Consider the following 55,556-nt stretch of genomic DNA (forward strand, 5'->3'; position numbering starts at 1 on the left):
TCGTCGATGCTCGCGGAGGCGATCCACTCACTGGCCGACTCGGCCAACCAGGTGCTGCTGCTGGTCGGCGGACGGCGCGCGGGCCGCGCGGCCACCCGGCAGCACCAGTTCGGCTTCGGCCGGGACCGCTACATCTACGCCTTCATCGTCTCCATCGTGCTGTTCAGCGTCGGCGGTCTGTTCGCCGTCTACGAGGGCGTGCACAAGCTCCAGCACCCGGAGCCGCTCACCTCGCCGGTCTGGGCCATCGGGGTGCTCCTCGTCGCGATCGTGCTGGAGGGCTTCTCGCTGCGCACGGCGCTCAAGGAGACCAACGAGGTCAAGTCGCCGGACGACAGCTACTGGGCGTTCATCCGGCACACCCGCGCGCCCGAGTTGCCCGTGGTGCTGCTCGAGGACACCGCGGCACAGATCGGGCTCGTGCTCGCGCTCCTCGGAGTGGGGCTCACCACGCTCACCGGGGAGCCCGTCTTCGACGCCCTCGGCACGGTGGCGATCGGCCTGCTGCTGATCGGGGTGGCGGCGATCCTGGGTGTGGAGACCAAGAGCCTACTGCTCGGCGAGTCGGCGACCCCGGAGGACCAGCGCAAGATCGTCGCGGCGCTCGAGGGCGACGGTGCGGGCGTCTCGCTCATCCACATGCGGACCCTCCACCTCGGGCCCGAGGAGTTGCTGGTCGCGGCGAAGATCGCCGTCGAGCACGACGACACGGCGGCCGCCATCGCCCAGGCCATCGACGACGCCGAGCGGCGCGTCCGCGCCGAGGTGCCCATCGCCCGCGTGATCTACCTGGAGCCCGACCTCCGGCGCGGCACCGGGCCGGCTCCGTCGGAGGTCAGCGCCGTCGACCGCCCGTGACCGGCCGTCGAGCCCCCGTGGCTGGGGCCGGCGTCCCGGGCGGAGACGGCCCACAGGGCACAGTGGACGGCATGGATCGCACCGAGCTGTCACCCGCGCGACGGCGGACCGACCGCGCCCGGCTACCCGACGAGGTCGTCGACGTGCTGGTGATCGGTGGCGGCGTCACCGGCGCCGGTGCGGCGCTGGACGCCGCCAGCCGCGGGCTCTCGGTGGGGCTGCTCGAGGCCCGCGACTGGGCCGCGGGAACCTCCAGCCGGTCGAGCAAGCTCATCCACGGCGGCCTGCGGTACCTGGAGATGCTCGACTTCGCCCTGGTCCGGGAGGCCCTCCACGAGCGTGGGCTGCTGCTCGACCGCATCGCTCCCCACCTCGTGCGGCCGGTGCCGTTCCTCTATCCGCTGGAGCACCACTGGGAACGCCCCTACGTCGGGGCCGGGGTGGCCCTGTACGACGCGATGGCGTTCACGTCGGGCACGGCGCACGGGCTGCGGCACCACCGGCACCTGACCCGGAAGCAGGCCCTGCGCGAGGCCCCGTGCCTGCGCAGGGACGTCCTCACCGGCGGCATTCAGTACTGGGACGCCCAGGTCGACGACGCCCGGCACACGATGACCGTCGTGCGGACCGCCACCGCGTTCGGAGCGCTGGCCGCCAACCGGGCTCAGGTGACCGGCTTCCTGCGGCAGGGCGAGCGGGTGACCGGCGCGACCGTGACCGACCTGGAGGCCGGCCGGACCTTCGAGGTGCGCGCCCAGCAGGTCATCAACGCCACCGGCGTCTGGACCGACGAGACCCAGAGCCTGGCCGGCGAGCGCGGGCAGTTCCACGTCCGCGCGTCGAAGGGCATCCACCTGGTGGTGCCGCGGGACCGGATCCGCTCGGAGGCCGGGCTGATCCTGCGCACCGAGAAGTCCGTGCTGTTCGTCATCCCGTGGGGCCGGCACTGGATCATCGGCACCACGGACACGGACTGGGACCTGGACCGGGCCCACCCGGCCGCCAGCGCCGCGGACATCGACTACCTGCTCCAGCACGTCAACGCCGTGCTCGAGCAGCCGCTCACCCACGAGGACGTCGAGGGCGTCTACGCGGGGCTGCGGCCGCTGCTGGCCGGCGAGTCGGACTCGACGTCCAAGCTGTCCCGCGAGCACGCGGTGGCCATCCCGGTGCCGGGGCTGGTCGTCGTGGCGGGCGGGAAGTACACGACGTACCGGATCATGGCGAAGGATGCCGTGGACGCGGCCGTGCACGGCCTGGACGCGCGCGTCCCGGCCTCGGTCACCGAGAACATCCCGCTGCTCGGCGCGGAAGGCTGGGAGGCGTTGAAGAACTCCGTCAACGTCCTCGCGGACCGGTACGGCGTGCACGCGGCCTGGATCGAGCACCTGCTCGGCCGCTACGGATCGCTGATCGACGAGGTCCTCGAGCCCCTGAAGGACGACCCCTCGCTGGGCGAGCCGCTCAAGGGCGCACCGGACTACCTGCGCGCGGAGATCCTCTACGCCGCGACGCACGAGGGCGCCCGGCACCTCGACGACATCCTCACCCGCCGCACCCGCACCTCGATCGAGACCTTCGACCGGGGGCTGGGCGCGGCCGAGGAGGTCGCCGCGCTGGTCGCGCCGGTGCTCGGCTGGAGCTCGGAGCAGCAGGCCAAGGAGGTCGAGCACTACCAGGGCCGGGTCGCCGCGGAGCGGGAGAGCCAGCGGATGCCGGACGACGCCACCGCGGACTCCGCCCGGATGGGCGCGCCGGACGTGGTGCCGGTCCGGTAGGCCGCGGCTCGGCAGACCGCGCGGGTTGACGAACCTCGGGCCCGGCAGGTCGGATGGTGACCATGAGCTCCGTCATCCTCGTCGCGACCATCACCCCCAAGCCCGGCCACGAGCAGGAGGTGCTCGAGGCGCTGAAGGCCACGATCCCCCTGGTCCACAAGGAGCCGGGCTGCGAGAAGTACGCGCTGCACCAGGGCCTCGGGGACTCGACGGACCTCGTCATGATCGAGCGCTGGGAGTCCCCCGAGGCGCTGAAGGAGCACGGTTCCGCCACGGCGTTCACCGAGCTCGGGAAGCTGCTCAAGGGCAAGCTCGCGGGCCCGCTGAACGTCGTGCGCCTCTCCGCGGTCCCGGCCGGCACGGCCGAACAGGGCGCCGTCTGAGGTCCCCGCTGGTGGCAGGGGCGGCTCCGGGCAGCTGGGGGTTAGCGTGCGGGGGTGGCCGGATCCCTCGTCTCCCTCACCGACATCGCCCTCGCCGCCGAGCGGATCGCACCGCACGTCGTCCGGACCCCGACCGTGCCGAGCCCCGGGCTGAGCGCGCTCCTCGGCGTCCCGGTGACCGCGAAGCTGGAGCTGTTGCAGCGCACGGGCTCGTTCAAGGCCCGGGGCGCCACGGCCAAGCTGCTCGCGCTCACGGAGGACGAGCGCGCGGCCGGGGTCGTCGCGGTCAGCGGCGGGAACCACGGGATCGCGCTGGCGGTGATGGCCGGTGCGCTGGGCGTCGCCGCGACGGTCGTGATGCCCGAGTCCGCGCCCGCGGGCTCGGTCCGGATCGCCCGCGACGCCGGCGCGGACGTCCGGCTCACCCCGGACATGGCCGGCGCGTTCGCCCTGACCGCCGAGCTGCAGGCCGGCGGGCTCACGCTCGTGCACCCGTTCGACGACCCGACGGTGATCGCCGGGCAGGGCACGGTCGGCCTCGAGCTCGCCGCCGACGCCGGAGACCTGACCGACGTCCTGGTCAGCATCGGGGGCGGCGGGCTGATCTCCGGGGTCGCCGCGGCGCTGCACGCGAGCCGGCCGGACGTCCGCATCTGGGGCGTCGAGACCGAGGGCGCCCAGGCGATGTCCGCGGCGCTCGCCGCCGGCGGGCCCGTGCCCGTCGAACTCACCTCGATCGTGACGACGCTGAGCGCCCCGAGCGTCTCCCCGCTCACCTACGAGCACGTGTCCGCGCTGGTCACGGACGTGCTCGTGGTGCCGGACGCGGAGGCCGTGCAGGGCACGCTCGACCTCGCGGACCACGCCAAGGTCTGGGCCGAACCGGCCGCCGGCTGCCTGGTCCCGGCCGCGCGGCGGGTCCTGGAGAAGATCGGCGACCACGCCCGGCTCGGCCTCGTGGTCTGCGGCGGCAACGCCTCGACGGGCGACGTCACCGCCTGGGCCGCCCGCTTCGGTCTGATCTAGGAGGGGGACTCGATCCGCGCCCGCCGGCGTTACACCGCACGTGCATACGGACGTCGTGGTGATCGGGGCGGGGCAGGCCGGGCTGTCGGCCGCCTACGGCCTCCGCCGGGCCGGGCTCGAACCGGGCCCCGGCTTCACCGTCCTGGACGCCGACGCGGCGCCCGGCGGCGCGTGGCAGCACCGCTGGCCGACGCTGCGGGTCGACGACGCGCACCGCATCCACCCCCTCCCCGGGATGGGGTTCTCCCCCACCGACCCCACGCGGCCCGCCAACCAGGTCGTCCCCGAGTACTTCGCGGCGTACGAGCGCGCGTTCGACCTGCACGTGCGCCGGCCGATCCGGGTCACCACCGTCCGGGACGCCGTTCCCGACCTCCTCGTCGAGACGGACGGGGGCACCTGGACGACGCGCGCGCTGATCAACGCCACCGGCACCTGGAGCCACCCGTTCGTCCCCGCCTACCCGGGCGCCCGCGAGTTCCGGGGCCGGCAGCTGCACGCCGTCGACTACCCGGGCCCGACGGAGTTCACCGGCCGGCGCGTCGTGGTCGTCGGCGGCGGGGCGACCGGGGTCCAGCTGCTGCTGCAGATCGCACCGCACGCGGCGTCGACGCTGTGGGTCACCCGCCGCGAGCCCGAGTGGCACGAGGGCCCGTTCGACGCCGAGGCGGGGCGGGCCGCGGTCGCCCGCGTCGAGAAGCGGGTCCGGGCCGGGTTGCCGCCGCGGAGCGTCGTCGGCGCGACGGGGCTGATGCTGACGCCGGAGTACCGCGCCGGGATCGCCGACGGCGTGCTGGACCGGCACCCGATGTTCACCCGGCTCACCGCGGAGGGCGTGGCCTGGGCGGACGGCACGATGTGGGCGGCGGACGTCGTGCTCTGGGCGACGGGCTGGCGTCCCGCCGTCGGGCACCTGGCGCCGCTGAAGCTCCGCAGCCCGCGGGGCGGGATCACCCTCGACGGCACCCGCGCCGTCGCCGACCCGCGGGTGCACCTGGTCGGGTACGGGCCGTCGGCGAGCACCATCGGTGCGAACCGGGCCGGGCGCGCGGCGGCGCACGAGGTGGTCACGCGGCTCCGCGAGGGGCCCCCGGCCCGGTCGGCCGGAGACGCTCCTCCGCGGCCGCGGCGGGGGCACGTGCCAGACTCAGTTCCTGACGTGAGGAGCCACCCCCGACGTGACCACCACCCCCGAGCAGGGTCTTCCGGCCTGGCGTCGACACACCCCGGGTGAGCACCGCTGGCCGCAGGCCACCGCAGTGGTGGTGGCCGTGGCGCTGCAGCTGGTCCTGCCGGACCGCCTGGTCCCCCAGGCGCGGTACGTCCTGCCGGCGCTGGAGGTCGTGCTGCTCGGCGTGCTCGTCGCGGCGAGCCCGTTCCGACTGGACCGGGAGTCGACCGTGCTCCGGACCGCCGGGCTGGCGACGGCGGGGCTGGTCAGCGTCGCCAACGCCTGGTCCGCCGTGCTGCTGGTCCGGGCCCTCGTCGGCGGCACGGCGGAGGACGCCCCCACGCTGCTCCTCGCCGGGGCCGCGATCTGGCTGACGAACGTGATCGTCTTCGCGCTCTGGTACTGGGAGCTGGACCGCGGCGGACCCGCCGCGCGGGCCCACGGCCGGCGTCGGCACCCGGACTTCGCGTTCGCCCAGATGCAGTCCCCCGACCTCGCCGGCCCGAACTGGGAGCCCCGCTTCGCGGACTACTTCTACCTGGCCTTCACGAACGCGACGGCCTTCAGCCCGACCGACGTCCTCCCGCTCACGCGCTGGGCGAAGCTGACGATGATGGCGCAGTCCATGGTCGCGCTGGTGGTGGTCGTGCTCGTGGTGGCCCGCGCGGTCAACGTCCTGGGCTGAGCCGCTCCCGCCGCAGGACCACGTACTCCCGGATCACCATCACGATGATCGCGACGTCCAGAGCCGCCAGGAAGGGGAGCACCAGCGAGCCCGTGTGGATCGCGCGGAGCACCTCGTAGACGACGAAGGCCCCGAGCACGAGCACCGCGACCGGGTAGGCCGGCAGCCACTTCCGCAGCAGCGCCACGACCAGCACGAGCTTCACCACGCCGTGCAGCGCGAGGTAGAGCACCGCGAAGGTGCGGTTGCCGGACACGAACTCATCGGTCCCCGCCACGAAGTGGCGGGCCAGGGTGCCGTCGGGCCGGCCGAGCAGGTCCCGGGCCAGGACGTCGCCGACGATCCGGTGGACGGCCGCGCCGGAGACCACGAGCAGGATGACGGCGCCGATCAACTCCGCGGCGCCGTCGACGCCCTTGACGAGCAGGGCGATCCGGAAGAGTCGCTCGGTCCGGGACGAGCCGGCCCTGGTGATCACGGGCCGAGAGTAGTCCCGGTCGGCGGCGGGATCAGGGCGTCGGGCAGGACACGATGCCGGTGGACGGGCCGATCACCCCGCGCGGCCGTGCAGCAGCCCCGGCAGGTCCGCGAACGAGTCGACGACGTGCTGCGGCCGCTCCCCGTCGACCCCCTCCTCCGCCTCCGGCCGGAACTTCCCGGTCCGCACGAGCACCCCCGTGAGGCCGTGCGCCTGCGCGCCCAGGACGTCCGCCTCGACGTCGTCGCCGATCATGAGCGCCTCGCCCGCCCCGACCCCGAGGCCGCCCAGCGCGGCGTCGAAGAAGGCGCCCGAGGGCTTGCCGAGCACCACCGCCTCCGTGCCGGCCGCCCGTTCGAGCCCGGCGAGGAACGCACCGGTGTCCAGCTGCATCCCGGTGTCCGTGCGCCAGTACAGATTGCGGTGCATGGCGACGAGCGCGGCGCCGTTCTGCAGGTGGCGGAACGCGGCGTCGAGCGCGCCGTAGGAGAACTCGGGCCCCGCGCCGCCGAGCACGACGACGTCCGCGGCGCCGGCGGTGACGTCCACCAGCTCGACCCCCTCGAGGTCTTCGGCGATGTCTCCGCTGTTGAGCAGCGCGCACGTCGCTCCGGGGTGGTGCTCGCGCAGGTGGGCCGCGGTCGCCGCGGCGGCGGTCAGGACGTCGTCCGGGCCGACCGGGAACCCGGCGTCGGCCAGCGTTCCGGCGATGCGGGCGCGCGTCCGCGACGTGGTGTTCGTGATCAGCGCGAACGGGAGGCCCGCGTCCCGCAGCGCGGTGAGCGCGTCGACGGCGCCGGGCAGCGGTTCCCAGGAGACGGTCAGCACGCCGTCGATGTCGATCAAGATCGCCCGAACCTGATCCATCCCGGCACGCTACCGAGACGGACCGACCGCCGCTGCCCGCCGAGGTGCCGGAGCCGCGGGCCCCGTAGGCCTGAGGGCGCCGTCCACTCTGCCGCTCGAGTGGCTCAAGCGTCACTACATGGCGCTTGAGCCACTCGAGCGCCGGCGCCGGGGCGAGGGTCAGTCGGTCCGGACCTCGGTGCCGTCCTGCGCCCAGCGGGTGTGGAAGCTGCCCTCGCCGTCGATGCGCTTGTAGGTGTGGGCGCCGAAGAAGTCCCGCAAGCCCTGGATCAGGTTCGCCGGCCCCCGCTCGGTGCGGTAGCCGTCGTAGTAGCTCAGCGAGCTGGAGAACGCCGGGATCGCGACGCCCTGCTCCGTGGCGGTGACGACGACCCGGCGCCACGCGTCCTGGGCGTTCGCGACGGCCTCGGTGAAGTACGGGACCATCAGCAGGTTGTCCAGGTCCGGGTGCTCGGCGTAGGCGTCGCGGATCCGGTTGAGGAACTGCGCCCGGATGATGCAGCCGCCCCGCCAGATCGTGGCCATCGCACCCAGGTCCAGGTCCCAGCCGTTCTCGATCGACGCGGCACGCATCTGCGCGAAGCCCTGCGCGTACGCGACGACCTTCGACGCGTAGAGCGCCTGCCGGATGTCCTCGACGAGGTCCGTCCGGTCCTCCTTGCCCTCGGGCGAGGGCCCCGCCAACGTCGCCGACGCCTTCTTGCGCTCGTCCCGCAACGCCGACAGGCCGCGGGCGAACACCGCCTCGGTGATGCCGGTCAGCGGGATACCGAGGCCCAGCGCGTCGATAGCGGTCCAGGTTCCGGTGCCCTTCTGGCCTGCCTGGTCCACGATGACGTCGACGAGCGGACGTCCGGTCTTCTCGTCGGTCTTCGCGAGGACCTTGCCGGTGATCTCGATCAGGAACGACTCGAGGTCCCCGGTGTTCCACTCCTCGAAGATCTTGCCGATGGCCTGCGCGTCCAGTCCCGCGACCCGGGTGAGCAGGTCGTAGGCCTCGGCGATCAGCTGGATGTCCGCGTACTCGATGCCGTTGTGCACCATCTTCACGTAGTGCCCGGCGCCCCCGGGACCGACATGCACGCAGCACGGGGTGCCGTCGACGACCGCGGCGATCGAGGTGAAGACGTTCTCCACCTCGGCGTAGGCCTCGGGGTCGCCGCCGGGCATGATGCTCGGCCCGAGCAGCGCGCCCTCCTCGCCGCCGGACACGCCGACGCCCATGAACCGGATGCCGTTCTCCGCGCACTCCGCGGTGCGGCGCACGGTGTCCGGGAAATGCGAGTTGCCGGCGTCGATGATGATGTCGCCCTCGTCGAGCAGGGGCGTGAGCTCGGCGATCACACCGTCGACGGGCTTGCCCGCCTTCACCATGACGATGATCCGGCGGGGCTTCTCGAGGGCGGCGACGAAGTCCTCGGTCGACTCGGCGCCCGTGAAGTCGCCCTCGTGGCCGTAGTCCTCCATGAACTGCGTGGTCTTCGCGGTGGTGCGGTTGTGCACGGCGACCGGGACGCCTCGGCTCGCGATGTTGCGCGCCAGGTTGGCACCCATCACGGCCAGTCCGGTGACACCGATCCGGCTCTTCTCCGCCATCCGTAGCTCTCCTCGCTCGTCCGCTGATCCGCCTCGGAGGCGCACGGCGAGAGCCGGGCCCCGGCGGTCCATCTTGCTACCCGCCGCACCCCGGCGTCTCCCCTCGACGCCCGCCGAACCGTGTGACGGAGGTCCCGCGGGGAGAGATTCAGCAGGCGTCGTCGAGCCCCGGCGCGCCTCCGGGGACGGCACCGGCGCCCGCCGACCACCTGGCGTGCACCCTCGCGGCGATCCGCCGATGCGCGGCGAGCGCCGAGCCGGGCGGGCGGGCGAACTCCACGACGAGTGCCGCGGGGGTGGTGGTCCCGGCGCCGGCGGCGCTCCAGCGCCTCGGTGACCCCGCCGCGGGCGGGCGCGAGGTTCGAAGCCGGGAGCAGCCCCCGGCCGAGCTGGCGGGCCGACGCGCCGAGCACGGCGACGTCACCGAGATCGACGGTGATGAACTCCAGCCACGGCTGCAGGCGCAGCGCCGCTGAGGAGGGGACCCGGCGGGCGGAGCCGAGCGCGGTGGAGAGCAGGCCCCAGGCCCGCATCGTGGAGCCTCCGCCCAGCGGCGACGCCACGGGACCGGGTGCGCCCCTCCTGCTCGGCGACGTCGAGCAGGAGCCCCGAGAGCAGCCCGCAGACCCGTGTCCACTCGGCCGGCTCGTACGGCACGGCCCTGCGCGCCTGGATACGCGGATCCACAGTGTCCCCTGTCGTCCACGTGTCGGTGTCGGTGTCACCCAGAGTGACGGCCGGTGGCGGCGGAGGCCATACGCGGATCTGCGTACACAGAAGTGCGCACACCCGGGGCATGAAGATCGTTCCCGAGGGCGGCACGGTGCCGTCGCGATGGCGGTGTGACGCCGTACGGTGCGCGATGGAGGTGGTGCCCCGATGGCTGGCCCGTACGAGGTCGTGCTACTCCGGCACGGCGAGACCCACGGCTACGACGCGGACCACGGGCTGACGGCCCGGGGCGAGGAGCAGGCCCGGGAGCGCGGCGTGGCGCTGGCCGCGGAGCTGGCGCCCGGGACGTCCGTCGTCATGCCGCACGCGCGGACGGCCCGGGGCATCGCGACCGCGGTCGTCCTGCGGGAGACGCTGGTGGGCGCGGTCGGACCGGGGGTGACGGTCGGCGAGCTGTACCCCGACCCCTGGTTCGACAACCTGCGGTTCGCGCTGCACGGCGAGGTCGTGGACGCGAGCGTGGCGGTGGCCGCGCGGCTCGCCCTCGGCGACGCGGACCTGCCGCACTGGGCGGCCGAGTACGCCCGGTTCGACTCGGACTACCGGGAGATCGCCGCCCGGGGTGGTCCGATCGGGCACTGGATCCACAATCCGACGCTCTACTTCGAGCCACCCCAGATCGCGGCCTACCGGTTCTGGTCCGGGATCACCGCGTTGGCGCCCGAGGGTTCCGACGAGCAGCGGGTCGCGGTCGTCGCGACGCACTCGGCGCCGATGCGCGCGTTCGTCAGCACTGCGTTCGGGCACGACCCGGGCGAGCCGGAGAACCTGGAGCCGATCCGGGTGTCCGTGGCCGCGACCGGGGCGCCGACCGTGCGGTTCCGCGACCTCTCGCTGGCGCTCGACGCGCCGCCGCCACTCCCGCCCTGGTTCGACGACGCCTGGCTGGAGAAGTACGGACGCAGCTGATCAGATGTTCGTGGACTCCGGCGGCACCCCGTCCGGGATCTCCCCCGCCGGGCCCGTGCCGTGCACGGTCGGCAGCCCGGCCAGGTCGAGGGTGTAGGCCGTCATGGACAGCGAGCCGTACGCGTAGCCGTCGACCAGGACGTCCGCGCCGCAGCCCGCCGCCGCGCCGAGCCCGGCCAGGTAGAGCAGCGGGATGAAATGGTCCGGGGTCGGGACGGCGGTGCCGAAGTCCCCGGACTCGCGCAGCCGCAACACGGTGTCCGGGGTGTCCGTCATGAGGTCCCGGGCGGCGTCGTCGAAGCGGTGGGCCCAGTCGAAGCCGGCGTCCGGCCGGGAGCCGTCCATGCCCGCGAGGTTGTGCACCACGTTCCCGCTGCCGACAACGAGCACACCCCGCTCCCGCAGCGGCGCCAGCTTCGCCCCCAGCGCGACGTGGTGGTCCAGCGGCTTCGTGGCGTCGATGGACAGCTGGACCACCGGCACGTCGGCGTCGGGGAACATGTGCCGGAGTACGGACCAGGTCCCGTGGTCCAGGCCCCAGCTGTCCACGTCCGCGCCGACCCACGTGGGCTTCGCGATCTCCGCGACCTCGCCCGCGATGTCCGGGGCGCCCTCCGCCGGATAGTCGACCGCGAAGAGCTCCTGCGGGAAGCCGAAGAAGTCGTGGATCGTGCGGGGCCGCGGCATCGCCGTCACGGCCGTCGCGTTGATGTACCAGTGCGCGGAGACCACGAGGATCGCCCGGGGCCTCGGCATCGCGGCGCCCAGCGCCCGCCACGACTCGGTGTAGCGGTTGGTCTCCAGGGCGTTCATCGGGCTGCCGTGGCCGATGAACGCGGCGGGCATGGGTGTGCTCACCGCCACAGAGTAGGGCGGGCTGCGCGCTCTAGAACGCCGGCCAGGGGATCGCCGGACCGTAGCCGGAGGGCTCCGGGTAGCGGCGGACCCCGAGCAGGCCGTCGACCCGGTCCGTCAACGTCCGGATCTCGGTGAGCGTGATGTGGTCGGAGAGCCGGTCCGCGAGCGGGCCCTCGAGGTCCGCACGCAGCACGCCGAGCGCGTCGACGATCTCCTCGGTCAACGGCTCGCCGACCCAGCCCCACAGCACGGTCCGGAGCTTGTCCTCCGAGTGCATGGTGAGGCCGTGGTCCACGCCGTAGACGTGGCCGTCGTCCCCGGCGAGGACGTGCCCGCCCTTGCGGTCCGCGTTGTTCACGACGACGTCGAACGCGGCCATCGTGCGCAGCTCGGGATGGTCCGCGTGGACGAGCACGGCCGGGCGACCGTCGTCGTCCCGGGCCCGCAGCACGCCGAGCCAGCCACTCGGGACCTTCTTGGGCGCGCACACATCGACCAGGTCGTCCGTGGTGTCCGTGTCCACCCAGGCCTGCACCATCCCGGTGCCGAACGGCCCGTCGCGAAGCAGCGTCGGCGGGACGACGTGCCAGCCCGCGGCCTCGGAGACCAGGTAGCTGGCGACCTCGCGGCCGGCCAGCGTGCCGTCCGGGAAGTCCCAGAGCGGGCGCTCGCCGCGGACCGGCTTGTAGACACACTTCACCGAGACGCCGTCCACGGTGACCGTGCCGAACAGGGTCGCGTTGGACGCGGCGACCAGTCGGCCGGTGATCTCGATGCGGCCCCGGCCGAGGATCGTCATCACCTCGGGGTCCCGCAGGTCAGGGGCGTCGTTCAAGCTACTCGGCAACCGGGGAGCGCTCATGGAAGCCGTTCAGCCGCACGCACACGTGCCCCTCCGGGTCCAGCGGCTCGGCGCACAGCGGGCACGGGGCGCGGCCCGCGGAGACGACCTTCTCGGCGCGGTCCGCGAACGCCTTGGCCTGCACCGGGGAGAGGAACACCCGCAGGGCGTCGGGGCCCTCCTCGGTGTCGTCGAGGACGACGGACTCGTCGACCTCCTCCTCGGTGACCGCCAGCAGCTCGACGACGATCGACCTGGAGTCCGCGTCCCAGCCCAGGCCCATGGTTCCGACCCGGAACTCCTCCTCCAGCGGCACGGCGAGGGGGTCGTTGTCGCTGTTCGCGGCGTCCGCCTCGGTGGCGACGTCCGGCCCGAAACGCCGTGCGACCTCGGTGAGCAGCGCGGCGACCCGCTCCGCGAGCACCGAGACCTGCTGCTTCTCCAGCAGCACGCTGATGGTGCGGGCCTCCTCGATCGCCTGGAGGTAGAACGCCCGGTCGCCGGGCTCGCCGACGGTCCCGGCGACGAAGCGCTCGGGCTGACGGAAGACATGGATGACGCGTGACATGGCGATTCCCAGAGTAGGCCACGGAGAGATCCGCGGCACGCCGGTGTGGTGGACCAGCCTCTGTGGACGCGGTCAGGCGTTCGTCGAGCCCCCGACCACGGCCTCGGAGGACTGCGCGTGTTCCTGCGCACCCTCCTCCTTCGGCTTCGGGGGGACGAGCGCCGCGACGTCACCCCCGACGTCGTTGACCCGGCCCACGAACGGGCGTGTCTCGGTGTAGCTGACGACCGAGATCGAGCAGGTGTCGACGACGATCCGCTGGAAGTTGTCCAGGTGGGTGGCCAGTGCGTCCGCGAGGACGGACTTGATGACGTCGCCGTGGCTGCAGGCGACCCACACGGCGTTGGGACCGAACTCGGCGGCGATCAGGCGCTCGTGCCTGCGGACCGCGGCCACCGCCCGCGCCTGCATCCCGGCCAGGCCCTCGCCGTCCGGGAACACCGCGGCCGACGGGTGAGCCTGCACGACCTTCCAGAGCGGCTCCTCGGCCAGGTCCTTCAGCTCGCCGCCGGTCCAGCTGCCGTAGTCGACCTCGGACAGGCCGTCCTCGATCACCGGCTCCAGCCCGCGGGCCGCGGCGAGCGGCGCGACCGTCTGCCGGCAGCGGGTCATCGGGGAGCTGACGATCGCCGAGATCGGGACCGTGTCCAGGCGCTCGACGATCTTCGCCGCCTGCTCCCGGCCCTTGTCGTCCAGCTCGACGCCGGGGGTGCGTCCTGCGAGGACGCCGGACACGTTGGCCGTCGAGCGGCCGTGGCGCAGCAGGATGAGCGTGGTCACGATGATCGAGCCTACGTGCCGGGGTCAGGTCGCCGAGATCGCGCCGATCGAGAGGGCCGCCAGCAGGGCCGTGCCCAGCGCGATCCGGTAGGCGACGAACACGTAGACGCTGTTGCGCTCGACGAACTTCAGCAGCCAGGCGATCACCGCGTAGCCGACGACGAACGCGATCACCGTCGCCACCACCATCTGCGGCACCGAGGTGTCCCCGGCCGTCACGTCCTTGAGCTGGAACACCCCCGCCGAGACGACCGCGGGGATCGCTAGCAGGAACGAGTAGCGGACGGCGGCGGGCCGGGTGAGCCCGATGAACAGACCGGCGGTGATCGTGCCGCCCGAGCGGGAGACCCCCGGGATCAGGGCGAGGGCCTGCGCGAAGCCGAGGACGATGCCGTCCTTCACCGTCAGCTCCCCCACCGGCCGTTCCTGCTTCCCGTAGCGCTCGGCGAGGCCCAGCAGGACGCCGAAGACGATCAGCGTGGTGGCGATCAGCCAGAGGTTGCGGGCCACCGTCTCGATCGAGTTCTGGAACAGCACACCCAGCACCCCGATCGGGAGGGTGCCGATGATCACCAGCCAGGCCATCCGGTACTCCGGGGTGGCCCGGACCTCGGGGTCGCGGAAGCCGCGGACCCACGTCGTGATCAGGCTCCAGATGTCCTTGGCGAAGTAGATGAGCACGGCGAGCTCCGTGCCCAGCTGGCTGACCGCGGTGAACGCGGCGCCGGGGTCGTTGGCGAAGAACAGCGCGGAGACGATCCGGAGGTGCCCCGACGAGGAGATGGGCAGGAACTCCGTCAACCCCTGGACGAGACCGAGGATGACGACCTCGAGCCAACTCATGCGGTGATTCCCTCGATCGTGGTCACGGCGGGTCACCGTACCCACGTCAGGTGACGATCCGGAGAACGGCCGGAGGATCGGGTCTCCTAGGGTCTTGCCGTGCAGCGCAGACGGGTCGGGGACAGCGGGCTGCAGGTGTCCCGGATCGGCCTCGGAACGATGACCTGGGGCGAGGACACGGACGTCGAGTCCGCCGGGGAGCAGCTCATCGCGTTCGTCGAGGAGGGCGGGACCCTCGTCGAGACCGCGAACGTCTACGGCGACGGCAAGGCGCAGGAGATCCTCGGCGCCCATCTGGCGGACGGCCTGGTGGACCGGGACTCGCTCGTCCTCGCCGGTCGCGGCGGCCCCCCGCCCGGGCCGCTGGGCGAGAACGCGGCCCGTGGCGCCCTGCTCGCCGGCCTCGACGCCACGCTCCGCCGCCTCGGCACGGACCACCTCGACCTCTGGCAGCTCCCCGGCTGGGACGACCGGGTCCCGCTCGAGGAGAGGCTCAGCGCCGTCCAGGTGGCGGTGCTGTCCGGCCGCGTCCGCTACGCCGGGCTGGTCGCGCCCGCGGGCTGGCAGCTCGCCACCACCGTCGAGCGGGCCCGCCACCTCGGCAACATCGTCCTGCCCGTCTCGGCGCAGGCGGAGTACTCGCTGCTCCACCGGACCGCCGAACTCGAGTTGCTCCCCGCCACGCGGCACCACGGCGTCGGGATGATCGCATGGGCACCGCTGGGCCGGGGCGTGCTGACCGGGAAGTACACCGACGGCACCCCGGCGGACTCGCGCGCGGCGTCCGCGGTGCTCGCGCCGTACGTCGAGGCGCGGCGCAACGAGCGATCCGCGCGGATCGTGCAGTCCGTCCTGACCGCGGCCGACGGGCTCGGGACCAGCCCGCTCGCCGTCGCGCTGGCCTGGGTACGGGACCGGCCCGGGGTCGCGTCCGCGGTCGTCGGGGCGCGGGACGCGGCGCAGCTCACCGCATCGATGGCGACCGAGTCGATCACGTTGCCGGCCGAGATACGGGCGGCGCTGGACGACGTGAGCGAACCGGCCCGTTAGCCGCGGGATCCTGGCCGAGCGCCCGTCGCCCGCTTATTGTGGTGACGTCATCCGCCGTTCACACGTCACGCGGATGAACCGTACGAACCAGGCAAGGAGGTGGCCGGTTTGCCGAGCAGCACCGGCTCTACCGAGGCAGGCGATCTCGTCGACGGGGAATGGGAGTACCGCCCGCTGCAGATCGACGGGACCGTCTCCCGGATGACCGCGGCGGTGCGGCTGGCGATCCAGGCCGAGTACTCGGGCTGGGAGCTCTCCCGGGTCCGCCTGTACCCCGGCGGCGTGCGCAAGGTCTGGCTCCGCCGCAAGCGGACGAACCGGATGCTCCCCGAGCTGTCGACCTGACCTCAGGGAACGAGCACGACCTTGCCGACCGTGCCGCGTGAGCCGAGACGCCGCAGCGCCTCCTTCGCCTCGGTCAGGGGCAGCTCCTCGCCCACGAGCGGATCGATGGCGCCCGCCGCCCACAGGTCGTTCAGCGCGTCCTGCCACCGCGGCAGCAGCCCGGGGTTCATCGTGCGGTAGAACGCCCAGTGCACGCCGACCACGGAGTAGTTCTTGATCAGCGCGTGGTTGGTCGGGGCGTCCGCGATGCGCCCGGAGGCGAAGCCGATCACCAGGATCCGGCCCTCGAAGGCGACGACCTTGCGGGACGCGTCGAACGTGTCCCCACCGACCGGGTCGTAGATCACGTCCGCCCCCCGGCCGCCGGTGAGCTCCTTGACCGCCGCGACCATGTCCTCGCCGCGGTAGTCCACGACGTCGTCGCAGCCCAACTCCTTCGCCCGCGCGCACTTCTCGGCGCCGCCGGCCGTCCCGATGACCCGGGCGCCCGCGGCCTTGCCCAGCTGCACCGCCGCGCTGCCGACGCCGCCCGCCGCCGCGTGCACCAGCAGCGTTTCCCCCGCCCGCAGGTTCGCCCGGTGGTGGAGCGCGCAGTAGCCGGTCTGGTACGTGACGAACATGCCGGCGGCCTGCCCGGCGGACATCCCCTCGGGCCACGGGAACGTCGACTCCGCGTCCAGGACCGCCAGCTCGGCGTACCCGCCGGCGCCGCTGCGCGGGGTGCCCAGCACCCGGTCCCCCACGGACGCCCCGGCGCCCTCACCCGCCGCGACGACCTCGCCGGCGATCTCCATGCCCGGGGTGAACGGGAGCGGCGGCCGCTCCTGGTACTCGCCCCTGCAGACCAGGATGTCCGGGAAGTTGCAGGCCACGGCGTGCACCCGGACGAGCACCTGGCCCGCTCCCGGCTCCGGGTCCGGGAGCTCGTCGTGCCAGGTGAGGACGTCGTCCGGGTCGCCGAGCTCGTGGACCTGCCAGCCCCGCACTAGTGCTCGGTCCACTCGACGGGCGGCGGAGGTGTGCCGCCCTTCGGCCCCGGCACACCCCGGAACCCGTACGGCGCGGGCTCCCGGCCGGGCTGCACGTACCAGCAGTCCCCGGGCTCGCCCCGCTCCATGATCAGCTCGATCGCCGACGCCACATCCTCCGCCGTGAGCAGCGGGAACTCGCCGAACTGCTCCTTGAGGTGCGCGATCAGCGGGGTGTCCGCGAACCCGGGGCACACGGCGTTGACCGTGATGCCCTCCGGCGCGAGCGCCGGCCCGGCGGACCGCACGTACCCGACGACGGCGTGCTTGGTCGCCGTGTAGAGCGCGTCCCCGGGGAGGGCGACGATCCCGGCCAGCGACGCCGTCGCGATCACCCTTCCGCCGCCCGCGCGGCGCAGCGCCGGGACGGCCGCGTTCAGCCCGAACACGACGTGGTCGAAGTTGACCCCGACGATCCGCCGGTAGCCCTCCAGGTCCAGGTCCGTGACGCCCGTCTGCCCGCCGGTGACGCCCGCGTTGAGCAGCACGACGTCCAGGCGCCCGGTGTGCTCCTCGGCCGCCGCGACCGCGGCCTGCATCGCCTCCGGCTTCGTGACGTCCGTCGCGACGGCCAGGCCGCCCAGCTCGTCGGCGACGGCCTTGGCGCCGACCTCGTCCCGGTCCGCGATCACGACCGTCGCCCCGGCCGCCGCCAGTCTGCGGGCCGCGGCCGCGCCGATGCCGGACGCCCCGCCCGTGATGAGTGCCGTCCTGTCGGTGAGGTCCACCCTGACCCGTCCTTCCGTGGGAGTGCTCAGCTGGAGAGCAGGAACCGTTCGAGCACCCGCGTGCCGAACTTCAGCGCGTCGACGGGGACCCGCTCGTCGATGCCGTGGAACAGGGACGCGAAGTCCAGGTCCGGGGGCAGGCGAAGCGGCGCGAAGCCGAAGCCGCGGATACCGAGGTCGCTGAAGTGCTTCGCGTCCGTCCCGCCGGAGAGCATGTAGGGGATGGCCCGGGAGTTCGGGTCCTCGGCCTGCAGCGCCGCGGCCATCGCCTCGACGAGCGGCCCCTCGAACGGCGTCTCCAGCGCGGGCAGGTCCGTGATCCACTCGCGGGTGACGTCCGGTCCGAGCAGCTCGTCGACCTCGCGGAGGAACGCGTCCCGGCGGCCCGGCAGGATCCGGCAGTCCACGGTCGCCTCGGCCGTCGACGGGATGACGTTCGCCTTGTACCCGGCGCTGAGCATGGTCGGGTTGGCCGTGTCCCGGACCGTCGCGCCGACCATCCGGGCCACCGGACCGAGCTTCGCCAGCGCGCCCTCGATGTCGTCCTCCGGGAACTCCTGGCCGGTGAGCTCGCGCATCTGCTCGACGAACGCCCGCACGGTGTCCGTCATGACCAGCGGGAAGCGGTGGTTGCCCAGCCGCGCGACCGCCTCGGAGAGCCGGGTGACGGCGTTGTCGTCGTGCAGGAACGAGCCGTGCCCGGGCTTGCCCCGGGCCTGCAGCCGCATCCAGGCCATGCCCTTCTCGGCGGACTCGATCAGGTAGACACGCTGGTCCTCGCCCACGGTCAGGGAGAACCCGCCGACCTCGCCGACGGCCTCGGTGCAGCCCTCGAACAGGTCCGGCCGGTGCTCGACCAGCCAACCCGCGCCGAACTTGCCGCCGGCCTCCTCGTCCGCGACGAACGCGAACACGATGTCCCGCGGCGGGACGGTGCCCGTGCGCTTGAACCACCGCGCGACCGCGATGATCATCGCGACCATGTCCTTCATGTCGACGGCGCCGCGGCCCCACACGTAGCCGTCCTGCACGGCGCCCGAGAACGGGTGCACGGACCACTCGCTCGCGTCCGCCGGGACGACGTCCAGGTGCCCGTGCAGCAGCAGCGCGCCGCGCTCGGGATCCGCGCCCTTCAGCCGGGCGAACACGTTCATCCGCCTCGGCGCCCCGGACTCGACGAGCTCGACCTCGTAGCCGACCTCGGTGAGCTTCGCCGCGACGTACTCCGCGGCCTCCTGCTCACCCACGACGGTGTCGGGTTCGCCGGTGTTGGAGGTGTCGATGCGGATGAGCTCCGAGGCCAGGTCGACGACCTCGTCCTCGGCCGCGATGTCGGGAGAGACGGTGCCGGTCATGCGGATCTTCCTACCATCAGAGGGTGGGGTGGCGGACGGTCGAACGGGGTGCGTTATCCTTCTCCCGTCGCGAACGGCAGTACCGCGATGCAGGTCCGAGTGGCGGAATGGCAGACGCGCTAGCTTGAGGTGCTAGTGCCCTTTAACGGGCGTGGGGGTTCAAGTCCCCCCTCGGACACAGTATTCATTCCCGACAGGCCGTCGCAGCCTGAGCTCCACCGAGGCAGTGCGGTCAGCATGCCGGTCGGGAATGATCGCCCCGAGTTCTCGGTAGACCTCGTCCCCGTCCTTCGACTCAGCTGCCGCCGCGACTCCGCCGCGGCGATCCCCCTCGCGTAGCTCGTCAGGCGATCGGTCGCGGGCCACCACCGGCGCGCCGCACCGACGAGGTCGGGATCATCGACACCCTGCATCTGGCTGACGGAGTAGCGCCGACACCCGCCGTCGTCCGACATCCGGGACCGGTGGCGAACCACTGGGCCGAGTGGAGTACGAAGAAGGGGCCAAGGAGCGGCGGCGCCCGACGCCCGCCCTCGGATCGAGCAGGTCCAGCGGGGACGCTATCGCGGAGGTGCACCACGTCAACCGAGTCCAGGAACCCGGCGCCTCCGGACTCCCGGCTCCGGCGCACCACGGCACTGTGCGTCGCCGCGGCATCCGTCGAGTGGTACGACTTCTTCCTCTACGCCACGGCCTCGGCCACCGTCTTCGCCGATCTCTACTTCGGCGCGCTCGGCCCGACGGCGGCCACGCTGGCCTCCTTCGCCACCTTCGCCCTCGCGTTCGTCGCCCGACCCCTCGGCGGCGTGGTCTTCGGCTTCCTCGGGGACCGCGCCGGGCGCAAGGTCGCCCTGGCCGCCGGCACCGTCACCATGGGCGTGTCGACGACGTTGATCGGCCTGCTGCCGCCCTACGCCTCGATCGGCGTGGCGGCACCGATCCTGCTGACGGCGCTGCGCCTGGTCCAGGGCCTCGCGCTCGGCGGCCAGTGGGCGGGCTCGGTCCTACTGCTGACCGAGCAGGCCCCGGCCGGACGGCGCGGTTTCTTCGGCAGCCTCGCCCAGCTCGGGTCGCCGATCGGCGGCATCGTCTCGAACGCGTTGTTCTTCCTGCTGTCCGCGGTGCTCTCCCCCGCGCAGTTCTCCGCGTGGGGATGGCGGATCCCGTTCCTGCTCAGCGTCGCATTCGTCGGTCTCGGGCTCTACGTCCAGCTGCGCCTCGAGGAGTCACCCGCCTTCCGGCGGATCGCCGGCGCCGGCGACCGGTCCCGGACCCCGATCGTCGAGGTCCTGCGCACGCGGCCAGTCCAGGTCCTGCTCGCCGCGGGCGCGTTCGTCGCGGCGAGCGCGAGCCTCTACGTGTTCGTCACCTACCTGCTGCAGTACGCCCCGACCGTCCTGAAGGTCCCGAAACAGACGATCCTGCTGCTGGTCACGGCGACGCAGGCCTTTCAGATGGCGTCCATCCCGCTGGCCTCGGCGATGTCGGATCGGATCGGCCGGCGGCGGGTGTACCTGACCGCCGCGGCGGCCTCGGCCGTCTGGGCGTTCCCCGCGTTCTGGCTGATCGACACCGGATCGGTCGGGCTGATCGTGCTCGCGCTCTCGGTGGCCCATCTCGTGCTGGGCGCGATGTACGGGCCGCTCGCGGCGATGTTCTCGGAGATGTTCGGCACCCGGGTGCGCTACAGCGGCGCGTCACTCGGCTACCAGCTCGGCACGGTGGTCGGTGGCGGATTCGCCCCGATCATCGCCACCTCCCTGTTCGCCGCCACGGGCACGTCGGCGTCCATCTCCGGCTACCTCGTGGTGGTCTCGCTGATCACCCTGGTGGCGGTGGCGCTGGTCCGCGACACCTCCTCGATGGACACGACAGCGGAGGGGGCACGGGGAGACGAAGATCGCGGTTCGGCCGTTTCCCCGTCCGGCGATCACCGCCTATAGTTGCCCAACGCTAACGACGTTCCGCCGAACGGCCGTATGACGACAGGCAGTCGGTCTAGTCAGCGACAGGAGGGGTGTGGTGAGCACGCCGTCCGCAGACGGGACCCCGGAAGGTGAGGCCATCTCCCCGACGGTGCGGCCCCGCGGGCCGTGGGCGCTGCGCAACTGGCGCGTCCGCAGCCGGCTGATTTCCCTGATCGCCGTCCCGACGGTGGTCGCGCTCGCGCTCGGTGCCGTCGGCGTCACGAGCGCACTGGGCACGGCGGCCGCCTACGGCAGGTCCGGCACGCTCGCGACCCTGGCCCGCTCGGTCACGGCCACGGTCGCGGACCTGCAGGCCGAGCAGGCCGCGGCCGCGGCCTTCGTCGGCGCCGGTCGCCCGGAGGATCGCAGGTACGCGCTGACCGACGCCCGGAACCGGACCGACGCGGACGCCGCGCGGGTCCGCCGGGATGCAGCCGAGATCGACGGGGCCTACGCCCAGACCACCCGGGACCGGGTGCGGCGGGCGGTGTTCCGCCTCGACGCGCTGCCCGCACTGCGGTCGGCCGTCACGACGAGTCTGCTCCCCGCCGCCGTCGCGACGGACCGCTACGCGAAGGCCGTCACCGACCTGCTCGCCGTCGACGACGAGATCTCCCAGGACAGTGCGGACCCCGCACTCTCCGCGTCGGTGCGCGCGCTCGGTGCGCTGTCACGGTCCAAGTCCGCACTCGCGACCCAGCGCAGCCTGCTCACCGCCGCCCTGCTCGCCCGGGACCTCCCACCCGGTGGGCTGGACTCGCTGAACCGGGCTGTGGCGGACCGGGCCAGCAACGAGGAGCAGTTCCGGGTGGCCGCGACGGTCACGCAGTCCCAGGACCTCGACGACGTCGTGGCGGGCGCGGACGTCGACCAGACCAGTGCGATCCTGAGCCAGGTCACCGCGTCCGGCGGGGCGGCCGTCCGCGACGGCGGGCCGTCCTCCGAGGCCTGGGACGCCGCCGTCACCGGCACCGTCGACAAGGTCCGCGCCGTCGAGGCCGGGCTTCTGGACTCCATCGGTGCCCGTGCCGGTGAGCTGCGGTCGGGGCAGGTCCGGCAGGCGTGGACCGCCGGCATCGTCGCCGTCGCGGTGCTGCTGATCGTGCTCGCCACCACCATCACGGTGGCCCGCTCGCTCGTCCGCCCGCTGCGGGCGCTGCGAACCGGCGCGCTCGCCGTGGCCCGGGATCGCCTGCCGGAGATCGTGTCGCGGCTCGGCCGCCAGGACCCGGAGTCCGTGGACACCGAGGTCGCCCCCATCGCGGTGCACTCCACCGACGAGATCGGCGAGGTTGCCCGGTCGTTCGACGAGGTCCATCGCGAGGCCGTCCGGCTGGCGGGCGCCGAGGCCCGGCGCCGGGTCCAGACCAGCGCGCTGTTCGTCAACCTGTCCCGGCGGACGCAGTCCCTGGTCGACCGCCAGCTCGCCCTGATCGACGACCTGGAGCAGGGCGAGGACGACGCGGGCCGGCTCGGCAGCCTGTTCCAGCTCGACCACCTCGCCACCCGGATGCGGCGCAACGGCGAGAACCTCCTCGTGCTCGGCGGGCAGGAACCGATGCGCCGCTGGAACCGGGTCATGCCGCTGCTGGACGTGATCCGGGCAGCGGTATCGGAGGTCGAGCACTACGCGCGGGTGGAGGTCGGCGAGGTGCCGCCGCTGTTCGTCGTCGAGCCGGCGGTGAGCGACCTGGTCCACCTGCTGGCGGAGCTGCTGGAGAACGCCACGGCCTTCTCTGCGCGGTCCACACGGGTGCGGGTCGAGGTCACGGCGGTGCCCGGAGGGTCGGCGCTCGTGGAGATCGCCGACCACGGCATCGGGCTGGAAGTGGACCAGGTCGCGGAGCTCAACGCACGGCTCGCGGACCCCGCCGAGATCGACGCGGAGGTGTCCCGGCGGATGGGGCTCTACGTGGTCGCCCGCCTCGCAGCCCGTCAGGACGTGCGGGTCCGGCTGCGGGCCGGCGAGCACGGGGGCGCGGTCGCCTCCGTGGTCCTGGGTGGGCGCGTCGTCACCCCGGGCGAGCCCCGGGAGCCCGCACCCGCGGAGCAGGAGCCGCCGGCCGGGGAGCGGAGCGACGGGTCCTGGATCGGCGAGCGGTGGAACCGGGCCGTCTCGACGCCCGGGCCCGGACCGGACAGCTGGTTCGGCTCGGCCCCGCTGGCCGCGGGCGGCCCGGCGGGAGGCGCGGCCGGCGGGAATCCGTCTCGCCACACGGAACCCGTGCCGGAGCGCTCCTTCACCCCGTCCGCGACCGTGCTGACCCCGATCGCGGACGGCACCACCTCCGCCGGGTTGCCGCAGCGCAGGCCAGGCGCCAACGAGGTGCCGGGCGCGTTCCCGACCGGCCCGGCCGCGTCGAACGACCCCGCCGTCCCGGCCGGCCCGAGCGTGTCCCGCGGCCCGGCCGCAAGGAACGGCGTGGAACCGGCCGATCGGCCCGGCCCCACCCGGCCGGACCCAACCCGCTCCGGCCCGGTACCGGCCGATCCGCCCGCGCCGCTCGGAGCGGCGTCCTCGGACCGCTCCCCCGCCGCCGTGCGCCACCGCTACGCCGGCTACCAGCAGGGCCGCGTGCGGGGACGCGTGGAGGCCGTCCCCCGCGGCGGGTTCGCCGGGTCCTGGGCCGCCGCGACGCCGGTGGTGACCCCGACCGCGGCGGGCACCACCCCGTCCGGGCTCCCCCGGCGGCGGCCGGGCGACAACTACGTGCCGGGGGCGCTGCGGGCGGCGCCCGAACCGGTCGGAGCCGGGAAGCCCGGACCGGAGACGCCCGGCCCCGAAACGGACGAACACCCGACGACCGGGCCGGCCCCGGCCCCGACCCTGGGCGAGGCCTGGGACCGGTCCGCGGACGCGGTCCGGCAGCGTTACGCCGCCCAACAGCAGGGACGTCGGCGAGGAATGGAGGCGGTCAGGAGATGACCACAGCAGCGGAGAACGACCTCGACTGGCTGGTCACGGACTTCGTCGAACGGGTGCCCGGCGTCGCGCACGCCGTCGTCGTCTCGGCCGACGGGCTGCCGATGGCGCGCTCGGCGGAGGTCCCGGCGGAGCGGGCGGACCAGCTGGCCGCGATCACCTCGGGCCTCGCCAGCCTGACGTCCGGCGCTTCCCAGGTGTTCCAGGGCGGCCCCGTGGACCAGACCGTCGTCGAGATGCGGCACGGGACCTTCCTCGTCGTGTCGGTGAGCTTCGGGTCCGCGTTGGCGGTGCTCGCGGCGCCGAACTGCGACATGGGCCTGGTGTCCTACGAGATGGCCCTGCTGGTCGACCGGGTCGGGCGCGGCCTCACCCCGAGTGCCCGCTCGGGGGGATCCGACGCGCGCTGATGACCGAGCCGGACCGGAGCGACGTGCGGGCCGACCGTGGTGAGGATGCACCGCGGTCGCTCGTCCGTCCGTACACGCTGACCAGGGGCCGCACGGCCTCGGGCCTCGTGCTGCCTCCGGAGACCGTGGTCACCGCCCGGGAGCAGGTCCCCGAGCCCGTCGTCCCGCCGGCGGGGCCGAGGGTGTCGAGGGCCGAGCTGCGCGACCTCGGCGAGCTTGTGCGGGGGCCGCTCTGGCTGCCCGACGACGACGGGTTCGCCGCGGAGATCGCCTCGTCCTACGCGACGGTCGTGCACCGCCCGCTCGCCGTGCTCGGTGTCCGGGACCGGGACGACGTCGCCGCGGCCGTCCGGTTCGCGGCGGAGCGAACGCTGCCGGTGGCCGTCCAGGCGACCGGCCACGGCGCGGTCGCACCGGTCGACGGTGGGCTGCTGCTGAGCACCCGCCGGATGCGGGAGCTCGTCGTGGACCCCGGCAGTCGCACCGTCCGCGTCGGGGCGGGGGTGGTGTGGACCGAGGTGATCGCCGCCGCGGCCCGGTTCGGGCTGGCGCCGCTCAGCGGGAGCGCGCCGGGCGTCGGTGTCACCGGCTACACACTCGGCGGCGGGCTGAGCCCGCTCGCCCGGACCTACGGCTACACCGCGGACCACGTTCGGGCGGTGGAGATCGTCACGGCGGACGGCCGGGTGCGTCGGATCGACGCGGACCACGACCCGGAGCTCTTCTGGGCCGTTCGCGGCGGCAAGGGCAACTTCGGCATCGTCACCACCCTGGTGCTCGATCTCCTCGCCCCGTCCCGGTTCTACGGCGGCGGCCTGTTCTACCGGGGCGAGGCCGCCGCCGAGGTCCTGCACGCCTACCGCGACTGGTCCCCCCGCCTCCCCGAGGCGACGACCACGTCGGTGCTCGTCTCCCGCGTCCCGGACCGCAGCGGACGGCTCGGCGACGGGCCCGGCGTGCACGTGCGCGTCGCCCACGTCGGCGACGCCCGGGAGGGGGCCCGGCTCGTCGCCCCGCTGCGGGAACTGGGTCCCGAGGTCGACACGCTCTCCGAGCTGCCGTTCACGGCCGTGGGGACGATCCACGACGACCCGACCGAGCCTGTCCCCGCCTGGAAGGGCGGCACCCTGCTGTCCGCTCTCGGCCCCGACACCGTGGACACCGTGCTCCGCGCCTGCGGGCCCGGCGTCGCCGACCCGGTGCTCTCCGTCGAGCTCCGCCATCTCGGCGGCGCCCTCGCCAGGCCGCCCGCCGTGCCCAACGCCGTCGGCGGCCGGAACGCCGCCTACAGCGTCTTCGCCCTCGACGTCCCCGGGCCCGGCGGCAGCCCGTCGCCCCGCGGCGAGCGCCTGCTCGCCGACCTGGCGCCGTACTCCACGGGCGGGGTCGCGCTCAACTTCCTCGGCACCGTCACCGACGCGGACCGGGTCGCGACGGCCTGGGACCCCGCGACATACCGCCGGCTCGTCGAGGTGAAGCGACGGTGGGATCCGGAGAATCTGTTCCGTTTCGGCTACGCCCTCGCCCCGCCGGGCCCGGCCCGGCGGGAGTTGCCCGCGGCCCCGACGCCGAAGGCACGGACCCCGGAGGCCGGCGCGATCGTCGAGCTCTGCCGGCCGTGGTCGTCCGTCGCCGAGATCTCGGCCCGGCTGCACCTGCCGCTCGGGGTCGTCCGCATCCTGCTCGAGGACCTGCGGGACGACGGCCTCGTCCACATCCACCAGCTCTCGCCGGACACCGGCGAGGACACCGACCACCTGGAGAGGGCGCTGCGTGAACTCCGCAAGCGGCTCTGAGGCCGCCCGTCCCCGCGGCGCAGGCCGAGCCACCGGATCCCCGGATCGGCCGGTCACCCCGCTCAAGGTCGTCGTGGCCGGCGCGTTCGGCGTCGGGAAGACGACCTTCGTGGGCTCCGCCTCGGACATCACCCCGCTGCGGACCGAGGAGGTGATGACCGCACCCAGCGAAGGCATCGACGATCTCTCGGCCCTCCCGCAGAAGCGCACGACGACGGTCGCGATGGACTTCGGCCGTCTCGACCTCACCGACAACCTGGTGATCTACCTGTTCGGGACCCCCGGCCAATACCGGTTCTGGTTCATGTGGGACCAGCTCGTCCGGGGCGCGGTGGGGGTCGTGGTGCTCGTCGACACCCGCCGGCTCATCGACTCCTTCCCGGTCCTGGACTACTTCGACCGCACCGGGCTTCCGGTCGTCGTCGGGATCAACGGCTTCGACGGCGAATACCCGTACACCGAGGACGAGGTCCGGGAGGCCCTCGCCCTCGACCCCGCCCGGCCGATCGTGACCTGCGACGCCCGGGAACGGACGTCCGCGACGCAGACGCTGGCCACGCTGGTCGAGCACGCCCTCGCTGCCCGTGACGCCGGCGCCCGACGCACCCCGCACCCGGAAGGAGCACGGTGATGAACCCCCTACCCGCCGCCCGCGCGGTCGTGGACCTGCTGCGTGACGAGGGGGTCGACCGGGTCTTCGGCAACCCCGGCACGACCGAGCTCCCCCTGCTGCAGGAGCTGGCCCGCGACGGCGACCCGGACTACGTGCTCGCCCTGCAGGAGTTCACCGCGGTCGCGGCGGCGGACGGTTACGCGCGCGGCACCGGCCGCCCCGCGTTCGTCAGCGTGCACGCCGTGCCAGGGGTGAGCAACGCGCTGATCGGGATGAACAACGCGCGCCGCTCCCGCACCCCGCTGGTGATCACCGCGGGCCAACAGGACCAGCGGTTCCTCCGCGACTCGCCGATGCTCGGCGGGGATCTCGTCGGCCTCGCGGCGCCCGCCTGTCTCGCGGCGGACGAAGTGCACACCGCGGACGACCTGCTCCCGATGTTCCGCCGTGCCTTCGCCCGGGCCCGCGGGGTGCCTTCCGGCCCGGTGTTCGTGTCCGTGCCGATGAACCTGCTCGCCCAGCCCGCCGCCGGCCCGATTCCCGCCCGCCCGCCGATCGTGACCCTCCCCGTCGCCACGGGGATCGACGAGGCCGCCGCGCTGCTCGCGGGGGCCTCCAACCCGGCGATCATGGCGGGCGACCGCGTCGGCGCCACCGGCGCGCTCCGGGAGCTGACCGCGGTCGCCGAGGCACTCGGCGCGACCGTCTACCCGCAGCCGCAGTACGAGCATGTCGACGCGGACACGGAGCACCCGCTGACCGCGCCCGCGCCGCCCTTCATCGGCAGCGAGATCAACAAGGCGCTCGCCGGGCACGACGCGCTGCTGCTCGCCGGGGCGTCGATCCGGTCGCACCTCTGGACCCCGGAGCCCCCGCTGCCGGAAGGCATCCGGGTGGTCCAGCTCGACGACGACCCGGCCGAGATCGGCCGCGCCCACGACGTCGAGATCGGGCTGTTCGGGGCGGTCGGCCCGACACTGGACGCGCTCGCCGAGGCGCTGCGCGGCCTCCCCGGCCTGCACGGCCCCGCCCTCGAACGGGCCGGGCGGATCTCCGCGGAGCTCGTGCCGGAGCGCACCCGCTGGCGCGAGCGCGCCCGGGCCGCCGCAGGTCCCGCGCCGGTGCACCCGGCGACCGCGGCCCAGCTCGTGGCGGACGCGCTGGCGGCCGGCACCGTCGTGGTCGAGGAGGCGGTCACCTCCGGTCCGCTGCTGCGCCGCGCGCTGCCTCAGCGCGGCCCCGGGGACTACCACAACTCGTCGGGCAACGGTGGGCTCGGCTGGGGCATCGGCGCCGCCGTCGGGCTGCACCTGGCCCATCCCGGACGCCCGGTGCTCGCGTTCCTCGGGGACGGCTCCGCGATGTTCGGCGTCCAGGGCCTCTGGACGGCGGCACGGCTCGGCGCGCCGGTGCTGTTCGTCGTGGTGAACAACCACGAGTACCGCACGCTGAAGGACTCGCTCGGCCGGCAGTTCGGCGGCATGGACCTCGGCGACCCCGCGATCGACTGGGTGGGGCTGGCCCGCTCGATGGGCCTGTCCGCCCACCGGGTCGGGCACGCCTCGGAGATCGGGCCGGCCGTCCGCGCCGCCCAGGAGTCCGGCGGGCCGCGGCTGGTGGAGATCCCGATCCGCGGCTACGGGGACGGCGCGCCGTGAGCAGGGGCCGCGCGGCCGCCCTGCTGCTCGGCGCGGTGGCGCTCCTGCTGGCGGCCGCGTGCAGCTCCACGACCCCCGCGACGGACCCGCCCGAGAAGACGTCGATCACCGTGACCGGCCTCCCGATCGTCGATGTGGCACCGCTCTACCTCGCCCAGCAGGAGGGGCTGTTCGCCGCACAGGGCCTGGACGTCACGATCAAGCCCCTGACGTCGTCGAACCAGAGCCTGCCGGGCCTCGCGGACGGCAGCGTGGACATCGTCGCCGGCGGTAACTACGTCACGTTCCTGGAGGCGCAGGCCCGGGGACAGACCGACATCCGCGTCATCGCCGAGGCGGCGCTCGCGTCACCGGGCCTGGACCAGGTCGTCGCCGGTCCCCGGTCCGGGATCACCTCACCGGAGGAGCTGGCCGGCAGGACGGTCGCCGTGAACACCCCCGCCCCCAACATCCAGACGCTGACGCTGGACCGGGTGCTCGCGAGCCGCGGCGTCGATCCCGCCTCGGTGCGCTACGAGACGATGCCGTTCACCCAGGCCGTGACGGCCCTGAAGGACGGCACGCTCGACGCCGCCTGGCTCGTCGAGCCGTTCGTCACCGAGGCGGAGACCACCTCGGGCGCGCTGCCCGTGATCGACCCGACCAGCGGCCCGACGGGCGCGTTCCCGCTGGACGGGTACTTCGCGACCGCACGGTTCGCCGAGCAGTACCCGGCGACAATCCGGGCGTTCCAGCGGGCCCTGGCACAGGCGGCGGACCTCGCGGCGGACGACCAGCGCACCACGAGGGCGCTGCCGTCGTTCACCCCGATCGACCCCGCAACGGCGTCGATCATCACGCTGCCCGACTACCCGACGACGCTGCAGCCCCAGCGGCTGCAGCGCGTCGCCGACCTGATGACGCAGGCCGGGATGCTCCCCGGCCGCCTGGACGTCACGCCGCTGACGGTGAGGTGAGGCAATGGACTCCCGACACGAGCGAACGGGGGCGGCCCCCGGGACGGGGCGACCGCGCCCCGGCATGGTGGCGGTCCTGGCCCGGGCCCTGACAGCCCAGCTCGGCGAGCTGGCCGCCGGGGGCGGCGGGGCCCCGGACGGCTGGTGGTTCACCCCGACGTCCCAGCACGTGCCGGCCGCGGACGCAACGGCACCCGACGGGGAGGGACCCGGACGATGACGAGCCCCGAGATCACCGGCGACGGCACGAACGCCGAGCGCGCGCCGGACGCACCGGGCGCGCTGCAGGTGCGGGTGCGCACGTCCGGCGGGAGCCCCCTCCCGGACGCCGCGCTCTCCCTGATCGACGGCGCCGGCTACCAGACCACTCTGGGCCGGACCGGGCCGGGCGGCACCTTCGACGTGACGATCACGCAGCCGGGCCGCTACGTGGTGGTTGCCAGCGCGCCCCCGTACCGGCCGCAGGCGGCCACCGTGCAGGTCAGGCGCGGCGCCTACGCCCCGGTCGACCTGGTGCTGGCCGGAGCGGGCCACGAGATCACCGGGACGGTGACCGGCGCGGGCGGCGCGCCGGTGGCGGGCGCGCGCGTCGCGCTGGCCGGCCCGGAGGGCCAGGTCGTCACCACCCAGGCCACCGGCGCCGAGGGCCGGTACGTGCTTGCCGGTCTGGCCCCGGGCGAGTACACCCTCGTGGTGAGCACCGACGGCGGCGCGCCCCGGTCCCGCCCCGTCTCGGTGCCCGTCTCGGACGGGGGACGGCACGACATCGCCCTCGCGGGTGCGTCCCGGCTGCGCGGGGTCGCCCGCAGCGCCGGCGGCCGGCCGGTGCCCGAGGCACGGGTGGTCCTGCTCGACGAGTCCGGCGCGATCGTGGCGGAGACGACCACGGACGAGCACGGCGCCTATGCCTTCACCGACGTCCCCGAGGGAGACCTCGTTCTGGTCGCCACGGGGTTTCCGCCGGTCTCGGGGTTGCTGCGGCTCAGCGCCGGCGCCGTCGAGCACGACATCGAGTTCCGCCACCCCGGGGCCTGACGGGCGGTCGTCGAGGACCGGCCGGGGTGCGGCGGTTCAGCTCGTCCCGCCGCCGTTCGCCGGCCCGTCGAGGTCGTCGTCCTCGACGGCGGCTTCGTCTGCCTCGGCGGGATTAGCATCGTGGTGACCGACCGTGCTCCGCCGCAAGAGCAGCCGTTGCGGCGGCCGTGTGCGGCGGCGTGACGAAACGGCCGACCCGTGGGGGTCGGAGGGGGCGTCCACATGAAGATCGTCGTGGATCTCACGCGATGCCAGGGGTACGCACAGTGCGCCTTCGCCGCGCCGAACGTGTTCACCATGCGGGGGGACGAGGCGCTGCTCTACAACCCCGATCCGGACGACGCGGAGCGGGAGAAGATCGTCCGGGCAGCCGCGGCCTGCCCGGTCCAGGCCATCCTGTTCGACCAGGAGGACGCCCGGCATCGTCGGGACGGGGCCGGTGCGCACGTGGTCTCCGCGGGTCCCGTGGAGGCGGTCGAGCGCATCGGGCGCGTCGTCGTCGTCGGCGCCTCGCTGGCCGGGCTGCGCGCGGCGTGGACGCTGCGCAGTGAGGGCTTCACCGGCTCGCTGACCGTGATCGGGGACGAACCCGACCCCCCCTACGACCGGCCGCCGCTGTCCAAACAGGCGCTCCTGGGCCAGGTTCCGGCACGGGGGACCGCACTGCCCCGTCGCGACGGGGTGGACGCGGACTGGCGGCTCGGAGTCGCGGCCACGGGGCTCGACCTGCGCGGCAAGCAGGTGCTCCTGGCCGACGGCGAGCAGGTGGGATTCGACCGGTTGCTCATCGCGACCGGGGTGCGGGCCCGCCCGTGGCCGAACGAGGCGGAGGCCGGGCTCGACGGGCTCTTTGCGCTACGCACCCCGGACGACGCGGACGGACTGCGCCGACGGCTCGCCGCCGGACCCGGCCGGGTGCTGGTCATCGGGGCCGGGTTCACCGGCTCCGAGGTCGCCTCCGCCTGTCGCGACCTGGACGTGCCGGTGACCGTCGTCGAGCGGGGCGCGGCCCCGCTGGTCGGGGCACTGGGCGCGGTGGTCGGCGGCGTCGCGGCGCAGATGCAGCGCGACCACGGCGTCGACCTGCGGTGCGGCGTCCAGGTCGAGGCGCTGGAGGGCGACGGGAGCGGGCGGCTGCGGCGGGCGCGGCTGTCCGACGGCAGCACGCTGGACGTCGACGTGGCCGTCGCCGCGCTCGGCAGCATCCGCAACGTCGAGTGGTTGGACGGCTCGGGGCTGGCGGCAGGGGCCTGGGGGGTGGCGTGCGACGCGGGCTGCCGGGCGGTCGACGTCAACGGCGTCGTCACCGACGACGTGTTCGTCGCCGGGGACGTGGCCCGCTTCCCCCACCCCGTCTACGACTACCAGTACCTCGCCCTCGAGCACTGGGGCAACGCCGTCACCCAAGGGAGGATCGCCGCACACAACATGATCAGCCCCCAGGGCGAGCGCTGGCCACACCTGGCGCTACCGGAATTCTGGTCCACCCAGTTCGGCACCGAGATCAAGTCCGTCGGCGTCCCGACCTATGCCGACCAGGTCGTCATCGCCCAGGGATCGGTGCCCGAGCGCCGGTTCGTCGCGGCCTACGGCTACCGCGGGCGCATCACGGCGGCGGTCGCCTTCAACCAGTCCAAGTGGCTGGAGTTCTACGAGGGGTTGATCGACCGGGCGGCGCCGTTCCCGCCCGCCTTCCGCACCGTCGACCGGCCCACCGACGGACACCCGGTCGCGGCCGAGGTCCCGGACCGGCCCACCCAGCAGGCCACCGTCGTGGTGACCGGCCACGGACCCGGCGAACGACGGGCCGCGTTCGTCCGCAAGACCTACCTGTGACCCTGCCCGAGCCCTCGCACGTCCAGCCAGATCCCCGAGTTCCGGGAGACGCCACCATGGCCCAGACCAGCATCTGGCAGCAGATCCTCGACCACTCCCACCGGGCCGACCCCTACCCGCTCTACGCCGAGCTGCGGAAGACCCCCGTGGTACGGACGGAGGACGGGAGCTATGTCGTGAGCACCTACCGGGAGATCGTTGCCCTGCTCCACGACCCACGGCTCAGCTCGGATGTGCGCAGCCTCCCCGAGCTGGGCGCCGACGCGCCGGTGCAGGCGTCCGAAGAGGCCCCTGCCGGGCTCCCGCCCAACGTCATCGCCATCGATCCGCCCGAGCACGACCGGATCCGGCGCCTGCTGACGCGGAACTTCGGGCCGCCGCAGCGCCCCCGTCGCGTCGACAGCATGCTTCCCGACATGCTCGAGATCGTGACGAGCGAGATCAACGACTTCGCAAGCGAGGACCGGTCGGGCACAACTCGGGTCGACATCGTCGACGACTTCGCCTATCCGTTCCCGGTCACGGTGATCTGCCGACTGCTGGGAGTGCCCCGCGAGGACGAACCGCGATTCCAGGCGATGGCCGATGCGTTGATCAAAGCCGTCGACCCGACCACCGGAGGGATCGCGGAGCGGCAGCACCGACGGGCCGAGGCCGTCGCCGACCTCGGTCGGTACTTCGCCCAGCTCCTCGATGCCCGCCGCGGCCATCCGGGCGACGACCTGCTCTCCGGGCTCGTTGGCGGTGACGGCCCCGAGACGCCGATGTCACGGGAGGAGGTGCTGAGCAACGCGGCCCTGCTCCTCGTCGCCGGCCACGAGACGACCGTCAACCTCATCACCAACGGCATGCTCACCCTCCTGCGGCACCCCGAGGTGCTCGACCGGCTGCGCCGCGGCGACGAACCCGACCTGGCCGTCCGGGTGGTCGAGGAACTCCTGCGCTTCGAGCCACCGGTGCACTTCCTGCCGAACCGGTACACCCTCGACGACATCGAGGTCGCCGGCACCACCATCCCTGGGGGCTCACCGGTCACGCTCGTGCTCGCCGCCGGCAGCCGCGACCCGGCCGACGTCCCGGATCCCGACCGCTTCGACCCCGACCGCGAGCACAACGAGCACCTGGGCTTCGGCGGGGGCGTCCACTACTGCTTCGGTGCCCCATTGGCTCGTCCCGAGGCCCGGATCGCGCTCACCGAGCTGGCCCGCCGGTTGGAGAACCCCCGACTCGTCGCCGATCCGCCGCCCTACCGCCCGAATCCCGTCCTGCGAGGCCCCCGCCACCTCCTGGTCGAGATCGACGGCGTCAACCCCGTGCACCAGCACCGACCGTGACCGGCGGCGGGCAGGATCGCAGGGGACTCAGCTCACCGCGTGCGACTGCTCCACCGCCAGGGCGTCCACCAGGTCGTTCATCGGGTCGCCCGAGTGCCCCTTCACCCAGCGGAAGGAGACGTCGCCGCGCTCGTTCACGAGCGTGATCAACGGTTCCCAGAGGTCGCGACTGACCACCGGCTTCTTCGCGCTGGTCACCCAGCCCCGGGCGAGCCAGCCCTTCCACCAGCCGTCACGGAAGCAGTTCACGACGTAGGTCGAGTCGCTGACGACGACCAGCGGTCCGTCCAGGGCGCGCACCGCCTCCAGCGCGGCGCGGATCTCCATCCGCTGGTTGGTGGTGGGGGCCTCGCCGCCGCTGTCCTGCCGCCCGTCCTGGGTGGCCCACGCCCAGCCCCCCGGGCCCGGGTTGCCCGAGCAGGCGCCGTCGGTCCACACCTCGAGCGCGCCCTCGGTGGCCGGCATGTCGGGCCGCGGCGCGGTCCGCTTCGGGCGTGCCGTCGGCCCGGCGACCGGGGCCTTCTCCGCCGCGTCGGCACACGCGACGTGGGTCCACACACTGCCCGACTTCGCGATCTCCTCACCGGGCTGGATACGGGACGAGCAGGCCCCGCAGGTGGTGGCGTACTTCGCGGTCATCGGCACCCGACCACCCTAGGGCGGCGGTCGTCGCCGGCCGGACGTGCCTCGGGCGTCGAGGGCCGCGAGGTCCCGGCACCCGCCGGAGTTCCGGCGCCGCCTACCCCGGGGTGACGCTGCCCATGGTCGTCGGAGCCGCGTCGGTGTCCCGGTGCGGCGTCCGGGACTCCCGCACGGCGAGCATGATCACTGCGCCGAGCGCAGGCCCGGCCGCCAGGGTGAGGAACCCGACCGCGAAGGACCCCGAGGCGGAGTAGGCCGCCCCGACGGCCAGCGGGACGATGACGCTGCCGAGCTGCCAGACCGCGTTGGCGAACCCCGAGGCCGAGCCGGTGACCGCGCCCGACACGAGCCGGGGCACCAGGGCGACGAGCAGCGGTGTCCAGCCGTACGCGGCCGCGCCCAGCAGCGGCGCGAGCCAGAGGAAGGCGGTCGCCGTGCCGAGGTTGCCGAACGCGACCAGCGTGACCGCGAACAGGGCCAGGATGCAGGACGCCGGGAGCCGCCTCGCCCCGCCGAAGAACCGGTCGGTGACGAACCCGACCACCGGCTTGACCGCCACCGCGGTCACGGCGAAGATCGCGACCACCGCTCCCGCGGTCCCCGGCGAGATGGCGTGGCCCTTGATCATCAGTGCGTTGGCCCAGGTGACGAAGCCGTAGAGCCCCCAGAAGCCGCCGAAGCCGGCCAGGCAGGTGAGGACGAAGTTGCGGTTGCGGGCCATCGAGGACAGCCCGGTCGGCGCGGGCGCGGCGGACGACGGCCGGGTCTCCTGCGCGGCGGCGTCGGCCTCGGCACCCGCCGCGTCGAGCATCGGCCCCGGGCGGAGCAGGAAGAACAGGACCACGGCGAGCACCATCGAGAGGACGCCGAAGAGGTGGTACGAGGTCCCCCAGCCGTGCCAGGCGATCAGCGCGGGGACGACTGAGTTGGCGATGGCCGTGCCGAGGGAGGTCGCGGTCACGAAGATGCCGAGGGGCAGGCCGAGCTTCGACGCGGGGAACCAGCTGGTGACGAGGCGGATACCGGCCGAGTAGTCGGCGCCGGCGAACAGGCCGACCAGGGCCTGCACCGCGATGCCGACCGTCGCCGAGGTCGTGGAGCCGAAGACGGTCATCAGCGCTCCGGCGCCGAACAGCGAGATCGAGAGCATCAGCCGGCCCCCGAGCCGGTCGGTGCCGATCCCGCCGAGGGCGTTGGAGATGACGTACCCGATGTAGTAGGCCGTGGCGAAGGCACCCAGGCTGGCGACGGGGACCGCCAGGCTGTCGCCCACGAAGACGGACGCCGGCCCCCAGGTCGAACGGTCGACCGAGGTCAGGGTGAAGGACATCCAGCAGGCGAAGAGGACGACCCAGCGGTACGGCGACAAGGCGGGTTCGGCACTGCTGCCGGAAGTGCGTGAGCTCATCGGTGAGCCTCCGTGGTGGAAGGGATCGGCGCACGTCGTGGGGCGGCGCCGGGCCGGGCCGCGGACCGGCCGGGCGGGAGCGGGTTCGGGTGCCGCTTCTAGAGGTCGAGGACGAGCCGGGCCGACGTGCAGCCGCCGACACAGATCATCATCGACGTGTTCCTGGCGCGTTCCTTCTCGCTCAGGATCGTGTCGCGGTGCAGCGGCGTGCCGTCGAGCACCTTCGTCTCGCAGGTGCCGCAGAAGCCCTCCTCGCAGGAGGACAGGACGTCCGGGCGGAGCGGGCGGACGGCGTCGAGCACGGACTGCCCGGGCAGGACGGTGACCGTCTCGCCGGTCTGCGCGAGCTCGACCTCGAACGACGCCCGGCCACCGGCGGAGTCGCCGGCGGCGGTGGCGTTCGGCCCGAGCGGATCGGCGCCGAAGCGCTCGAACCGCAGCGGCAGATCCGGCCGTTCCAGCTCCACGGTCCGGCTCAGCGCGGCGAGCAACCCGGCGGGGCCGCAGGCGTAGACGGCCGACCCGGCCGGCGCCCCCGCCACGATCGCGTTCAGCGGGAGCGGCCCGTCGACGTCGTCGCTGCGCAGCACGAGCCGTCCGCCGGACCGCCCGGCCAGCTCGCGCAGCGGCCCCGTGAACGCCAGCGTTTCCGCCCGCCGGCCGCCGTAGTGCAGCTCCCACGGCACCCCCGCGGCGACGGCCTCGCGGATCATGCCGAGCACCGGCGTGATCCCGATCCCGCCCGCGACGAAGACGTAGGCCTCCGCCGGTTCGAGCGCGAACCGGTTGCGGGGGCCACGGATCGTCAGGCGGCGCCCCACCAGCGCGGTGTCGTGGATCTCGGCCGAGCCGCCGCGCCCGTCCGGCTCCCGGAGCACCGCGACCGTGTACTCGGGATCGTCGGGCTCGCCGCACAGCGAGTACTGGCGGACGAGCCCGGACGGGAGCACGAGATCGACGTGGGCACCGGCGGTCCAGCCGGGCAGCGGGCCGTCGCCGCGCAGCCGCAGGGAGACGACGCCCGCGGACTCCCAGCGGACCTGGGTGACCGTGACCGGGAGCGTGGCGTCGCTCATCGCATGCTCCCGGCAGGCTCGGCGTCCCGGGCCCCGCCGCGCAGCACCTGCAGGAAGGGCAGGGCGAACCGGCTGTCCTTGAGGATCACGACGTTGTCCGCGGCCTCGCGGATCGTGGTGGCCGCGTGGTGGGCGGCGGGCTCGGCCCAGCGGGCGCCCGGGCTGACCACGACGGCACCGAGCAGTGTGCCGGTGGCCCGCGCGGCGTCGCCGACGGCCACCACCGAGCGGCCGTCGACGGCGGTGAGCTCGTGGGCGAGCAGCACGACGACGTCGGCGTCGTGCACCGCGTGGTCGAGCGGGCTGCTCACCGCGGTGCCCTCGCCGCTCGCGGGGACCGGCTCCGGGCGGAGCCGATCGTGGCTGGGCAGCAGGTCGGCCTCGGCGACCGTGATGCCCTCCAGTGCCGCGGGGTCCTGGCGGAGGAGCCAGCCCCGGGCGGTGGGGTCGAGCGGGACGAGCAGGACGGTGGCCTCGTAGGACCGCCGGTCCCAGGAGATCGGCGCCATGGCGTCGTCCCCTCCTTCCTTCGTGCCGGAGGGTCAGATGGAGACGAAGTCCTCGCCGGTGCGGGCCACGAGGGCCTGCTCGGCGCCGTCCTGGAAGGGGACGGACTTCGGCAGCAGCACCGAGGCCGAGCGGACGCGGTGGTGCTCGGCCTCGCCGCCGGGGAGCGGGTCGGTGGACTCGGCCGCCTCCTCCGCGGCGGCGAGCAGCCGGCGCCGGGCGAGGATGATCGCGGCGTCGCTCGTGCCGAGCCGCTCCTTGGTGCGGTCGACGATCGGGCCCATGCTCTCCTGCAGGGAGAAGTCCTGGGCGGCGATCCCCTCGACCCCGCTGAAGCTGCGCTTCTCCCGCTGGGCCACCCGGTCGATGAGGTAGTCGTTGTCCGCGTTGGCCAGGGTGCGGTAGGTGCCCGGGACGTACTTGGCGTGGATGCCGTCCCCGCGGCGCATCGACTCCAGCTCGTCGTCGCGCAGGTCCCGGGTGGGGTGGTAGTTGATGCTCCAGGCCCAGCAGGTCTCGTCGTCGATCGGGACCCAGGCGTGGGCGCCGAGGGGGTTGTGGGTGCCGAAGGGCGGGATGATCGTGTACCACGGCATGATCCACTGTGTGATCCGCCAGTAGTACTGCTCGTCGTCGACGTTGCGCCGGGCCCCGATCAGCAGGCCGCCGTCGGACTCGATCACCTCGAACTTGGGCCTGGTGTCGGCCTTGAGATAGGTCAGCCCCTCGGTGCCGGCGTGCATGGGGTCGTCGTCCATGTTGAACCGGTGCGCGAAGGAGACGTGGCTGGAGTCGATGCCGCCCTCCATCGCCTGCATGAAGTTGGTCTCCTGCAGCCGCTTGGAGACGAAGACCTGCGAGTCGGGCAGCGTGGCCCACTCCAGCTCGGGCAGGTCCGGCTTCAGCTCCGGCGGGCCCATGTAGGTCCAGATCACGCCGCCGCGCTCGACGCACGGGTACGCGGTCTGCTTGATCTTCTCCCGGAACCGGCTCTCCGGCGGCTCCGACGGCATGTCGACGCAGTTGCCGTCGACGTCGTACTTCCAGCCGTGGTACGCGCAGCGCAGCCCGCACTCCTCGTTCCGGCCGAAGAACAGCGACGCGGTGCGGTGGCTGCAGAACTCGTCGATCAGCCCGATGCGGCCGGCGCTGTCGCGGAAGGCGATGAGCCTCTCCCCCAGCAGCTGCACCCGCACCGGCGGGCAGTCCGGCTCGGGGATCTCCTCGGCCAGCAGGGCCGGGATCCAGTAGCGGCGCAGCAGGGTGCCCATCTCGGTGCCGCGGTTGGTCCGGACCAGCCGCTCGTTCTGCTCGTGGGTCAGCACGGTTCGCTCCTCGAGATTCGACGTGATGTGGTGGGAAGGGAGGCGGTCAGGCCGAGGGCCGGACGACGACGTGGGGCGACTCCGGTCCGGTGCCGTCCGCGAGCCGGGTGAGCATGTCGCCGACGCCGTCGAGGTCCACGGCGACGGTCGGCACCCGGTCCAGGTGCGAGCTGCCGTCGGCCAGGGAGGAGATCGCGGCGGCGATCGCCTCCGGGGCACGGCCGCGCACGGCGCTCACGGTGAGGCTGCGCCGGACCATGCGCGCGGTGTCGACACCGACCGCGGCGGGCCGCTTCGGTGAGGTGAGCACCAGCCTGCCGCCGTGGCCCAGCAGCTCGACCGCCGGGACGACCACGCCGGGACCGGTCCCCACGGCGTCGACGACCAGGTCGGCGTCCCGGCCCCCGGTCGCCGCCCGGACGCGGGCGGTGAGATCGTCGGCCCCGACGACGACGGGCGTACCCCCGAGGGCCTCGGCCATCTCCAGGCGCTCCGCGTCCCGGTCCAGGCCACCGACGACGACCTGTCCGGCGCCGCTCGCGACCGCGGCGGCCACGAGGGCGAGCCCGTGGTAGCCCGGGCCCAGCACCACCACGGTGTCGCCGGGGCGCAGCCGTCCGGCGCCGCCGGTCCAGTCCAGGGCGTTGGCGTAGGGCAGGACCCAGGCCGCCAGCTCCTCGTCGAGATCCTCGGGGAGCCGGTGCACGACCGCGTTCGGCGGCAGGAAGACGTGGTCGGCGTTGCCGCCGAGGAGTCCGGGGGACTCGGCCACGGGGATGGTGCCGATCCGGCGCCCCCCGCCCCAGATGTCGGTGGCCGGGCAGAGCCGGTAGGGCCCGGTCCGGCAGGTCGGGCACGTCCCGCAGGGGAGGTACTCCTCGATCACGACCCGGTCGCCGGCCCGCACGCCCCAGCGCCGCGCGGCCGACGCGCCGATCGAGGCGATCTCGCCGACGACGTGGTGCCCCAGGATCGTCGGCTCCGCCACGCCCGCCGCGTACAGCCCGACGTCGGTGCCGCAGATCCCGGACGCCGTCACCCGCAGCCAGCCCGTGTCCGCGTCGGCCGGCGCGATCGCCAGCTGCCGGATCTCGCTGCTGCCGTTCGGCAGGGCGACGCTCGCCCTCGCGGTGTCGGGGAGGACAGCCACCCCGCTCCGCTCCGCGGTCCACACCATTGGGTCGCATCCTATCGCTATGTGATAGCTTATTATCGCTGTGCGATATCGGTACAGTAGATCGCGCAATGTCCGGCGTCAACGGGGAGGCGACACGGTGGCAACCGCGAAGGCCGGTGCCGACAGCGGGCGGCGGGCACTCGACCTGCTCTTCGCGTTCACCGAGCAGCGCCCGGTGGCCTCGGTCCGGGATCTCGCGGAGGCGCTGGACATCCCGGCGCCCTCGGTGCACCGGTACGTGGCCCTGCTGCGCGACATGGGCCTGATCGAGGAGGGCTCGCGGGGGCGCTACCACCTGACGATGCGGGTCGCCGCGCTCGCGCGCGCCGCGCGCCGGGCCGCCCCGATCGTCGACATCGCCGAGCCCGCCATGCGGGCCCTCTCCGAGAAGATCGGGGAGTCGGTCCTGCTGATGCGGCTGGTCCACGGCCTGCCCGTGTGCATCCACCGGGTCGAGTCGCCCAGCAGGTTCCGGCTCTCCTTCGAGCCGGGACAGCCCCTGCCACCCCTGCGCGGAGCCAGCGCCCGGCTACTGCTCGGCGGGCTCGGCGCCGGCGAGCGCGCGGACTACGTCGACCGGGCGCTGAGCTCGGGAGCGCTGCCCCCGGTCAGCGGCCGCGAGGGGTTCCTGGCCGAGGTGGAGCGCGACGTCGCGCGCGGCTGGGCGATCAGCAACCAGGAGATCGACGAGGGGGTCTGGGCGCCGGCGGCGGCGATCCGCGAGGACGGCCGGACCGTGGCGGCGTTGTCCGCGCCGTGCCCGTCGTTCCGGGTCGACGACCAGCGCCGCAAGGACATCCTGGACCTCGTCCGGAAGACCGCCGACGAGATCTCCGAGGCGCTGGGCAGCTGAATCGACGGGTGAATTTCAACGCCTGTTGAGATAAGCTCGGTCGATGACGGTCCTCGACCTCGACGGTCCCGACGCGCGCCACCCGGGTCTCGTCGGTGGCAAGGCAGCCAATCTCGCCGAGCTGCGTGCTGCGGGGTTCGACGTCCCGTCCGGGTTCTGCGTCACCACGGACGCGTACCGGCGGGCGGCGGACGCCGCGGGACTCGACGAGGTGCTGGGTCGCGCCGAGGACGCCGCGCTCGCCGCCGCGGCCAGGAAGGCGCTGCTCGCGGTCCCGATCGCGCCGGACGTCGAGGCCGCGGTGGCCGAGGCGTACGAGCGGCTCGGCGACCGGGTGCCCGTCGCGGTCCGGTCCTCGGCCACCGCGGAGGATCTGCCGTCGGCCAGCTTCGCCGGCCAGCAGGACACCTACCTCAACGTCGTCGGCACCGAGGCGGTGCTCGACGCCGTACGCCGGTGCTGGGCCTCCCTGTGGACCGATCGGGCCGCGTCCTACCGCGCGTCCGCCGGGATCGACGGGCACGAGGTGGCGCTGGCGGTGGTGGTGCAGCGGATGGCGGACGCGCGGGTCGCGGGCGTGCTGTTCACCGCGGACCCGGTGTCCGGGCGCCGCACGCGTTCCGTGATCGACGCGAGCCCGGGGCTCGGCGAAGCCGTGGTCTCGGGGGCGGTCAACCCCGACCACGTGGTCGTCGAGGGCTCGACGATCGACTACCGGCCCGGGGACAAGGCCGTCGAGGTGCGGGCTGTACCGGGCGGCGGGACCGAGCAGGTCGCCGGCAGTGATCGCCGTGGCGAGCGCGCGCTGACCGACGACGAGGTCCGGGCGCTGGTCGCCCTCGGCCGCCGGGTCGAGGCCCACTACGGCGCCCCGCAGGACATCGAGTGGGCGATCGACACCGCCGGCGCGGTCCGGCTGACCCAGTCGCGGCCTATCACCACGCTGCATCCGCTCCCGGAACCGAGCGGCCCGGGGCTGCGGGCCTACCTGTGCCTCAGCCTCGCGCAGGGCCTGACCCGGCCGATCACCCCCATGGGCATCGCCGCGTTCCGGGTGATCGGCGCGGCCGGCTCGCGTCTGGGGTTCGGGATCCCGGCGGACGAGCTCGCGGGTCCCTCGGCGCTGGCCGTCGCCGGCGGGCGGGTCTTCGTCGACGTCACAGCGGCCCTGCGCAACGCCGTCGGCCGCAGGATCGTCCCGCGGATCCTCGACGTGATGGAGGCCCGCTCCGCCGTGGTCCTCCGGAAGCTGATGGACGAGCCCGCGTTCGCCGTGCGCACGCGGTCCCCGTGGTCGTTCGCCCGCCGGGTGCTGCGCGTGCTCGTCCGGTACCGCGTCCCGCTGCAGATCGGGCGGGCCCTGGCGGCCCCGGCCGCGGCGCGGCGGCGCGTCCGGCGGGTCGGCGACGGTCTGACGGCGGCTCTCCCGCCCGCCACAACCGGCCTGGAACGGCACGACCGCGCCCTCGCCCTGCTCGGCCGGGTCTTCCCCGTACTGCCGACCGTCGCCCCCGTCGCCGGGGCCGGATTCCTCGCGCTCGGACTCGCCCGCGCCCTCGCCGGCCCCGAGATCGACGCGCGGACCACCCACGACCTGCTGCGCTCGCTCCCCCACAACGTCACCACCGAGATGGACCTCGAGCTCTGGCAGGTCGCCGTCCGCCTGCGCGCCGACGACCCGTCGGTCGCCCGGCTGCGCGCCGGCTCCGGTCCGCTGCCCGAGCTGCTGCGCGACGAGCTCGACCGGTTCCTCCGCCGTCACGGGCACCGGGCCGTCGCCGAGATCGACATCGGCGTGCCGCGCTGGCGCGACGACCCCTCCTACGTCCTCGGCGTGCTGGCCGGCTATCTCCGGCTCGCCATCGACGGCGACCGCGCGTCGACCCCCGACGCGATGTTCGCCCGCGGTGCCGCGGCCGCCGAGAAGGCCGTCGCCGACGTCGTCGCACGGGTGCGGCGGCGCTCCCGGCCCCGCGCCCTCGTCGTCGGCTGGGCCCTGCAGCGGACGCGGGAGCTCGCCGGGCTGCGGGAGACGCACAAGGACCACCTGGTCCGCCTGATCGCCGCCGCGCGGACCGACCTCGTCGCCGTCGGGGCCGAGCTGGCCGGGCGCGGGCTGCTCGCGGAGGCCGACGACGTCTTCTTCCTCGATCTCGCGGAGGCGCGGTCGGCGCTGCTCGGGGCCGACCACCGCGACGTCGTCGCGCAGCGCCGGGAGGACCACGCGCGGGAGCTGCGGCGTCGCCACGTCCCGCGGGTCCTGCTCTCCGACGGCACCGAGCCCGAGGCCCTCTCCGCACCGGCGGCGGGCGACGGCGCCCTCGTCGGCACCCCCGCGTCGGCCGGCGAGGTCACCGGCCTCGCGCGCGTCGTCCTCGACCCCGCCGACGCGCACCTCGAACCCGGGGAGATCCTCGTCGTGCCCTCCACCGATCCGGGCTGGACGCCGCTGTTCCTCACCGCGGGCGGGCTCGTGATGGAGATGGGCGGCGCCAACTCCCACGGCGCGGTCGTCGCCCGCGAGTACGGCATCCCCGCCGTCGTCGGGGTCCCCGACGCGACCGGCGTGATCACCACCGGACAGCGGATCACGGTCGACGGCGCCGCCGGGTCGGTCCTGCTCACCCCCGCATAGGGACCGGCCCCGTCCTCGCGCCTCCCGGCCCGCCCGCCCGACGCGACCCGTGGCCCGGGCGGGTGCAGGATCGGCCCCATGGAATTCCGTCACCTCGGCCGCTCCGGAATACAGATCTCCGAGATCACCTACGGCAACTGGCTCACCCACGGGTCCCAGGTGCAGAACGACGTCGCGACGGCGTGCGTCCGCGCCGCCCTGGACAGCGGCATCACCAGCTTCGACACCGCCGACGCCTACGCCAACGGCAAGGCGGAGGAGGTCCTCGGCGCGGCGCTCAAGGGCGAACGACGCGAGTCCCTCGAGGTCTTCACGAAGGTGTACTGGCCGGTCGGCCCGGATCCCAAGGGCAAGAACGACACCGGTCTGTCCCGCAAGCACATGATGGAGTCGATCGACGGCAGCCTCCGCCGGCTGCAGATGGAGTACGTCGACCTCTACCAGGCCCACCGCTACGACGCCTTCACCCCGCTCGAGGAGACGATGCAGGCCTTCGCCGACATCGTGCGCGCGGGGAAGGCGCTCTACGTCGGCGTCAGCGAGTGGACCGCCGAACAGATCCGCGCCGCGCACGCCCTCGCCGTCGACCTCGGGATCTCGCTCGTCTCCAACCAGCCGCAGTACTCGATGCTCTGGCGGGTGATCGAGGACGAGGTCGTCCCGACCTGCGAGGAGCTCGGGATCGGCCAGATCGTCTGGTCGCCGATCGCCCAGGGCGTACTGACCGGCAAGTACAAGCCCGGGCAGCCGCTCCCGGAGGGTTCTCGGGCCACGGACGAGAAGGGCGGCGCGGACATGATCAGCCGCTACCTGAACGACGACACGCTGACCCGCGTCCAGGAGCTCGGGCCGATCGCGGGCGACCTGGGCCTGTCGCTGTCCCAGCTGGCCGTCGCGTGGGTGCTGCAGAACCGCAACGTCTCCGCAGCCCTGGTGGGCGCCTCCCGCCCGGAGCAGGTGGCCGAGAACGCGAAGGCCGCCGGCGTGTCCATCCCGGCAGACGCGATGAAGCGGATCGACGAGGTCCTCGGCGACGTCGTCACCCGGGACCCGCGGCTCGTCGCGCGCTCCACGCCGCAGACCCGGCCGGTCTGAGACCAGGAGCCCCTCCTGCCACGACGACCCGCTCTGGCGCCGGGGGAGCTCGACCACCTCGTCGACGACCTCGCTGCACCAGCGGGCGGCGAGCCGTGTCGAGCTCTCCCGGCGGCGGCGGGGACCGTACTGTTCGCGCCGGTCACGGTCCCGCTGATCGCCGTGCCGCACGGCGTCGAACCGGTCGACCCGCACCGAGGCCACTCCACCGAGCCGAACCAGGGACATGCGCAGACGCATCATCGTGCTCACCCTCGCGGCCGCCGTCCTGGCGATCGCCCTGTTCGGGCTGCCGCTGGCCGGGATCGTCGTCAAGTACCTCGCCGACGACGAGCGGAGCGAGCTCGACCAGGTCGCCAGCGTCGCCGCGCTGACCGTCGCCGTCGATCTCGCCCGCGGCCGGGACCCGCAGCTGCCCACCTCGGCCGAGCGTGCCGACGTCGCCCTCTACGACCGCGCCGGCACCCGCGTCCTCGGCACCGGCCCGGACACCGCGGACCGGTCCGTCTCCGAGGTGCTCTCCCGGGCCGCGCAGGACACCGACGACGACGGGGTCGTCGCGGTCCCCGTGATCGGCGACGACCCCCGCGCCGGCGCCATCCGCGTCTCCAGCTCGCCCGCCGAGGTCTACCTCCAGGTCGCGCTGGTCTGGGCGGCGATGCTCGCGCTCGCCGCCACGGCGCTGACGGCGGTGTGGGTGGTCGCCCGGCGCCAGGCCGGGCGGCTCGCCGGGCCGCTCGAACAGCTCTCCACCGCTGCCCGCCGCCTCGGCGACGGCGACTTCACCGCACGCGCCCCGCGGGTCGGCATCACCGAGATCGACTCCGTCGGCGCCGACCTGGACACCACCGCCTACCGGCTCGGCGCCCTCGTCGCCCGCGAACGGGCCTTCTCCGCCGACGCCTCCCATCAGCTGCGCACCCCGCTGGCCGGGCTGCGGCTCAGCCTCGAGTCCGCCCTGGAGGACCCCGAGGCCGACCCCCGGGCCGCCATGGTCGTCGCCGTGCGGGCCGCCGACGGGCTCCAGCGCACCGTCGAGGACCTCCTCGCCCTCGCCCGCGACACGAGGACCGACCGCACCGAGCTCGATCTCGGCGCCCTCCTCGACGACCTCGGCCAGCACTGGCGGCCGCTGCTGACCTCGTCCGGGCGCGATCTGCGGGTCGCCGTCGAACCCGGGCTGCCGGTGGCCGTGGCGTCGACCGCGGCGATCCGCCAGGTCCTGGCCGTGCTCGTCGACAACGCCGTCCGCCACGGTGGCGGCGAGGTCACCCTCACCGTCCGCGACGCGGGGGGTGCGATCGCGCTCGACGTGGCCGACCGGGGACCCGGCATCCCCGTTCCGGCCGCGGACCTGTTCGCCCGCCGGTCCGGGCGCGCCGACGGGCACGGGATCGGTCTCGCCCTGGCCCGGACCCTCGCCGAGGCCGAGGGGGGCCGGCTGGCCCTGACCCGCTCGTCGCCACCGACGTTCACCCTGCTGCTCCCGACACGTGCGGCCGCACCCGGCGTCCTCCGTTCCGATGAGGACTGCAACCCGACCTGATGACGGAGGCAGCCGGGCGACGGCGGCGGGGCCAGTATCGACGGGGCACGAAGAGGGAGACCATGATCAGGATGCGTTCAGCCGTACCGGCGCTGCTCGCGGTGTTCGCCACCGCGGTGCTCTCCGCATGCACCGGCCCCGCCCCCGGTGTCGCGGTCACCGGCGCGGCCGACACCACCCCGGCCACGCCGGCCCGGCCGGACCATGTGGTGATCGTCATGCTGGAGAACAAGGACGAGGGCGACGCCCTGCGGGAGGGCCACTACCTCGCCTCCCTCGCCCGGTCCGGCGCGTCCTTGACCGACATGCACGCCGAGACCCACCCCAGCCAGCCCAACTACGTGGCGCTGTTCTCCGGGGACACCCACGGCGTCACCGACGACAGCTGCCCCCACACCTCGGACGCACCGAACTTGGCCGGCGAGCTCGTCGACGCCGGGTACACCTTCGCCGGCTACTCCGAAGACCTGCCCGAGCCGGGGTACACCGGCTGCGAGCACGACGGCTACGCCCGCAAGCACAGCCCCTGGACGAACTTCAGCAGCGTGCCCGCCTCGGCGAACCAGCCGCTCGACGCGATGCCGACGGACTACTCGACCCTGCCGACGGTTTCCTTCGTCATCCCGAACCTGTGCCACGACATGCACGACTGCTCAATCGCGGAGGGTGACGCCTGGCTGCGCGACAACCTCGCCCCGTACGCGACCTGGGCCCGCACGCACAACAGCCTGCTCCTCGTGTCCTTCGACGAGTCCGAGTCCAAGCACGACTCCGACAACCACATCGCCACCGTCGCGGTGGGTGAGCGGGTCTCCCCCGGTCCGGTCACCGAGCGCGCCGACCACTACGGGCTGCTGCGCACGCTCGAGGACCTCTACGGGCTCCCGGCCCTCGGCCACAGCGCGGACGCCGCCGCGATCCCCGCGCTCTGGAGCGCCTCTCCGGCCGGGTAGACGCGCCCCGACCGGGTCCGGGGCGCCGTCCGGATGAGAACGGCCGAGGGGCCGGGGGAACGCCCCGGCCCCTCGGTCACGACCTGCTCAGGCGTCGGCCTTCTCCGCGGCCTTCCGCCGGGGCCGGCGCTTCGGCTTGGCCTCCGCCTCGACGGTGGTGGTCTCGACCTCCACGGGCGTCGCGTCCGTGGAAGACGCCGTGCCCCGGTTCTCGTAGGCCTCGATCACCGCCGACGGGATGCGGCCGCGCGGAGCGACCTCGAACCCGTTCGCGCTCGCCCACTCCCTGATCGCCGCGGTCTCCTCACGGGAACGCGCCGATCGCGCGAAGCTCTTCGGGCGAGCGACCGCGGACCCACCACCGGCCCGCCTCGCCGCCCCCACGAACGGAGCGAGGGCATCCCGCAACTCCGCAGCGTGTGCCGCGTTCAGATCGATCTCGAACGCCTTGCCGTCGAGCGTGAACTCGATCGACTCATCCGCATCACCCCCGTCGATGTCGTCGACGAGACGCACTTCTGTGACTCTGGCCATATCTATTCCGTTCTGAGATGCGCGGGTATTTCCTGCTCGATTCTCCACACCTTTCAGGAATTGTCGAGCGCGACACCGCCATCAGGTGGTCGGGGCCCCGTTCGTCGGAGACGGGAGGCTCCCGGCGTCCGGACCAGGAGCGACGACCCTAGGACGACGGATCCGCGTGCCCCTCGCCGCCGAACTCCCGGGCAGGGCCTCGGCCTTGGTGGGCCCGCGGGGACGCCGACCCCGGGTCACCGGCGCACCTCCCGTCGGCGTGTGGCCCCGGCAGGTGCCCGCCGAACGCCGTTGTCATCACGATGCCGGAAATCGTTGTCCGCCCCGGTGCCCGGAAACCACCGAGCCGGGCCCGAGAAAGCGACGGGGCACGCCGACGCCGTGCGGAAGGCTCACCGGGCCGCGAATCGCGAGCGGTCCCCCGCCGTTCGTGGACCCCGCCGGCACCCGGCGCGCCCGCGACGCCGGGATCGTCTGGATCGGCGAGGTGCACGTGGCGAACCGCGCCGAGCGGATATGGCACCCTCGTCCGGTCGCGCCGACGTCAGAGGTTCAGCCCTGTGCTCCTGAGGTCCTGCTCCCAGCCGCGGCGCTTCCCGCAAGTCGGTGCCCTCCCGGGCGACGACCTGGGCCCCTGAGATCGGAAGACCGCGAGCGCGGTCGAGAAGGGACGCCATGATCGTCACCGCCGCGCGCGAGGCGGCCCGGCGCGACGTCGAGCTGCGCGGGGTCACCGGTCCGGGCAACCGCGCCGTCATCCGCGCTCTCGAGGTCACGGGCGTCTCCGAGGCCGTCCCGTGTTTCCCCACCGCGGAAGGGCCGAACGGCGCTGAGGTCCGGGACCCGCCGCGGCGGCCGCGCTCCCGGCGCAGCGCCCGGCCGCTCACCCCCGCGCGCGAATCCGTCCGCGTTCGCGAAGTCCACTGGCGGCGCGGCCGGCGGTCCTCAGCCCGACCGGAAGCGGCCGGCCAGCAGTTCGAGGGCGGCTTCCGCCGCACCGACGCAGATCTCCTCCGGCTCCCCGTCGAGATCCCGGTCGACGACCACGCAGTCGACGCCGTCGTCGACCGCGAGGAACACCGTGCCCGGCGGTCGCCCGTCCTGGGGGTCGGGGCCCCCGGCCCCGGTCACCGCCACGGCGACGTCCGCGCCCAGGAGGCGTCGGACCTCGCGGGCCATGGCGCGGGCGGCGGGCGCGCTGACCACCGGCCCCTCGGGTACGTGCAGCACCTCGTGCTTGACCTCGCTCGAGTAGGCCACGAGCGAGCCGCGGAACCACTCGGACGCATCCTCGGCCGCGGCCAGGGCCGAGGAGATCATGCCGCCGGTCAGCGACTCCGCCACCGCCACCGTGCGTCCCGCCGCCGAGGCGGATCCGGCGATCTCCGCGGCGAGCCGGTCCAGTTCGGACTTCTCCGTGCTCATGACCACCCATACCCCGATTCGCGCGCATCCATCCGAGCCGGCATGAGCCGGCCCGCTCGGGGTACTGCCGGGGCATGCGGATCAAGGGCTGTGTCACGGTGGTGACCGGCGCGTCGAGCGGCATCGGCCGGGCGACGGCGCTCGCCCTGGCCCGCCGGGGCGCGAGACTCGTGCTCGTGGCCAGGGACGCGGAGGCACTGGGCGTGGTCGCCGTCCAGTGCACCTCCCTCGGCGGGACGGCCGCGGTGGTGCCGGCGGACGTCACCGACGCCGCTGCCGTGGACCGGGCCGCCGAGATCGCGGTGCAGCGCTTCGGCCGGGTGGACGCGTGGGTCAACGCGGCCTCGGTCATCGCGTTCGGGTCGTTCCTCGACGTCCCCCTGGCGGACACCCGCCGGGTCCTGGACGTGAACGTGATGGGAGCCGTCCACGGCTGTCGGGCGGCCCTGCCCCGGATGATCGAGCGCAACCGCGGCGTCGTCGTCACCGTCTCGTCCATCCTCGGCGTGATCGCCCAGCCCTACGGCTCGTCCTACGCGATGTCGAAGTTCGCGCTGCGGGGACTCGGGGGGAGCCTGCGCGAGGAGCTCCGGCTGGCCGGTGTGCGGGGGGTCAAGGTGTGCACGGTCCTGCCGGCCGCCATCGACACCCCCATCTGGCGCGACGCCGCGAACCACACAGGGCGACGAGCGCGCGCGATCCCGCCGGTCTACGCGCCGGAGCGGGTCGCCCGCATCATCGTGAACCAGATCCGGTTCCCGCGCCGCGAGGTCGTGGCCGGCGGGCTGCTGGGACGGGCGTTGCTGGCGCAGTACAAGATCTCCCCGGGTTCGGCCGAACGCCTCCTCGCACGTGACGTGGAACATCTAGGCTTCTCCCGGGAGCCCGTCCCGACGAGCCCCGGCAACCTGTACCGGCCCGCTCGCGGTCCGCGTGAGGTCCACGGTGGATGGCACGGCCGGCGCCGGGAACGCACCAGGCGGCTCCTCGGGCTCGGGGCCCTCGGGGTCCTCTCCGCCGTCGTCCGCCGGCGGGCGGGATGACCCGCCGGCGTCCTTCCGTCCGACGTCACCGCCCGAGGGAGCGAACATGATCGAGGTCAGTCGCGTGATCCCGACCGATCCGGACCGGGTCTTCGCGGTCCTTGCCGACGGTTGGTCCTATCCACTGTGGGTCGTCGGCGCGACGCACATGCGCTCGGTCGACCCGGACTGGCCCGCGGTCGGGTCGAAGCTGCATCACAGCGTCGGAATCTGGCCCCTGCAGATCGAGGACAGCACGGAGGTCCTCGCGGTCGAGCCCGGGCGGATGCTCGAACTCCACGCCCGGGCCTGGCCCGCGGGAGCGGCCCGTGTCCGGATCACGCTCGACCCCGTTCCGGAGGGGACGCTGGTGACGATGGCCGAACGGAGCGAGAGCGGCCCCGCCCGGCTCGTCCCGTGGCCGATCGAGTCGTACCTGCTCAAGCTCCGCAACACCGAGTCCCTGGAGCGGTTGGCCGAGGTGGTGATGAACCGGGGCCCCGTGAAGTGAGATCCCGAATGGTCGGGGCGAGTTCTCCCGAGGCGATGGCGGAGCATTCGCTGAGTCGCCGAGAACGATTTCACCGCCCTCCCGGGAAAGCAGCGGAACGGGCCGTCGCGTGTTCCCGCAGGGCTTTCCACGTATCTGCGGCAGGGCCGTAGAGGCCCGGGAGCCGCCCGCGCGCCTCCCGGGCGAGGCTCAGCGGTTGCGGCCGTGCTCGAGCCCGGAGGTGTCGATCTCCTCCTTGCGGACCTCGCCGGAGACCTCACGCTCCTCGGTCACGGTCTCCTTGCCCAGCCGGACCCGCTCGACGGGCACGGCCTCGGACTCGGTGACCGGGCGCTCGGCGTGCAGCGTCACCTCGTGCTCCTCCTCCGAGATCGACGGCCGTCGACGGCCCGGCCGACGTTCCCGTCGGTGATCGGCTCTCGCTCGAGGCGGACCTCCTCGTGCGACACGGGCACCGTCTGCGTCACGTTCTCGGTGACCACGTACTTGCGCAGCCGCGCGCGCCCGGCCTCGGTCCGCTCGGTGCCCACGTGCAGCCGCTCCTCCGAGCGGGCCATCGCGTCGTCGGTGGTCGGGCCGGAGGTGTCGTGTCCGACCGCACCGGGCTCGTGACCGGCGGTCCTGCCGGCCTCGACGCCCTCCCTACGGTCGGCGCCGCGGCTCCGGTCCACGTCCCCGGCGACGCCGCCCCGGGGCGGGCCGGCCACGCCGTCCTCGACACCCTCCGCACCGAGCGCGACCTCGTCCCGCTCACCGCGGTCGTCCTCGATCCTCTCGTGCCGGCCCTCGGGGTGCCGGCCGCGCAGCGGGCCTCCCCCGGCGCCGCCGCCCACCTGTGCGGTCACCGTGTCGCCGCCGTACGGGATGCCGTAGTGCTCGAACAGCTCGATCTCCTGCTGCGGGCTCAGCTCCCGGTCGGGGTCGTGGTGCGGCGCCCCCTTGAGGGCGTCCTTGTCGAACGGCACCCGCAGCTCGTCGCCGGACACCTCCGCCGTCGCCAGCGGCACCAGGGAGATGTGGGTCCCGAACAGGCCGCTCTTCACCGCCGCCCATTCCGGGCGCTGGGTCTCGTTGTCGAGATAGACGCCGTCGACCTTCCCGAGCTTCTCCCCGCCTCGCCCGGTGACGGTGAGCCCGTGGATCGCGGTCGGGTCCTGGATGTTCGCAGCCATGTACACGTTCTCCTTTTCCGCCCGTCGTCTCGTCGCCGACGACGGGATCGCGTCCGGAAATCGGACGATGCCGAGGAATAGCCCGGCGACATCGGCCCACACCTGCCGGCACACATTTCCTGGAGCTATTTTTCGCGGGTTTCGCGGGTTCGCGGCGGTCGGGGGCGGGGACGCTGCGGGCCGCAGGCCCACGGGCCGGCGAGTGGATCACCGCGGGCCTTCACCCCGCGAATCGGACGGATCCGGCATGGTGCGGGGCAACGGGTGGTAGCCCGCACCATGACCGAACCACGCGACGATCCGGACACCGAGATCCTGACCGGCGACGGCCCGGGGAGCGACAGCGGGGAGGGCCCGGACAGCGACGCGGGCGAGGGTCCCGGCAGTGCCGGTGGTGAGGGCCCGGGCAGCGTCTGACGAGCCGCGCCCAGCGCGGTGTCGCTGCACGGACACGTCGGCGGGAGTGCTCCGTTCGTGCCGACGGAGCACTCCACAGCGATTCCGCGCGCGGGGCGGACCCGCCGGGAGATCCGCGGAACGGCCCTCAGGCCTTGCGGGCCGCCTCCGTCTCGGTGTTCGCGCCCCCCGTACGCAGGGTGCCGTCGGTGTTCTCCAGGTGGGCGCGGACGAACCACTGGAACTGCTCGAGGTCACCGGCCTGGCCGATGAGCAGGTCCTGGGTGACCGGGTCGGGATCCTCGGTCTTCGCGATCGCGTCCCGGTGTTCGGCGATGACGCCCGTGTACACGAGGTCCAGGGCCCCGAGGTGGGCGATCGCGTCGTCACGTCCGATCGAGTAGTCGTCCCAGCTCCGAGCGGCGACCAGGGCGCCGGGCGTACCGCAGGGCGAGCCCCCGAGGGTCGCGATGCGCTCGGCCACGTCGTCGACCATCTCCCGGACGCCGTCGACCTGCGGGTCGAGCATCGTGTGCACGGCGATGAAGTTCGGGCCGATCACGTTCCAGTGCGCGTGCTTGAGGGTCAGCGCGAGATCGTTCAGCGCGTTCAGCCGACCCTGCAGGATGTCGATGACGACGGCGGCGTCCTTCTCCTCCATGCCGGGGACGGTGTAGCTCACGGAACGTGATTCGGTGCTCATCGCGGACCTTTCTGACGGTCGTTCGCAGGGTGCTCAGGAGGACACCGGCCGGCCCGCGGATCGCCGGGTCGAGCCGGATGTTCGCAGCGGGCACCCCGGCCGGGGTCTCCACCGCACGGAGGGCCCACGAGGCGTGCTCGGTGCGCTCGGGGCCACGAAGCGCTGGTACCACCCGAGGTGCCGCACTAATCCCCCGAAGGCTCCCCGGCTCCGCCGGAGCACCCGGTGCTGCGCAGTCTCCCGCGCGCAGTTGCTCCGGCCGTCCGGAGTAAACCGCCGGCCGGCGGGTACCCGGCGCTCACACCGACGGAGGCCCCCCATGAGCACCCCCGAGCACGACGATCCGGACGAGGATCGGACACCCGAACGCCTTCCCCCCGAGGTCCAGGCCGAGGGCGAGGACCCGGCCGAGCCCATGGCCATGCCCCGCCCCGGCGCGCCGAGCCAGCCGATGGAACCGGACGAGGGCAGCTGACGCGGCCTCGGTCGCCTCGGCGCTGCGCAGCCTGCGATGGCTGGAGTTCGTGGCGGGACGAACCGGTCGTCCGCAGCTGGTCCGGTCGCGGCTCGGGCAGCCCTTGCTTCGCCGAGGAGAAGTCGATGTCGGTTCACGACAACGCTTCACGACCCGCCGTCGCCGTGCCGAACGGTGTCGCCGCGGAGTTCCTCGTGCTGGCCCACGAGCTCCTCGACGTCTCGACCGTCCACGAGGTCCTGGACCGCGTCATCGTCGCGGCGGCGAAGGCCGAGCTGGAGAAGGCGCAGCTGACCGAGGCGCTGCGCAGCCGCGACGCCATCGGCCAGGCCAAGGGGGTCCTCATGGAGCGCCGAGCCGACATCTGACCGCGGCCGGGGCCGGTTGCCCGCGCGCCCGCCGGGTAGCCCCGGGCATGGAACGAGCGTCACGGGCGAACCTGGTCTCCGGGATCCTGCTCGGCCTCGGTGTCGTCGCGTTCGTCGACGAGACGGTGTTCCACCAACTCCTGCACTGGCACCACTTCTACGACCGCTCGACGACCGGGGTCGGCCTGGTCTCCGACGGCCTGTTTCACGCCTTCAGCTGGTTCGCCACCGTGGCGGGCCTGTTCGGGGCCGCCCGCCTGCTCCGGGACCGCGCATTCCACGGCCGGCGCTTCCTCGGCGGCCTGCTCGCGGGCGCGGGGTTCTTCCAGCTCTACGACGGGATCGTGCAGCACAAGCTGCTCGGGCTCCACCAGATCCGCTACGGGGTCCCGCTCCTCGGCTACGACCTGGCCTGGAACATCCTGGCGGCGGGGATCCTGGTGGCGGGCGTGCTGCTCGTGTACACGACCCGTCCACGCTCGCGGGCCGCGACGTGAACCACCACCACGTCGGGCTCGTCCCTGACGGGACCGTCCAGGTCCTGCTGCCGGCCTGTGCGCTCGCCGGCTGGCTCGTCGCCGTCCGCGCCGCTCGCCGCCGCGGCCGGACCTGGCCCGCGACACGGACCGTGTCCTGGTCCCTCGGGCTGGCGTGCGCCGGAGTCGCCGTCGCCGGTCCCCTGGCCGCCGCCGGGCACGCGGACTTCCGGGCGCACATGACCGGTCACCTCCTGCTCGGGATGCTGGCCCCGCTGCTGGTGGTCTCGGCGCGGCCGGTGACGCTCGCCCTGTGCGCCCTCCCGGCACGGGACGCCCGCCGCCTCGCGGAGGTGCTGCGGTCGAGACCCGTCGCGATCCTCACCCATCCCGTCGTCGCCGCCGTCCTCGACGTCGGCGGGCTCTGGGTGGTCTACCGGACCGGGCTCTACCCGGCCGCGCACAGCCCGCTCGTCCAGGCGCACGTGTTCCTCGCCGGGGCGCTGTTCACGGCCTCGGTCGTCGGTCGCGACCCTGCCCCGCACCGCGCCGCGCTCGAGGTCCGGGCCGCGGTGCTCGTGGGCGTCATGGCCGCTCACGGGATCCTCGCCAAGTCCCTGTACGCCGGACCGCCGACGGGGGTCCCGGCCGCCCGGGCCGAGGCCGGGGCCCAGGTCATGTACTACGGGGGCGCCGTCGTCGAGCTCGCGCTGCTCGTGCTGCTGGGCGTCGAGTGGTACCGGTGGACGGGCCGGCGCACTCGGCATACGCCGATCCGACGGGTTCGTGCGCGAGGGTGACCGGGTGGACTCCGCCGGGCGGATGGTCGCCCACGACGAGGGTTCGCGCAGCACGTCGGCCTCGGCGCGTTCTCCGGTGCGAGCCAGCTGCGCCGTCAGGGAGCCCTCGTCGAGGTGGCGAAGGTCGACCTCCACAAGAGCCCCGCGTAGCCGATCCGGGCATCCGTAAACCTCCGGCGGCCGGTTCTCCCGCTGTGGCGATCGTCGCGCCGCCCTGGGTCGCGGGCCGTGGGCCCAGTCGATACAAAGACGTGCTCGCAGCTCCGTGGGCGTTCGTCGTGGAGGTCGCTTTGCACATCTGGCCCGGCTCGCCCTACCCGCTCGGCTCGTCGTTCGACGGCGGCGGTACCAACTTCGCGATCTTCTCCGAGGCCGCCGAGCGCATCGAGCTCTGCCTGTTCGACTCCGACGGCACCGAGACCCGCCTCGACCTCCCGGAGCGCAACGGCCTGGTCTGGCACGGGTACGTGCCCCGGGTGTGGCCCGGTCAGCGCTACGGCTACCGCGTGCACGGCCCCTACGAGCCGGCCGCCGGGCTGCGCTGCAACCCGTCCAAGCTGCTGCTCGACCCCTACTCGAGGGCTATCGACGGCCGGATCGAGTGGGGCCAGGCCCTGTTCTCCTACGACTTCGGGGACCCGGACTCCTTCAACGACGAGGACTCCGCGCCGCGGATGATGAAGTCGGTCGTCACCAACGACTTCTTCGACTGGGCCGACGACCGGCCGCTGCGCATCCCCTACAACGAGACGGTGATCTACGAGGCGCACGTCAAGGGCATGACGATGCGCCACCCGGACATCCCGGAGGACGTGCGCGGCACCTACGCCGGGATCTCGCACCCGGCGATGATCAAGCATCTGAAGAAGCTCGGGGTCACCGCGATCGAGCTCATGCCCGTGCACCAGTTCGTCGACGACTCGACCCTGCAGGACAAGGGCCTGTCGAACTACTGGGGCTACAACACCATCGGCTTCTTCGCCCCGCACAACGGCTACACCTGCTTCGGCACCCGGGGTGAGCAGGTTCAGGAGTTCAAGACGATGGTCC

Annotated in this window: 54 protein-coding genes, 1 tRNA gene and 2 pseudogenes; 35 read left to right on the forward strand and 22 right to left on the reverse strand. The window is 73.7% G+C overall.

The genetic code is table 11. The annotated features are described in order from the left end of the window. The 6 genes from JWP64_RS25725 to JWP64_RS25750 all read left to right on the forward strand — a co-directional run. Positions 1-858: cation diffusion facilitator family transporter (locus JWP64_RS25725; RefSeq protein ID WP_297502240.1), on the forward strand; the 858-nt coding region annotated here is incomplete at its 5' end. Between the two features lie 71 nt (positions 859-929). After that, positions 930-2,636, forward strand: coding sequence for a glycerol-3-phosphate dehydrogenase/oxidase (locus tag JWP64_RS25730; RefSeq protein ID WP_297502242.1), 1,707 nt, complete (start codon positions 930-932; stop codon positions 2,634-2,636). A 62-nt stretch (positions 2,637-2,698) separates the two neighbouring features. Next, positions 2,699-3,019 (forward strand): putative quinol monooxygenase, encoded by a 321-nt coding sequence (locus tag JWP64_RS25735; RefSeq protein ID WP_297502244.1) that lies wholly within the window; start codon positions 2,699-2,701, stop codon positions 3,017-3,019. Between the two features lie 54 nt (positions 3,020-3,073). Beyond that, the gene (locus JWP64_RS25740; protein ID WP_297502246.1) at positions 3,074-4,045 is read left to right on the forward strand and encodes a threonine/serine dehydratase; all 972 of its coding nucleotides are present in this window, start codon (positions 3,074-3,076) and stop codon (positions 4,043-4,045) included. 40 nt (positions 4,046-4,085) lie between these two features. After that, on the forward strand, positions 4,086-5,279 hold the full coding sequence (locus JWP64_RS25745) for an NAD(P)-binding domain-containing protein (RefSeq protein WP_297502248.1): 1,194 nt from the start codon (positions 4,086-4,088) through the stop codon (positions 5,277-5,279). Continuing rightward, positions 5,224-5,901: a hypothetical protein gene (locus JWP64_RS25750; RefSeq protein WP_297502250.1), complete on the forward strand. Its 678-nt coding sequence runs from the start codon at positions 5,224-5,226 to the stop codon at positions 5,899-5,901. Before JWP64_RS25745 ends, JWP64_RS25750 begins: the two co-directional genes overlap by 56 nt. On the opposite strand, the gene JWP64_RS25755 is transcribed toward JWP64_RS25750, so the two are convergent. From JWP64_RS25755 to gndA, 3 genes are all read right to left on the reverse strand, one after another. After that, positions 5,885-6,379, reverse strand: coding sequence for a DUF2127 domain-containing protein (locus tag JWP64_RS25755; protein ID WP_366890591.1), 495 nt, complete (start codon positions 6,377-6,379; stop codon positions 5,885-5,887). The genes JWP64_RS25750 and JWP64_RS25755 overlap by 17 nt on opposite strands. A 72-nt stretch (positions 6,380-6,451) precedes the next feature. Beyond that, the gene (locus tag JWP64_RS25760; protein WP_297502251.1) at positions 6,452-7,246 is read right to left on the reverse strand and encodes an HAD-IIA family hydrolase; all 795 of its coding nucleotides are present in this window, start codon (positions 7,244-7,246) and stop codon (positions 6,452-6,454) included. Positions 7,247-7,405: 159 nt separating this feature from the next. After that, positions 7,406-8,842, reverse strand: a complete 1,437-nt coding sequence (gene gndA, locus JWP64_RS25765; RefSeq protein ID WP_297502253.1) for an NADP-dependent phosphogluconate dehydrogenase — start codon at positions 8,840-8,842, stop codon at positions 7,406-7,408. 122 nt (positions 8,843-8,964) lie between these two features. Here gndA and JWP64_RS25770 point away from each other — a divergent pair, with 122 nt between their 5' ends. Together JWP64_RS25770 and JWP64_RS25775 are read left to right on the forward strand one after the other, a co-directional pair. Then, positions 8,965-9,318: a hypothetical protein gene (locus tag JWP64_RS25770; RefSeq protein ID WP_297502255.1), complete on the forward strand. Its 354-nt coding sequence runs from the start codon at positions 8,965-8,967 to the stop codon at positions 9,316-9,318. Positions 9,319-9,721: 403 nt separating this feature from the next. Then, a complete protein-coding gene (locus JWP64_RS25775; RefSeq protein ID WP_297502257.1) occupies positions 9,722-10,483 on the forward strand; it encodes a hypothetical protein in 762 nt (253 codons plus the stop codon). On the opposite strand, the gene ygiD is transcribed toward JWP64_RS25775, so the two are convergent. The 5 genes from ygiD to JWP64_RS25800 form a co-directional block, all read right to left on the reverse strand. Then, positions 10,484-11,341, reverse strand: a complete 858-nt coding sequence (gene ygiD, locus JWP64_RS25780) for a 4,5-DOPA dioxygenase extradiol (RefSeq protein ID WP_297502259.1) — start codon at positions 11,339-11,341, stop codon at positions 10,484-10,486. Positions 11,342-11,369: 28 nt separating this feature from the next. Further along, positions 11,370-12,140, reverse strand: coding sequence for an SCO1664 family protein (locus JWP64_RS25785; protein ID WP_297502331.1), 771 nt, complete (start codon positions 12,138-12,140; stop codon positions 11,370-11,372). A 37-nt stretch (positions 12,141-12,177) separates the two neighbouring features. After that, positions 12,178-12,750 carry a DUF3090 domain-containing protein gene (locus JWP64_RS25790; protein WP_297502261.1) on the reverse strand — a complete coding sequence of 191 codons (573 nt, stop codon included), beginning with the start codon at positions 12,748-12,750 and terminating at the stop codon, positions 12,178-12,180. A 72-nt stretch (positions 12,751-12,822) separates the two neighbouring features. Beyond that, on the reverse strand, positions 12,823-13,530 hold the full coding sequence (locus JWP64_RS25795) for a histidine phosphatase family protein (protein ID WP_297502263.1): 708 nt from the start codon (positions 13,528-13,530) through the stop codon (positions 12,823-12,825). 24 nt (positions 13,531-13,554) lie between these two features. Beyond that, on the reverse strand, positions 13,555-14,373 hold the full coding sequence (locus tag JWP64_RS25800; RefSeq protein WP_297502265.1) for an undecaprenyl-diphosphate phosphatase: 819 nt from the start codon (positions 14,371-14,373) through the stop codon (positions 13,555-13,557). Positions 14,374-14,472: 99 nt separating this feature from the next. Between JWP64_RS25800 and JWP64_RS25805 the strand changes: the two genes are divergently transcribed. Both JWP64_RS25805 and JWP64_RS25810 read left to right on the forward strand, forming a co-directional pair. Further along, on the forward strand, positions 14,473-15,423 hold the full coding sequence (locus JWP64_RS25805; protein WP_297502267.1) for an aldo/keto reductase: 951 nt from the start codon (positions 14,473-14,475) through the stop codon (positions 15,421-15,423). Positions 15,424-15,531: 108 nt separating this feature from the next. Further along, positions 15,532-15,768: a DUF5703 family protein gene (locus tag JWP64_RS25810; RefSeq protein WP_297502269.1), complete on the forward strand. Its 237-nt coding sequence runs from the start codon at positions 15,532-15,534 to the stop codon at positions 15,766-15,768. Between the two features lie 2 nt (positions 15,769-15,770). Here JWP64_RS25810 and JWP64_RS25815 read toward each other — a convergent pair whose 3' ends face one another. Genes JWP64_RS25815 through JWP64_RS25825 form a run of 3 tightly spaced genes read right to left on the reverse strand, consistent with a single transcriptional unit; the run spans position 15,771 to position 18,879 of the window. After that, positions 15,771-16,754: an NADPH:quinone oxidoreductase family protein gene (locus tag JWP64_RS25815; protein WP_297502271.1), complete on the reverse strand. Its 984-nt coding sequence runs from the start codon at positions 16,752-16,754 to the stop codon at positions 15,771-15,773. Continuing rightward, positions 16,754-17,524, reverse strand: coding sequence for an SDR family oxidoreductase (locus tag JWP64_RS25820; protein WP_297502273.1), 771 nt, complete (start codon positions 17,522-17,524; stop codon positions 16,754-16,756). Before JWP64_RS25820 ends, JWP64_RS25815 begins: the two co-directional genes overlap by 1 nt. Positions 17,525-17,550: 26 nt before the next feature. Next, positions 17,551-18,879: a M20/M25/M40 family metallo-hydrolase gene (locus JWP64_RS25825; RefSeq protein ID WP_297502275.1), complete on the reverse strand. Its 1,329-nt coding sequence runs from the start codon at positions 18,877-18,879 to the stop codon at positions 17,551-17,553. A gap of 93 nt (positions 18,880-18,972) precedes the next feature. On the opposite strand from JWP64_RS25825, the gene JWP64_RS25830 reads away from it, so the two are divergent. The 12 genes from JWP64_RS25830 to JWP64_RS25885 all read left to right on the forward strand — a co-directional run bounded on the left by JWP64_RS25830 (position 18,973) and on the right by JWP64_RS25885 (position 33,407). Continuing rightward, positions 18,973-19,057 (forward strand) — tRNA-Leu (locus tag JWP64_RS25830). Positions 19,058-19,343: 286 nt separating this feature from the next. Next, positions 19,344-20,822 (forward strand): MFS transporter, encoded by a 1,479-nt coding sequence (locus JWP64_RS25835; protein ID WP_297502277.1) that lies wholly within the window; start codon positions 19,344-19,346, stop codon positions 20,820-20,822. A gap of 79 nt (positions 20,823-20,901) precedes the next feature. Continuing rightward, on the forward strand, positions 20,902-23,772 hold the full coding sequence (locus JWP64_RS25840; protein ID WP_297502278.1) for a nitrate- and nitrite sensing domain-containing protein: 2,871 nt from the start codon (positions 20,902-20,904) through the stop codon (positions 23,770-23,772). After that, the gene (locus JWP64_RS25845) at positions 23,769-24,179 is read left to right on the forward strand and encodes a roadblock/LC7 domain-containing protein (protein WP_297502279.1); all 411 of its coding nucleotides are present in this window, start codon (positions 23,769-23,771) and stop codon (positions 24,177-24,179) included. The genes JWP64_RS25840 and JWP64_RS25845 overlap by 4 nt, the downstream gene beginning before the upstream one ends. After that, positions 24,179-25,975, forward strand: a complete 1,797-nt coding sequence (locus JWP64_RS25850) for an FAD-binding protein (RefSeq protein ID WP_297502281.1) — start codon at positions 24,179-24,181, stop codon at positions 25,973-25,975. The genes JWP64_RS25845 and JWP64_RS25850 overlap by 1 nt, the downstream gene beginning before the upstream one ends. A gap of 73 nt (positions 25,976-26,048) precedes the next feature. Then, on the forward strand, positions 26,049-26,606 hold the full coding sequence (locus JWP64_RS25855; protein WP_297502283.1) for an ATP/GTP-binding protein: 558 nt from the start codon (positions 26,049-26,051) through the stop codon (positions 26,604-26,606). Then, positions 26,606-28,246, forward strand: coding sequence for a thiamine pyrophosphate-binding protein (locus JWP64_RS25860; protein WP_297502285.1), 1,641 nt, complete (start codon positions 26,606-26,608; stop codon positions 28,244-28,246). The genes JWP64_RS25855 and JWP64_RS25860 overlap by 1 nt, the downstream gene beginning before the upstream one ends. Beyond that, entirely contained in the window at positions 28,243-29,202 is a 960-nt protein-coding gene (locus JWP64_RS25865; protein ID WP_297502287.1) for an ABC transporter substrate-binding protein, read from the forward strand. The genes JWP64_RS25860 and JWP64_RS25865 overlap by 4 nt, the downstream gene beginning before the upstream one ends. A 4-nt stretch (positions 29,203-29,206) precedes the next feature. Then, complete coding sequence (locus JWP64_RS25870) at positions 29,207-29,422, forward strand: hypothetical protein (protein ID WP_297502289.1); 216 nt, start codon at positions 29,207-29,209, stop codon at positions 29,420-29,422. Continuing rightward, positions 29,419-30,237 (forward strand): collagen binding domain-containing protein, encoded by an 819-nt coding sequence (locus tag JWP64_RS25875; protein WP_297502291.1) that lies wholly within the window; start codon positions 29,419-29,421, stop codon positions 30,235-30,237. Before JWP64_RS25870 ends, JWP64_RS25875 begins: the two co-directional genes overlap by 4 nt. Positions 30,238-30,471: 234 nt before the next feature. After that, entirely contained in the window at positions 30,472-32,073 is a 1,602-nt protein-coding gene (locus JWP64_RS25880) for an FAD-dependent oxidoreductase (protein WP_297502293.1), read from the forward strand. Positions 32,074-32,129: 56 nt separating this feature from the next. After that, a complete protein-coding gene (locus JWP64_RS25885) occupies positions 32,130-33,407 on the forward strand; it encodes a cytochrome P450 (RefSeq protein ID WP_297502294.1) in 1,278 nt (425 codons plus the stop codon). Between the two features lie 27 nt (positions 33,408-33,434). Here JWP64_RS25885 and JWP64_RS25890 read toward each other — a convergent pair whose 3' ends face one another. The 6 genes from JWP64_RS25890 to JWP64_RS25915 all read right to left on the reverse strand — a co-directional run bounded on the left by JWP64_RS25890 (position 33,435) and on the right by JWP64_RS25915 (position 39,515). After that, the gene (locus tag JWP64_RS25890) at positions 33,435-34,046 is read right to left on the reverse strand and encodes a ribonuclease H (RefSeq protein WP_297502333.1); all 612 of its coding nucleotides are present in this window, start codon (positions 34,044-34,046) and stop codon (positions 33,435-33,437) included. A gap of 100 nt (positions 34,047-34,146) precedes the next feature. After that, positions 34,147-35,457: an MFS transporter gene (locus tag JWP64_RS25895; RefSeq protein ID WP_297502296.1), complete on the reverse strand. Its 1,311-nt coding sequence runs from the start codon at positions 35,455-35,457 to the stop codon at positions 34,147-34,149. 98 nt (positions 35,458-35,555) lie between these two features. Beyond that, on the reverse strand, positions 35,556-36,533 hold the full coding sequence (locus JWP64_RS25900) for a PDR/VanB family oxidoreductase (protein ID WP_297502298.1): 978 nt from the start codon (positions 36,531-36,533) through the stop codon (positions 35,556-35,558). Beyond that, positions 36,530-37,042, reverse strand: coding sequence for a hypothetical protein (locus tag JWP64_RS25905; protein WP_297502300.1), 513 nt, complete (start codon positions 37,040-37,042; stop codon positions 36,530-36,532). Before JWP64_RS25905 ends, JWP64_RS25900 begins: the two co-directional genes overlap by 4 nt. 33 nt (positions 37,043-37,075) lie before the next feature. Continuing rightward, entirely contained in the window at positions 37,076-38,365 is a 1,290-nt protein-coding gene (locus JWP64_RS25910) for a Rieske 2Fe-2S domain-containing protein (protein WP_297502302.1), read from the reverse strand. 46 nt (positions 38,366-38,411) lie between these two features. Beyond that, entirely contained in the window at positions 38,412-39,515 is a 1,104-nt protein-coding gene (locus tag JWP64_RS25915) for a zinc-binding dehydrogenase (RefSeq protein ID WP_297502304.1), read from the reverse strand. Positions 39,516-39,639: 124 nt separating this feature from the next. Between JWP64_RS25915 and JWP64_RS25920 the strand changes: the two genes are divergently transcribed. The 5 genes from JWP64_RS25920 to JWP64_RS25940 all read left to right on the forward strand — a co-directional run bounded on the left by JWP64_RS25920 (position 39,640) and on the right by JWP64_RS25940 (position 46,624). Next, positions 39,640-40,395, forward strand: coding sequence for an IclR family transcriptional regulator (locus JWP64_RS25920; RefSeq protein WP_297502306.1), 756 nt, complete (start codon positions 39,640-39,642; stop codon positions 40,393-40,395). A 43-nt stretch (positions 40,396-40,438) separates the two neighbouring features. Beyond that, the gene (locus JWP64_RS25925; protein ID WP_297502308.1) at positions 40,439-43,030 is read left to right on the forward strand and encodes a PEP/pyruvate-binding domain-containing protein; all 2,592 of its coding nucleotides are present in this window, start codon (positions 40,439-40,441) and stop codon (positions 43,028-43,030) included. Between the two features lie 78 nt (positions 43,031-43,108). Further along, positions 43,109-44,125 (forward strand): aldo/keto reductase family protein, encoded by a 1,017-nt coding sequence (locus tag JWP64_RS25930; protein ID WP_297502310.1) that lies wholly within the window; start codon positions 43,109-43,111, stop codon positions 44,123-44,125. A gap of 226 nt (positions 44,126-44,351) precedes the next feature. Continuing rightward, positions 44,352-45,671: a HAMP domain-containing sensor histidine kinase gene (locus tag JWP64_RS25935; RefSeq protein WP_297502312.1), complete on the forward strand. Its 1,320-nt coding sequence runs from the start codon at positions 44,352-44,354 to the stop codon at positions 45,669-45,671. Between the two features lie 71 nt (positions 45,672-45,742). Continuing rightward, on the forward strand, positions 45,743-46,624 hold the full coding sequence (locus tag JWP64_RS25940) for an alkaline phosphatase family protein (RefSeq protein ID WP_297502313.1): 882 nt from the start codon (positions 45,743-45,745) through the stop codon (positions 46,622-46,624). Between the two features lie 213 nt (positions 46,625-46,837). Here the strand turns inward: JWP64_RS25940 and JWP64_RS25945 are convergent. Together JWP64_RS25945 and JWP64_RS25950 are read right to left on the reverse strand one after the other, a co-directional pair. After that, a pseudogene (locus tag JWP64_RS25945) lies at positions 46,838-47,158 on the reverse strand (Lsr2 family protein); the annotation flags it as partial. A 945-nt stretch (positions 47,159-48,103) separates the two neighbouring features. Next, the gene (locus JWP64_RS25950; protein ID WP_297502315.1) at positions 48,104-48,583 is read right to left on the reverse strand and encodes a CinA family protein; all 480 of its coding nucleotides are present in this window, start codon (positions 48,581-48,583) and stop codon (positions 48,104-48,106) included. A 74-nt stretch (positions 48,584-48,657) separates the two neighbouring features. Between JWP64_RS25950 and JWP64_RS25955 the strand changes: the two genes are divergently transcribed. Further along, positions 48,658-49,626, forward strand: coding sequence for an SDR family oxidoreductase (locus JWP64_RS25955; RefSeq protein WP_297502317.1), 969 nt, complete (start codon positions 48,658-48,660; stop codon positions 49,624-49,626). 46 nt (positions 49,627-49,672) lie between these two features. Then, the gene (locus JWP64_RS25960; protein WP_297502319.1) at positions 49,673-50,116 is read left to right on the forward strand and encodes an SRPBCC family protein; all 444 of its coding nucleotides are present in this window, start codon (positions 49,673-49,675) and stop codon (positions 50,114-50,116) included. A gap of 189 nt (positions 50,117-50,305) precedes the next feature. Here JWP64_RS25960 and JWP64_RS31695 read toward each other — a convergent pair whose 3' ends face one another. Together JWP64_RS31695 and JWP64_RS25965 are read right to left on the reverse strand one after the other, a co-directional pair. Next, entirely contained in the window at positions 50,306-50,467 is a 162-nt protein-coding gene (locus JWP64_RS31695) for a DUF2382 domain-containing protein (RefSeq protein WP_366890603.1), read from the reverse strand. Beyond that, a complete protein-coding gene (locus JWP64_RS25965) occupies positions 50,464-51,288 on the reverse strand; it encodes a PRC and DUF2382 domain-containing protein (RefSeq protein ID WP_366890605.1) in 825 nt (274 codons plus the stop codon). The genes JWP64_RS31695 and JWP64_RS25965 overlap by 4 nt, the downstream gene beginning before the upstream one ends. 279 nt (positions 51,289-51,567) lie before the next feature. Here JWP64_RS25965 and JWP64_RS25970 point away from each other — a divergent pair, with 279 nt between their 5' ends. Beyond that, complete coding sequence (locus JWP64_RS25970; RefSeq protein WP_297502321.1) at positions 51,568-51,705, forward strand: hypothetical protein; 138 nt, start codon at positions 51,568-51,570, stop codon at positions 51,703-51,705. Between the two features lie 127 nt (positions 51,706-51,832). Here the strand turns inward: JWP64_RS25970 and JWP64_RS25975 are convergent, their stop codons facing one another. After that, positions 51,833-52,387 (reverse strand): DNA starvation/stationary phase protection protein, encoded by a 555-nt coding sequence (locus tag JWP64_RS25975; RefSeq protein ID WP_297502323.1) that lies wholly within the window; start codon positions 52,385-52,387, stop codon positions 51,833-51,835. Between the two features lie 319 nt (positions 52,388-52,706). On the opposite strand from JWP64_RS25975, the gene JWP64_RS25980 reads away from it, so the two are divergent. From JWP64_RS25980 to JWP64_RS26000, 5 genes and pseudogenes are all read left to right on the forward strand, one after another. After that, a complete protein-coding gene (locus JWP64_RS25980) occupies positions 52,707-52,862 on the forward strand; it encodes a hypothetical protein (RefSeq protein WP_297502324.1) in 156 nt (51 codons plus the stop codon). Positions 52,863-52,987: 125 nt separating this feature from the next. Further along, on the forward strand, positions 52,988-53,230 hold the full coding sequence (locus JWP64_RS31700; RefSeq protein ID WP_366890608.1) for an ANTAR domain-containing protein: 243 nt from the start codon (positions 52,988-52,990) through the stop codon (positions 53,228-53,230). A gap of 47 nt (positions 53,231-53,277) precedes the next feature. After that, positions 53,278-53,727 carry a DUF2243 domain-containing protein gene (locus JWP64_RS25990; RefSeq protein ID WP_297502326.1) on the forward strand — a complete coding sequence of 150 codons (450 nt, stop codon included), beginning with the start codon at positions 53,278-53,280 and terminating at the stop codon, positions 53,725-53,727. After that, on the forward strand, positions 53,724-54,506 hold the full coding sequence (locus tag JWP64_RS25995) for a cytochrome c oxidase assembly protein (RefSeq protein WP_297502328.1): 783 nt from the start codon (positions 53,724-53,726) through the stop codon (positions 54,504-54,506). Before JWP64_RS25990 ends, JWP64_RS25995 begins: the two co-directional genes overlap by 4 nt. A gap of 290 nt (positions 54,507-54,796) precedes the next feature. Then, positions 54,797-55,556 (forward strand): annotated as a pseudogene (locus JWP64_RS26000) (glycogen debranching enzyme); the annotation flags it as partial.

This window comes from Pseudonocardia sp., from assembly GCF_025465255.1.
Classification (GTDB): domain Bacteria; phylum Actinomycetota; class Actinomycetes; order Mycobacteriales; family Pseudonocardiaceae; genus Pseudonocardia.

What these genes read in the sequence shown, in the direction of transcription:
- JWP64_RS25950 (WP_297502315.1), bottom strand. Translation starts at nt 48,583, where the DNA reads ATGAGCACGGAGAAGTCCGAACTGGACCGGCTCGCCGCGGAGATCGCC.
- JWP64_RS25975 (WP_297502323.1), bottom strand. Translation starts at nt 52,387, where the DNA reads ATGAGCACCGAATCACGTTCCGTGAGCTACACCGTCCCCGGCATGGAG.
- JWP64_RS25790 (WP_297502261.1), bottom strand. Translation starts at nt 12,750, where the DNA reads ATGTCACGCGTCATCCATGTCTTCCGTCAGCCCGAGCGCTTCGTCGCC.
- JWP64_RS25970 (WP_297502321.1), top strand. Translation starts at nt 51,568, where the DNA reads ATGACCGAACCACGCGACGATCCGGACACCGAGATCCTGACCGGCGAC.
- JWP64_RS25825 (WP_297502275.1), bottom strand. Translation starts at nt 18,879, where the DNA reads ATGACCGGCACCGTCTCTCCCGACATCGCGGCCGAGGACGAGGTCGTC.
- JWP64_RS25860 (WP_297502285.1), top strand. Translation starts at nt 26,606, where the DNA reads ATGAACCCCCTACCCGCCGCCCGCGCGGTCGTGGACCTGCTGCGTGAC.
- JWP64_RS25875 (WP_297502291.1), top strand. Translation starts at nt 29,419, where the DNA reads ATGACGAGCCCCGAGATCACCGGCGACGGCACGAACGCCGAGCGCGCG.
- JWP64_RS25800 (WP_297502265.1), bottom strand. Translation starts at nt 14,373, where the DNA reads ATGAGTTGGCTCGAGGTCGTCATCCTCGGTCTCGTCCAGGGGTTGACG.
- JWP64_RS25890 (WP_297502333.1), bottom strand. Translation starts at nt 34,046, where the DNA reads ATGACCGCGAAGTACGCCACCACCTGCGGGGCCTGCTCGTCCCGTATC.
- JWP64_RS31700 (WP_366890608.1), top strand. Translation starts at nt 52,988, where the DNA reads ATGTCGGTTCACGACAACGCTTCACGACCCGCCGTCGCCGTGCCGAAC.
- JWP64_RS25955 (WP_297502317.1), top strand. Translation starts at nt 48,658, where the DNA reads ATGCGGATCAAGGGCTGTGTCACGGTGGTGACCGGCGCGTCGAGCGGC.
- JWP64_RS25870 (WP_297502289.1), top strand. Translation starts at nt 29,207, where the DNA reads ATGGACTCCCGACACGAGCGAACGGGGGCGGCCCCCGGGACGGGGCGA.
- JWP64_RS25965 (WP_366890605.1), bottom strand. Translation starts at nt 51,288, where the DNA reads ATGGCTGCGAACATCCAGGACCCGACCGCGATCCACGGGCTCACCGTC.
- JWP64_RS25990 (WP_297502326.1), top strand. Translation starts at nt 53,278, where the DNA reads ATGGAACGAGCGTCACGGGCGAACCTGGTCTCCGGGATCCTGCTCGGC.
- JWP64_RS25960 (WP_297502319.1), top strand. Translation starts at nt 49,673, where the DNA reads ATGATCGAGGTCAGTCGCGTGATCCCGACCGATCCGGACCGGGTCTTC.
- JWP64_RS25905 (WP_297502300.1), bottom strand. Translation starts at nt 37,042, where the DNA reads ATGGCGCCGATCTCCTGGGACCGGCGGTCCTACGAGGCCACCGTCCTG.
- JWP64_RS25935 (WP_297502312.1), top strand. Translation starts at nt 44,352, where the DNA reads ATGCGCAGACGCATCATCGTGCTCACCCTCGCGGCCGCCGTCCTGGCG.
- JWP64_RS25940 (WP_297502313.1), top strand. Translation starts at nt 45,743, where the DNA reads ATGCGTTCAGCCGTACCGGCGCTGCTCGCGGTGTTCGCCACCGCGGTG.
- JWP64_RS25735 (WP_297502244.1), top strand. Translation starts at nt 2,699, where the DNA reads ATGAGCTCCGTCATCCTCGTCGCGACCATCACCCCCAAGCCCGGCCAC.
- JWP64_RS25785 (WP_297502331.1), bottom strand. Translation starts at nt 12,140, where the DNA reads ATGACGATCCTCGGCCGGGGCCGCATCGAGATCACCGGCCGACTGGTC.
- JWP64_RS25775 (WP_297502257.1), top strand. Translation starts at nt 9,722, where the DNA reads ATGGCTGGCCCGTACGAGGTCGTGCTACTCCGGCACGGCGAGACCCAC.
- JWP64_RS25760 (WP_297502251.1), bottom strand. Translation starts at nt 7,246, where the DNA reads ATGGATCAGGTTCGGGCGATCTTGATCGACATCGACGGCGTGCTGACC.
- gndA (WP_297502253.1), bottom strand. Translation starts at nt 8,842, where the DNA reads ATGGCGGAGAAGAGCCGGATCGGTGTCACCGGACTGGCCGTGATGGGT.
- JWP64_RS25730 (WP_297502242.1), top strand. Translation starts at nt 930, where the DNA reads ATGGATCGCACCGAGCTGTCACCCGCGCGACGGCGGACCGACCGCGCC.
- JWP64_RS25850 (WP_297502281.1), top strand. Translation starts at nt 24,179, where the DNA reads ATGACCGAGCCGGACCGGAGCGACGTGCGGGCCGACCGTGGTGAGGAT.
- JWP64_RS25980 (WP_297502324.1), top strand. Translation starts at nt 52,707, where the DNA reads ATGAGCACCCCCGAGCACGACGATCCGGACGAGGATCGGACACCCGAA.
- JWP64_RS25925 (WP_297502308.1), top strand. Translation starts at nt 40,439, where the DNA reads ATGACGGTCCTCGACCTCGACGGTCCCGACGCGCGCCACCCGGGTCTC.
- JWP64_RS25885 (WP_297502294.1), top strand. Translation starts at nt 32,130, where the DNA reads ATGGCCCAGACCAGCATCTGGCAGCAGATCCTCGACCACTCCCACCGG.
- JWP64_RS25900 (WP_297502298.1), bottom strand. Translation starts at nt 36,533, where the DNA reads ATGAGCGACGCCACGCTCCCGGTCACGGTCACCCAGGTCCGCTGGGAG.
- JWP64_RS25895 (WP_297502296.1), bottom strand. Translation starts at nt 35,457, where the DNA reads ATGAGCTCACGCACTTCCGGCAGCAGTGCCGAACCCGCCTTGTCGCCG.
- JWP64_RS25930 (WP_297502310.1), top strand. Translation starts at nt 43,109, where the DNA reads ATGGAATTCCGTCACCTCGGCCGCTCCGGAATACAGATCTCCGAGATC.
- JWP64_RS25845 (WP_297502279.1), top strand. Translation starts at nt 23,769, where the DNA reads ATGACCACAGCAGCGGAGAACGACCTCGACTGGCTGGTCACGGACTTC.